This is a genomic window from Halorubrum laminariae (genome assembly GCF_024494655.1).
GTDB classification, from domain to species: domain Archaea; phylum Halobacteriota; class Halobacteria; order Halobacteriales; family Haloferacaceae; genus Halorubrum; species Halorubrum laminariae.
On record NZ_JANHDL010000009.1, the window covers coordinates 55,481 to 112,834 of the forward strand.

General features: G+C 64.7%; 52 protein-coding genes and 1 tRNA gene (1 of these 53 running past the window's edge). 16 read left to right on the forward strand and 37 right to left on the reverse strand.

From position 1 onward, the window contains the following. A protein-coding gene (locus NO887_RS13815) for a hypothetical protein (protein WP_256418846.1) crosses the window boundary here: on the reverse strand, nucleotides 1-34 show its 5' end (the start). It extends 176 nt beyond the left edge of the window; 34 of the gene's 210 nt are visible here — the first part of the coding sequence; its start codon is at nucleotides 32-34; its stop codon lies off the left edge, out of view. A gap of 38 nt (nucleotides 35-72) precedes the next feature. Here NO887_RS13815 and NO887_RS13820 point away from each other — a divergent pair, with 38 nt between their 5' ends. The 3 genes from NO887_RS13820 (at nucleotide 73) to NO887_RS13830 (ending at nucleotide 1,512) form a co-directional block, all read left to right on the forward strand. Further along, on the forward strand, nucleotides 73-282 hold the full coding sequence (locus NO887_RS13820; protein WP_256418847.1) for a DUF7979 domain-containing protein: 210 nt from the start codon (nucleotides 73-75) through the stop codon (nucleotides 280-282). 45 nt (nucleotides 283-327) lie between these two features. Then, nucleotides 328-744, forward strand: coding sequence for a DUF7124 domain-containing protein (locus tag NO887_RS13825; RefSeq protein WP_256418848.1), 417 nt, complete (start codon nucleotides 328-330; stop codon nucleotides 742-744). A 72-nt stretch (nucleotides 745-816) separates the two neighbouring features. Next, entirely contained in the window at nucleotides 817-1,512 is a 696-nt protein-coding gene (locus NO887_RS13830; protein ID WP_256418849.1) for a MogA/MoaB family molybdenum cofactor biosynthesis protein, read from the forward strand. 86 nt (nucleotides 1,513-1,598) lie between these two features. Here the strand turns inward: NO887_RS13830 and NO887_RS13835 are convergent, their stop codons facing one another. The 13 genes from NO887_RS13835 to NO887_RS13895 form a co-directional block, all read right to left on the reverse strand. Then, nucleotides 1,599-1,838 carry a hypothetical protein gene (locus NO887_RS13835; RefSeq protein ID WP_256418850.1) on the reverse strand — a complete coding sequence of 80 codons (240 nt, stop codon included), beginning with the start codon at nucleotides 1,836-1,838 and terminating at the stop codon, nucleotides 1,599-1,601. A 97-nt stretch (nucleotides 1,839-1,935) separates the two neighbouring features. After that, nucleotides 1,936-2,196, reverse strand: coding sequence for a DUF8119 family protein (locus NO887_RS13840; RefSeq protein ID WP_256418851.1), 261 nt, complete (start codon nucleotides 2,194-2,196; stop codon nucleotides 1,936-1,938). 106 nt (nucleotides 2,197-2,302) lie between these two features. Continuing rightward, complete coding sequence (locus NO887_RS13845) at nucleotides 2,303-2,764, reverse strand: universal stress protein (protein WP_256418852.1); 462 nt, start codon at nucleotides 2,762-2,764, stop codon at nucleotides 2,303-2,305. 3 nt (nucleotides 2,765-2,767) lie between these two features. Next, entirely contained in the window at nucleotides 2,768-4,531 is a 1,764-nt protein-coding gene (locus NO887_RS13850) for a sodium:solute symporter family transporter (protein ID WP_256418853.1), read from the reverse strand. Next, a complete protein-coding gene (locus NO887_RS13855) occupies nucleotides 4,528-5,019 on the reverse strand; it encodes a DUF4212 domain-containing protein (protein WP_256418854.1) in 492 nt (163 codons plus the stop codon). The genes NO887_RS13850 and NO887_RS13855 overlap by 4 nt, the downstream gene beginning before the upstream one ends. A 109-nt stretch (nucleotides 5,020-5,128) precedes the next feature. Then, the gene (acs, locus tag NO887_RS13860) at nucleotides 5,129-7,120 is read right to left on the reverse strand and encodes an acetate--CoA ligase (RefSeq protein ID WP_256418855.1); all 1,992 of its coding nucleotides are present in this window, start codon (nucleotides 7,118-7,120) and stop codon (nucleotides 5,129-5,131) included. Nucleotides 7,121-7,214: 94 nt separating this feature from the next. Next, nucleotides 7,215-9,008, reverse strand: coding sequence for a bacterio-opsin activator domain-containing protein (locus NO887_RS13865; protein ID WP_256418856.1), 1,794 nt, complete (start codon nucleotides 9,006-9,008; stop codon nucleotides 7,215-7,217). A gap of 191 nt (nucleotides 9,009-9,199) precedes the next feature. Next, complete coding sequence (locus tag NO887_RS13870) at nucleotides 9,200-9,436, reverse strand: DUF2061 domain-containing protein (protein ID WP_256418857.1); 237 nt, start codon at nucleotides 9,434-9,436, stop codon at nucleotides 9,200-9,202. Nucleotides 9,437-9,519: 83 nt separating this feature from the next. Then, nucleotides 9,520-11,490, reverse strand: a complete 1,971-nt coding sequence (gene acs / locus NO887_RS13875; RefSeq protein WP_256418858.1) for an acetate--CoA ligase — start codon at nucleotides 11,488-11,490, stop codon at nucleotides 9,520-9,522. A 126-nt stretch (nucleotides 11,491-11,616) separates the two neighbouring features. Next, nucleotides 11,617-12,981 (reverse strand): GTPase HflX, encoded by a 1,365-nt coding sequence (hflX, locus tag NO887_RS13880; RefSeq protein ID WP_256418859.1) that lies wholly within the window; start codon nucleotides 12,979-12,981, stop codon nucleotides 11,617-11,619. Continuing rightward, nucleotides 12,978-13,334 carry a DUF2209 family protein gene (locus tag NO887_RS13885; protein ID WP_256418860.1) on the reverse strand — a complete coding sequence of 119 codons (357 nt, stop codon included), beginning with the start codon at nucleotides 13,332-13,334 and terminating at the stop codon, nucleotides 12,978-12,980. The genes hflX and NO887_RS13885 overlap by 4 nt, the downstream gene beginning before the upstream one ends. 241 nt (nucleotides 13,335-13,575) lie before the next feature. After that, nucleotides 13,576-14,085, reverse strand: a complete 510-nt coding sequence (gene moaC / locus NO887_RS13890) for a cyclic pyranopterin monophosphate synthase MoaC (RefSeq protein WP_256418861.1) — start codon at nucleotides 14,083-14,085, stop codon at nucleotides 13,576-13,578. After that, complete coding sequence (locus tag NO887_RS13895) at nucleotides 14,078-15,595, reverse strand: NAD(P)H-hydrate dehydratase (RefSeq protein WP_256418862.1); 1,518 nt, start codon at nucleotides 15,593-15,595, stop codon at nucleotides 14,078-14,080. The genes moaC and NO887_RS13895 overlap by 8 nt, the downstream gene beginning before the upstream one ends. 298 nt (nucleotides 15,596-15,893) lie before the next feature. On the opposite strand from NO887_RS13895, the gene NO887_RS13900 reads away from it, so the two are divergent. Both NO887_RS13900 and NO887_RS13905 read left to right on the forward strand, forming a co-directional pair. After that, complete coding sequence (locus NO887_RS13900) at nucleotides 15,894-16,922, forward strand: glycosyltransferase (RefSeq protein WP_256418863.1); 1,029 nt, start codon at nucleotides 15,894-15,896, stop codon at nucleotides 16,920-16,922. Further along, the gene (locus NO887_RS13905) at nucleotides 16,923-18,581 is read left to right on the forward strand and encodes a DUF2070 family protein (RefSeq protein ID WP_256418864.1); all 1,659 of its coding nucleotides are present in this window, start codon (nucleotides 16,923-16,925) and stop codon (nucleotides 18,579-18,581) included. 9 nt (nucleotides 18,582-18,590) lie between these two features. Here NO887_RS13905 and gatE read toward each other — a convergent pair whose 3' ends face one another. Both gatE and NO887_RS13915 read right to left on the reverse strand, forming a co-directional pair. After that, nucleotides 18,591-20,474, reverse strand: a complete 1,884-nt coding sequence (gene gatE / locus NO887_RS13910; RefSeq protein ID WP_256418865.1) for a Glu-tRNA(Gln) amidotransferase subunit GatE — start codon at nucleotides 20,472-20,474, stop codon at nucleotides 18,591-18,593. 568 nt (nucleotides 20,475-21,042) lie between these two features. Next, nucleotides 21,043-21,127: transfer RNA gene (locus tag NO887_RS13915), tRNA-Leu, on the reverse strand. A 158-nt stretch (nucleotides 21,128-21,285) separates the two neighbouring features. Between NO887_RS13915 and NO887_RS13920 the strand changes: the two genes are divergently transcribed. Next, nucleotides 21,286-21,846, forward strand: a complete 561-nt coding sequence (locus NO887_RS13920) for a DUF420 domain-containing protein (protein ID WP_256418866.1) — start codon at nucleotides 21,286-21,288, stop codon at nucleotides 21,844-21,846. A 66-nt stretch (nucleotides 21,847-21,912) separates the two neighbouring features. Here NO887_RS13920 and NO887_RS13925 read toward each other — a convergent pair whose 3' ends face one another. The 8 genes from NO887_RS13925 to arsD form a co-directional block, all read right to left on the reverse strand. Then, complete coding sequence (locus tag NO887_RS13925; RefSeq protein WP_256418867.1) at nucleotides 21,913-22,647, reverse strand: halocyanin domain-containing protein; 735 nt, start codon at nucleotides 22,645-22,647, stop codon at nucleotides 21,913-21,915. Between the two features lie 138 nt (nucleotides 22,648-22,785). After that, nucleotides 22,786-24,285 carry an amidophosphoribosyltransferase gene (gene purF / locus NO887_RS13930; RefSeq protein ID WP_256418868.1) on the reverse strand — a complete coding sequence of 500 codons (1,500 nt, stop codon included), beginning with the start codon at nucleotides 24,283-24,285 and terminating at the stop codon, nucleotides 22,786-22,788. Nucleotides 24,286-24,414: 129 nt separating this feature from the next. Next, complete coding sequence (locus NO887_RS13935; protein ID WP_256418869.1) at nucleotides 24,415-24,798, reverse strand: DUF5820 family protein; 384 nt, start codon at nucleotides 24,796-24,798, stop codon at nucleotides 24,415-24,417. Nucleotides 24,799-24,880: 82 nt separating this feature from the next. Continuing rightward, complete coding sequence (gene rqcH / locus NO887_RS13940; RefSeq protein WP_256418870.1) at nucleotides 24,881-27,079, reverse strand: ribosome rescue protein RqcH; 2,199 nt, start codon at nucleotides 27,077-27,079, stop codon at nucleotides 24,881-24,883. A gap of 86 nt (nucleotides 27,080-27,165) precedes the next feature. After that, a complete protein-coding gene (gene hcsS, locus NO887_RS13945; protein WP_256418871.1) occupies nucleotides 27,166-27,384 on the reverse strand; it encodes a halo-CC-star protein HcsS in 219 nt (72 codons plus the stop codon). After that, nucleotides 27,375-27,791: a halo-CC-star protein HcsL gene (hcsL, locus tag NO887_RS13950; protein ID WP_256418872.1), complete on the reverse strand. Its 417-nt coding sequence runs from the start codon at nucleotides 27,789-27,791 to the stop codon at nucleotides 27,375-27,377. The genes hcsS and hcsL overlap by 10 nt, the downstream gene beginning before the upstream one ends. Further along, nucleotides 27,788-29,752 carry an arsenical pump-driving ATPase gene (gene arsA / locus NO887_RS13955; protein ID WP_256418873.1) on the reverse strand — a complete coding sequence of 655 codons (1,965 nt, stop codon included), beginning with the start codon at nucleotides 29,750-29,752 and terminating at the stop codon, nucleotides 27,788-27,790. Before arsA ends, hcsL begins: the two co-directional genes overlap by 4 nt. Before the next feature lie 3 nt (nucleotides 29,753-29,755). Beyond that, nucleotides 29,756-30,085 carry an arsenite efflux transporter metallochaperone ArsD gene (gene arsD, locus NO887_RS13960; RefSeq protein ID WP_256418874.1) on the reverse strand — a complete coding sequence of 110 codons (330 nt, stop codon included), beginning with the start codon at nucleotides 30,083-30,085 and terminating at the stop codon, nucleotides 29,756-29,758. Between the two features lie 457 nt (nucleotides 30,086-30,542). Between arsD and NO887_RS13965 the strand changes: the two genes are divergently transcribed. Continuing rightward, complete coding sequence (locus NO887_RS13965) at nucleotides 30,543-30,938, forward strand: ArsR/SmtB family transcription factor (RefSeq protein WP_256418875.1); 396 nt, start codon at nucleotides 30,543-30,545, stop codon at nucleotides 30,936-30,938. A 98-nt stretch (nucleotides 30,939-31,036) separates the two neighbouring features. Here the strand turns inward: NO887_RS13965 and NO887_RS13970 are convergent, their stop codons facing one another. Beyond that, a complete protein-coding gene (locus NO887_RS13970) occupies nucleotides 31,037-31,393 on the reverse strand; it encodes a hypothetical protein (protein WP_256418876.1) in 357 nt (118 codons plus the stop codon). A gap of 667 nt (nucleotides 31,394-32,060) precedes the next feature. On the opposite strand from NO887_RS13970, the gene NO887_RS13975 reads away from it, so the two are divergent. The 3 genes from NO887_RS13975 to NO887_RS13985 all read left to right on the forward strand — a co-directional run bounded on the left by NO887_RS13975 (nucleotide 32,061) and on the right by NO887_RS13985 (nucleotide 35,689). Further along, a complete protein-coding gene (locus NO887_RS13975; RefSeq protein WP_256418877.1) occupies nucleotides 32,061-32,894 on the forward strand; it encodes an MBL fold metallo-hydrolase in 834 nt (277 codons plus the stop codon). A 71-nt stretch (nucleotides 32,895-32,965) separates the two neighbouring features. After that, nucleotides 32,966-34,681 (forward strand): hypothetical protein, encoded by a 1,716-nt coding sequence (locus NO887_RS13980; protein WP_256418878.1) that lies wholly within the window; start codon nucleotides 32,966-32,968, stop codon nucleotides 34,679-34,681. Between the two features lie 102 nt (nucleotides 34,682-34,783). After that, nucleotides 34,784-35,689, forward strand: coding sequence for a phosphoribosyltransferase HisG-related protein (locus NO887_RS13985; protein WP_256418879.1), 906 nt, complete (start codon nucleotides 34,784-34,786; stop codon nucleotides 35,687-35,689). Between the two features lie 2 nt (nucleotides 35,690-35,691). Here NO887_RS13985 and NO887_RS13990 read toward each other — a convergent pair whose 3' ends face one another. The 4 genes from NO887_RS13990 to NO887_RS14005 are packed head-to-tail and all read right to left on the reverse strand — an operon-like array spanning nucleotide 35,692 to nucleotide 38,241. Beyond that, the gene (locus tag NO887_RS13990; RefSeq protein WP_256418880.1) at nucleotides 35,692-36,492 is read right to left on the reverse strand and encodes an energy-coupling factor ABC transporter ATP-binding protein; all 801 of its coding nucleotides are present in this window, start codon (nucleotides 36,490-36,492) and stop codon (nucleotides 35,692-35,694) included. Further along, complete coding sequence (cbiQ, locus tag NO887_RS13995; protein WP_256418881.1) at nucleotides 36,480-37,292, reverse strand: cobalt ECF transporter T component CbiQ; 813 nt, start codon at nucleotides 37,290-37,292, stop codon at nucleotides 36,480-36,482. Before cbiQ ends, NO887_RS13990 begins: the two co-directional genes overlap by 13 nt. Further along, nucleotides 37,289-37,588, reverse strand: coding sequence for a PDGLE domain-containing protein (locus tag NO887_RS14000; protein ID WP_256418882.1), 300 nt, complete (start codon nucleotides 37,586-37,588; stop codon nucleotides 37,289-37,291). The genes cbiQ and NO887_RS14000 overlap by 4 nt, the downstream gene beginning before the upstream one ends. Next, nucleotides 37,585-38,241: an energy-coupling factor ABC transporter permease gene (locus NO887_RS14005; RefSeq protein WP_256418884.1), complete on the reverse strand. Its 657-nt coding sequence runs from the start codon at nucleotides 38,239-38,241 to the stop codon at nucleotides 37,585-37,587. Before NO887_RS14005 ends, NO887_RS14000 begins: the two co-directional genes overlap by 4 nt. Nucleotides 38,242-38,362: 121 nt before the next feature. On the opposite strand from NO887_RS14005, the gene NO887_RS14010 reads away from it, so the two are divergent. Continuing rightward, nucleotides 38,363-38,776 carry a CopG family ribbon-helix-helix protein gene (locus NO887_RS14010; protein WP_256418885.1) on the forward strand — a complete coding sequence of 138 codons (414 nt, stop codon included), beginning with the start codon at nucleotides 38,363-38,365 and terminating at the stop codon, nucleotides 38,774-38,776. Nucleotides 38,777-38,904: 128 nt separating this feature from the next. Here the strand turns inward: NO887_RS14010 and NO887_RS14015 are convergent, their stop codons facing one another. The 4 genes from NO887_RS14015 to NO887_RS14030 form a co-directional block, all read right to left on the reverse strand. Continuing rightward, on the reverse strand, nucleotides 38,905-39,315 hold the full coding sequence (locus tag NO887_RS14015) for an SRPBCC family protein (RefSeq protein WP_256418886.1): 411 nt from the start codon (nucleotides 39,313-39,315) through the stop codon (nucleotides 38,905-38,907). Nucleotides 39,316-39,331: 16 nt separating this feature from the next. Continuing rightward, nucleotides 39,332-39,955 carry a DUF7998 family protein gene (locus NO887_RS14020; RefSeq protein ID WP_256418887.1) on the reverse strand — a complete coding sequence of 208 codons (624 nt, stop codon included), beginning with the start codon at nucleotides 39,953-39,955 and terminating at the stop codon, nucleotides 39,332-39,334. A 129-nt stretch (nucleotides 39,956-40,084) separates the two neighbouring features. Continuing rightward, nucleotides 40,085-41,443 (reverse strand): cbb3-type cytochrome c oxidase subunit I, encoded by a 1,359-nt coding sequence (locus NO887_RS14025; RefSeq protein ID WP_256418888.1) that lies wholly within the window; start codon nucleotides 41,441-41,443, stop codon nucleotides 40,085-40,087. 661 nt (nucleotides 41,444-42,104) lie between these two features. Further along, nucleotides 42,105-43,523 carry an amidase gene (locus tag NO887_RS14030; RefSeq protein ID WP_256418889.1) on the reverse strand — a complete coding sequence of 473 codons (1,419 nt, stop codon included), beginning with the start codon at nucleotides 43,521-43,523 and terminating at the stop codon, nucleotides 42,105-42,107. Between the two features lie 406 nt (nucleotides 43,524-43,929). Here NO887_RS14030 and NO887_RS14035 point away from each other — a divergent pair, with 406 nt between their 5' ends. Continuing rightward, on the forward strand, nucleotides 43,930-44,367 hold the full coding sequence (locus tag NO887_RS14035) for a peroxiredoxin (RefSeq protein WP_256418890.1): 438 nt from the start codon (nucleotides 43,930-43,932) through the stop codon (nucleotides 44,365-44,367). A 73-nt stretch (nucleotides 44,368-44,440) separates the two neighbouring features. Then, a complete protein-coding gene (locus NO887_RS14040; protein ID WP_256418891.1) occupies nucleotides 44,441-45,820 on the forward strand; it encodes a dihydroorotase in 1,380 nt (459 codons plus the stop codon). 22 nt (nucleotides 45,821-45,842) lie between these two features. On the opposite strand, the gene NO887_RS14045 is transcribed toward NO887_RS14040, so the two are convergent. Together NO887_RS14045 and NO887_RS14050 are read right to left on the reverse strand one after the other, a co-directional pair. Beyond that, a complete protein-coding gene (locus NO887_RS14045; RefSeq protein ID WP_256418892.1) occupies nucleotides 45,843-47,453 on the reverse strand; it encodes a thiamine pyrophosphate-requiring protein in 1,611 nt (536 codons plus the stop codon). Between the two features lie 913 nt (nucleotides 47,454-48,366). Continuing rightward, nucleotides 48,367-49,785, reverse strand: a complete 1,419-nt coding sequence (locus NO887_RS14050) for an amidohydrolase family protein (RefSeq protein ID WP_256418893.1) — start codon at nucleotides 49,783-49,785, stop codon at nucleotides 48,367-48,369. Nucleotides 49,786-50,352: 567 nt separating this feature from the next. Here NO887_RS14050 and NO887_RS14055 point away from each other — a divergent pair. Both NO887_RS14055 and NO887_RS14060 read left to right on the forward strand, forming a co-directional pair. Next, nucleotides 50,353-50,901, forward strand: a complete 549-nt coding sequence (locus NO887_RS14055; RefSeq protein ID WP_256418894.1) for a (2Fe-2S)-binding protein — start codon at nucleotides 50,353-50,355, stop codon at nucleotides 50,899-50,901. Next, a complete protein-coding gene (locus NO887_RS14060; protein ID WP_256418895.1) occupies nucleotides 50,898-53,339 on the forward strand; it encodes a xanthine dehydrogenase family protein molybdopterin-binding subunit in 2,442 nt (813 codons plus the stop codon). The genes NO887_RS14055 and NO887_RS14060 overlap by 4 nt, the downstream gene beginning before the upstream one ends. Nucleotides 53,340-53,401: 62 nt before the next feature. Here NO887_RS14060 and ade read toward each other — a convergent pair whose 3' ends face one another. Next, entirely contained in the window at nucleotides 53,402-55,066 is a 1,665-nt protein-coding gene (gene ade / locus NO887_RS14065) for an adenine deaminase (RefSeq protein WP_256418896.1), read from the reverse strand. Nucleotides 55,067-55,287: 221 nt separating this feature from the next. Then, nucleotides 55,288-56,520, reverse strand: coding sequence for an MFS transporter (locus tag NO887_RS14070; protein ID WP_256418897.1), 1,233 nt, complete (start codon nucleotides 56,518-56,520; stop codon nucleotides 55,288-55,290). A 329-nt stretch (nucleotides 56,521-56,849) separates the two neighbouring features. Here NO887_RS14070 and NO887_RS14075 point away from each other — a divergent pair. Beyond that, on the forward strand, nucleotides 56,850-57,354 hold a 505-nt coding region (locus tag NO887_RS14075), incomplete at its 3' end, for a nuclease/transposase family protein (protein WP_486606388.1).

Sequence of the window (57,354 nt, forward strand, 5' to 3'; positions counted from 1 at the left end):
CGACGCCGAGCCGATCGTCGTGCCGGCGGCACAACGTTTATCACGATCTATGGGGTATGTTATCGCGTGACAATGCGCGACACAGACAGACGGATTCGGATCCGACGTGCCGGTCTCATCTCCGAGGACGCTCGGGTACGTCACTTCGACGAACTCGACGAGGACGCACAAGACGCGGTCAGGGAACTGGCCGGTCGGCCACAGACCGGCCAGGAACCCACCGATCTGGACGACGGCGACGTGGTGAAGTTCACGGACTACTACCAGATCCGCGCACGCTGACCGCCGAAGCGAAGTTGTTTTCGCTCGCCGCGAGAAACGAAGACCATGGACAGTGGCGGATCTACGGACATGACGCTGGCGTTCGAGCTGAAGGCGCTGAAGGCCCTCACGGATCCGAACGCCGTGTTCAACAACGCTCGACAGTGGACGGAGTACGTCGGAGTCGTCAGCGAGAAGCCGACGTACGTCGTCACAAACTTCACCCGCAAACACCGCGTGCGTCAGGACTTCTTTTCCGGACCACGTGGCGTCGAGGAGAGCCTAGAGAACATCGCCCAGCAGTTCGACACGGACCGACACGTGTTCGTCGGCGTCGACGACGAGGACGCCGCGCTCGCCGAGGCGACCGACTGGGAGTTCCTTCGCGTCGAGGACGCCGCCGAGGCCGCGGGATGGACGCTGACGACCGACGATCCGGACAAGGAACCGACCGAGTCGCCGTCGCGCGACGATTGGCCGTAAGCGAGTTTTACGAAACGACCGATCGTCGACGATACGCAGGGTGTTTTGGGCGTCCGAGACAAACGAACGGTCATGAGCGACGGCGACTCCCCTGACCGCGACGAGCAGAATCACCACACTGGTCACGACAGCCATCGCGACCACCACGACGACCAAGATCATCACACTGGTCACGACGACCATGACCACCACAACCACGACGCCGAAACCGTCTCAGTCGCCGTGGTGACCGTTTCCTCGTCTCGCTCGCTTGATTCCGGTGACACGTCGGGGGAGTACATCGCAGGAGTGTTCGAGGAGGCCGGACACGAGGTCGCCGTTCGCGAACTCGTTCCCGATGAATACGACAGCGTGCAGGGAACCGTCGATCGTGTCGCTCGCCGCAAAGACACAGACGTGGTCGTCACCACCGGCGGAACCGGCGTCACCCCCGATGACGTGACGCCAGAGGCAGTCAGGCCGCTCTTCGCGAAGACGCTCTCCGGGTTCGGTGAACTGTTCCGGCGACTCTCGTACGAGGAGGTCGGCACACGGACGATCGGGTCGCGAGCGACCGCGGGCATCACGGCGGGGACACCGGTGTTCTGTCTCCCCGGCTCCGAGAACGCGGTCAGGCTCGGCGTCGACGAGATACTCCTCCCCGAAGTTGGTCACCTCGTCGGTCTCGCTGGTCGCGGGCGCGAAGACGACAGCGGCGACGCAGACGAGGCGAAAGAAGCGGAGGGGACGGAGAACTCGGAGACGCGAACCGACTCCGAGACCCGCTGACCGACGCACCTGCCGACACAGGCGAATTTCATGCCCGTCACACGGTACCACCACGCGTGTCAGCGTCCAGCGGCGGCGGTCGCGGTCTACTCTGTCGTCGCGTCTGCGTCGGCGTCGGACTCTTCCGACGCGTCAGAGCGAAGCGCGGCGAACAGTCCGTCGGGATCGGACCGAACATCCGCCAGCGTCGCACCTGCGAGACCGCCGAGCGCCCCGCCGGTACTCGCCGCGTTTCGACTCACTAGTCCGCCGAGCGCGGCACCCACTGCCGCACCGATCGCCGCACACTTCGCTCTCGACACCGCGCTTTTGATTCGGGACTTCATACAATACCGTTCTCTCCGAGACGACAAAAGCCTGCCGTCGATTCCTATCGCCACTGTTCGGGCGTCGCGGCTGTACCGAACGTGTCGGACCGCCGATTCACTGGCTCTGTTTCGCCATCTCCACCGAGATGAAGAATCCGAAGTACGCCGGGATTCCGGCCAGCATGAACATGTACAGGACCCACTGCGGTGCCGTCGGGAACACGAAGTCGTACAGCAGCGACGCGAACGTCACCCACACGACGGCGAACACCAGATCGCCGACCATGCCGGTCCGGTTCTCGCGGATCTGCGATCGCAGGCGGTCGGCAAAGCTCTGGCTCGTTTCCGCGTCGTCGGGTGAGTCCGTGTCGGTCATGTGTGGTTGTGGGGATCAGTGTACGTCGATGTTGCGAAACCGAATCGAAAACGAACGACACCGAGAATCGAAACCTGTCCCGGTTCCCGGCTCGTCCGAGGCGCTTTCAGTCCTCGTTGAGGTAGTCGACGACGAGGACGGGGACGTGCGTCGAGCGTAGCGTACGCTCGGTGACGCTGCCGAGGAGCGCGCGCCGAACGCCGGCACGGCCGTGGCTTCCCATCACGATCAGATCGATTTCGTGGTCCTCGGCGTACTCGCCGATAAGCTTGTGCGGGCGGCCGCCCGATATGTGCTCGACGACCTCGACACCGCGCTCCTCGCCGCGATCGGCGACGGCACCGGTCGCCTCGTCAGCCCGTTCTTTCAGCTCCTCCATCTCACCGAACCGACCTTGGCGCAACCGGTCGACCTGTTCGGTGCCGAGGCTGAGGTTGACCGAGTCGATGTCGACCACGTACAGCGCGTGGACCTCGGCGTCGTACTTCTCAGCGAGGTCGAGCGCATGGTCGACCGCGGCCTCGGCAACGTCGCTTCCGTCCGTCGGGATCAGGATGCGTTCGTACATGAATTACTCCTCCGTCGCGTCGGTGGTAGTCGCGTCGTCAGCTGCGCGGCCGCCGTCCGTCGCCGCGTCGTCAGCTGCGCGGCCGCCGTCCGTCGCCACCTCTTCGCCGCCGTCGGCGACGACATCCTCTGCGGTCTGCTGTTGCCCCATCGGCTCGGGGCTGTGACACTGTCTGACGATCCGCTTCGTCTCCATCGGTGGCTCGTCGGTGGCCATCGAGACGACGATAGTGACGGCGAAGACAATCGGCACAGCGACGAGCGCGGAGCCGATGGCGGGCAGCCACGTCGCGAGCGTCGCGTTGAGTGGCGCTTCGAGGCCGCCCACGTAGCCGGGAACGACCTCGTTGACCATCGAGACGCCCCAGATGGCGAGGCCGGTCGTCATGCCGGCGAGCGCGCCCTCACGGTTGGTGTTCTCCCACCACATGCCAAGGAAGAACATCGGGAACAGCACGGCTCCCGCGAGCGAGAACGCGTACGACACGAGCGCGGCGATCGGAGCCGCGGGGTCGAGCGCGGCCAGCGTCGTGATGACGCCGAGCAGGACGATGCTCAGACGACCGACAAGCACCTGCTGGCGCTGGGTCGCGTCGGGGTTGATGATCGTGGTGTAGATGTCGTGTGAGATCGCCGAGGAGCCCGCGATGAACAGCCCGGCGGTCGTCGCGATCGCCGCTGCGATACCACCGGCGGCGACGAACCCGACGAACGACGGTGGGAGGTTCGACAACTGAGCGGCCAACACGACGATCACGTCGGCGGCAGAGCTCGTCATGCCGGGGTCACCGTACACGGCACCGATGTTCTCTCCGTAGAGATCGGTTCCGAACGCCGCGAACGCCGGCGCGCTCAGGTAGAGGATACAGATGAATCCGAGCCCCCACACGGTCGACCAGCGGGCGGTCCGCTCGTTTTCGACCGTGTAGAAGCGCACCAGCACGTGTGGGAGCCCGCAGGTCCCCACGATGAGCGAGAACGTCGTAGCGATCCAGAGATAGAAGCTGGAGTTCGCGAACGGCTCCGAGAACTCGGAACTGAGTGTGCTGATGAGCATGCCGTACTCGATCTGCGGGAGCACCGTCGAGTAGCCGTTCGTAAGTCCGACCGCGTACAGGCCGGCGACGAACGCCACGATGAGGATCACGTACTGCGCGACCATGTTCTTCGTCGCGCCGAGCATTCCGGAGAGCGTCAGGTAGCCGACGGTGATAGTCATCATGATCACGACCATCGCCTGGTAGCCGCTCAGTCCGAGGAACCCGAGGTCACCGAAGATGTACAGCCCGACGAGCGCCATCCCCCGGGCCTGTCCGATCGCGTAGACGAAGCCGATGAGGAATGTTGTGACCGCGCCGATCGCGCGGGCGGTGTCGGAGTTGAATCGGTCGCCGACGAAGTCGGCGGCCGTGTACTTCCCGAACCGGCGCAACTGCGCCGCGAGGAAGATGAGCAGGATGAAGTACCCGGTCGTCCAGCCGACGACGAACACGAGTCCGTAGAACCCAGACAGCGCGATCGACGCCGCCATACCGAGGTACGACGCCGCAGACATCCAGTTCGCGCCGATCGCCATCCCGTTTTCGATGTTACCGATCGAGCGGCCGGCGACCCACATGTTCTCCGCGTCGGCGACGCGGAAGATGAAGCCGATGGCGATGAACACCAGCAGCATTCCGATGACGAGGATGGCCGGAAGCGTCTTGAACGAGACGTTGAGCCCCTCCGGGAGCAGTTCGCTCTGGAGGAGCGTCGCGGCGACGCTCATGTGTCACCCCCCACGTTGTGGTCGATTCCGAACTCGTCGTCGAGCGCGTCGCGCCGCTTCGCGTACCAGCCCGAGAGGATCAGCGCGCCGCCGGGCGCGCCGATCGCGACGAGGAAGTAGTGAAGCGGGAACCCGATGATCGGCATCTGCTGTGTCATCACGCCCGGTGCGAGGTACGTCGCGGTCACCGGACCGAAGACGACAAGCGCCCAGATGATGAACCCGGTCCAGACGATCCTGAGATGCTTGCGCATGTACGGCGTGCTCGGACTGAGGATGTTCACCTCCGAGCTGAGGTAGTCGGTCTGTTGATGCTGCTGTGCCGCGCCGGTCGCGACGCCGCCGTCGGTGGCCGCGTCGTCCGCTGCGCGTCCCCCGTCGGTGGCCGCGTCGTCCGCTGCGCGTCCCCCGTCGGTGGCCACGTCGTCCGCTGCGCGTCCCCCGTCGGTGGCTACGTCGTCTGTCTCGTGTGAGCTATTATCTGTCATGTGTTGTGGTGTGTTGTGTCGTGGTCGATCTGTATTCGTTTTTCGTGATGGTTTGGTTCCGTGCCGTCGTCTCGTTTCGATTGGAAAGTCGAAAACGGAGCCGCGGGCGCTACTCTTCTGCCTTCTGCTGAATCTCCTCGACGATTTCGGGGTTCCGCAGCGTGCTGGTGTTACCCAGCTCTTTCCCGTCGGCGATGTTCTCCAGCAGGCGGCGCATGATCTTCCCGGAGCGGGTCTTCGGGAGATCGGGTGTGAACACGACCTGCTCGGGGCGAGCGATCGGCCCGATGGCGTCTTCGACGGCGGCGACGATCGCGTCGCGAAGCTCGTCTGTACCCTCATAGCCGTCCTCGGTCGTCACGTACGCGTACACGGCCTCGCCTTTGATGTCGTGGTCGCCGCCGACGACTGCCGCCTCGGCGACGCCCTCGACGCCGACGATGGCCGACTCGATCTCCATCGTACCGAGCCGATGGCCGGAGACGTTGAGCACGTCGTCGACGCGGCCCAACACGGTGATGTAGCCGTCGTCGTCGATCTTCGCGCCGTCTTCGGGGAAGTACACCCAGTCGTCGGGGTCGTCGCTGTCGGTGTCAGAGTACTCCGCCCAGTACTCCTCGATGTACCGCTCGTCGTTGTTGTACAGCGTCCGGAGCATTCCCGGCCATGGCTTCTGTACCGTGAGATAGCCGGCTTTGCCCGGCTCTACCTCGTCGCCGAGCGTGTCGAGGATCTGGACGTCGAGTCCCGGCAGCGGCGGTCCGGCCGCTCCCGGCTTCATGTCTTTGATGCCGGGGAGCGTCGTTACCATCATCCCGCCAGTCTCCGTCTGCCACCACGTGTCGACGACGGGGCACTCCTCGTCGCCGATGTGCTTGTAGTACCACTTCCAAGCGCGCGGATTGATCGGCTCACCGACCGTTCCGAGCAGTCGCAGGCTCGACAGGTCGTGGCGGTCGGGGAACTTCTCGCCCCACTTCATGAACGCACGGATAGCTGTCGGCGCGGTGTACAGTTGGGTCGCCTCGTACTCCTCGACGATCTCCCAGAGGCGGTCGCGCTCCGGGTGATCCGGCGTCCCCTCGTACATCATCGTCGTCGTTCCGAGCGAGAGCGGCCCGTAGACGATGTACGAGTGGCCCGTGATCCAGCCGATGTCGGCCGAGCAGAAGTACGTGTCCTCGGGCTTGATGTCGAGGACCGACTGCGAGGTCCACGACACCCACGACAGGTACCCGCCGGTCGTGTGTTTCACGCCCTTCGGTTTGCCCGTGGTTCCCGAGGTGTACATCAAGAAGAGCATGTCCTCCGCGTCCCGCGTGACCGGCTCTACCTCCGCGCCCGCGTGGGCGTCGACGAGGTCGCCGTAGTCGATTTGGTCGTCGCCGAGGTCGTGACCGAAGTCGTCGCCGTTCGGCCCGAGGCGATCGACAACGACGGTCGTGGTGCCGTGCTCGACGTCCGAGAGCCCCTCGTTGGCCTTGTCGAGGTGATCGAGGGGGTCGCCGCGGCGGTAGTAGCCATCACAGGTGACGAGGTACTCGGAGTCGGCGGAGTTCATCCGCGTGGCGAGCGCGTCGGCCGAGAACCCGGCGAAGACGACGCTGTGTGGCGCGCCGATCCGAGCGCACGCGAGCATCGCGATCGGCAGCTCGGGGATCATCGGCATGTACATCGTCACCACGTCGTCCTCCTCTACGCCCTGCTCGCGCAGCGCGGCCGCGAACTCGTTTACCTCGCGGTGGAGCTCCGAATACGTGTACGTGCGGTCGTCCTCGTCGACGGGCTCGCCAACCCACTCGATCGCGGCCTCGTCGCCGCGCTTGTCGAGATGCCGGTCGAGGCAGTTCGCCGACGCGTTCAGTTCACCGCCCGTGAACCACTCGTAGAAGGGCGGGTTGCTGTCGTCGAGCACCTGGTCGTAGTCGGACTCCCAGTCGAGCAGCCCCGCTGCAGCCTCCCAACACTGCGGCCAGTTCTCTTCGAACTTCTCGTAGATGTCCGGGTCCGAGACATTCGCCTGCTCGACGAACGACTCGGACGGCTCGAACACCGCTTGTTCTTCCAGTCTCGCTTCCAGTTGACCGTCACCCTCTGTCATGGTACGATTCTATTCAACCGACAGCAGCATATAAACGCTCACGCTAAATACGAAAAATCGTGATATTCTTGGGTATTCCGTCGTTCTCTACCGGTCAGGAACGCGCCAACCGCCGCTCGTCTTCGAAGAGCCCGTCCAAGAGCGCGCGTTGAGCCTTTCGGAGGTGGTTGTGAAACGTCGGTGACGAGACGTCCATCGCATCGGCGACTTCCTCGGCGGTGCTCCCCCGCGGCCAGTCAAAGTACCCGCCGTGGTAGGCGGCCGACAGCGCGGTCCACTGCCGGTCTGTGAACCGGTCTTTGATGCCCTCACGGAGGGACGATTCGGTGCGAGGCGACCGTGCGACCGACTCCTTGCTCACGAGTCGTGCGTCGGTGAACGCCCGCCGAAACCCGTCGGCAACCGGACGCACGTCCGTCCCTTCCGGGAGGTCGGCGATGACTCGGACCCGGCCGTCCGTGGCCATCGCGTCGCGGACCGTAGCCCCGTGATCGGTGAGCGTCTGCACGGCCGATCCCCCCGTTACCTGTACCGACACCGAACAGCTGTCCTCGTCGGTCTCGATCAGCCGGAGGTCGGAGACGCCGGGCAGCCCGTCAACCACGTCCGCGATCCCCTGCGGTCTGGCCCCAGTTACGGAGAGGTACAACCGAGAGGCGTCGTCGGTGACGGTGACCGTCGAGGAGAGTTCGATCTGGCAGTCGAGCGCGGCGCTCGCGCGTACGAGAAATGCGTTGTCGTCCGTCGTCTGAAACGTCACCTCGGTCACCGCGTCGGAGTGGAGCAGTTCCCGCCAGCGCCTCGCGGTCACGGCCCAGCCGAGTGAGCGACCGAGGACCTCGATCGTCCGACGCTCGGCCGCGTCGACCGGTCGGTCACCGTCGACGACGACACACAGCGAGCCGTGTGTCACGTCCTCGTATCTGACTGGAACCGCGACCGCGGGCCGCCCCGCCGTCGTCGGATGTCCGTCCGTGATCGCCGCCGTCCCCTCAAGTGCCTCCTGCCAAGGCCCGCCGTCGGCGATCCCCCGCTCGCGGAGCCCAGCCGGCGCGATGCCCGCGCTCGCCGCGACATCGACACGACTCCCCTCTGTGGGCTCGCGAACGACCCACGCCTCAGCCCATCGATCGGCCGTCGCGAGCCGCCGCGGCACCGCCGAGATGGGGCGAGCGTCGCTGTCGCCGTCGCCGGCTGCGATCGCCTCAAATCCGCCGATCCCGGCCGGTGCCGCTCGGTCGGCGTCCGCCGTCTCCTCCGTGTCGATTCGGTACTCGCGCTCGTCTCGGTCAGGCGACGAACCGGCGACGGCTTCGGCGATCGCCTGCCCGTCGAGGGGATCAAGATACGGGTCGAGGGCCGCCGTCGTCTCCCACCCGCCAGCCTCGCGAACGGCGTGCGGATCGACGCCGCGATCGACGAGGAGCCTGCGCGCGAAGGTGTGCCTGAGATCGCTCGTCGTCACGTCCGGGTCGACGGTCCCGTCGGTCTGTGCCGCCGCGCGCACCGCCGTCTCGCGCACGATCATCTGGATGCGCCGCGCGGACACGCTCACAAACGGCTCGGCCTCACCAATCTCCTCGATGTCGGCGTATCGCCGGAGCTCGGCGGCAAGCGACGCTGGAACGACCGTCTCTCGGTCGAGCCGGGGAGTGTCGGGCGATCCGCCCGCCCCGTTCGGTGTCGCTCCCTCCTCTGGAGACGGGACTGCGAGCAGGTCGTGGCCGGGCGCGATGGCCGCCTCGCGGAGGTGTCCCGACGTGACGCGTCCGATCTCGTCGGCTCGGAGTCCGGCTTCACCCGCGAGCCGGATCGTCAGCGCCGCGCGGTACGTCTCCGCGGCGGTCACGAGCGCGTCGTACGCCGCCGTGTCGAGCGCGTCTGGCATCTGTTTCGGATTAACAAAGCAATCCGAAATAAAATGATCGGTCACAGGGAGGAAGAGACCGAGCACTGCGAGGTATTCGTGACTATCCGATCACGAGCGAAGCGTCAGATAGGTGTGAGCGCTGCTTTCGACCGTTTGTCCGAGTTCTATATTTCGTTTCCAATATAAAATACGAAACACATTCGAGGAGATCAGCCACTGCTGACGACACCCCACGAGACGTGGTCCCACACCCGTTCGTAACCGTAGTAGGTTGCCGTCTTCACCACGTTGGTCACGAGGCCGATGTTGATCGCCGCGCGGGCGTCGCCGACGACCGCCCACGCGACGAGAACGGTTATCGTAACCATGAGCACCCGATAACACAGCGTCTTGGCGATAGCGCGCTTGCGGGCGTGGACCGCCGTGCGCGAGAGGAGCGAAACCATGCCGACTCGATACGGCCTGCCGTGTAATGAAACTATTTAGCGTTTCAAATTCTGAAATAGAAACCAAAATAGGTTACCACATACTACGTCTCGCGAACCGTCGACTCGATCTCGCCGACGACCTCCGGATTGCGGAGCGCGCTGACGTCGCCAAACTCCTCGCCGCGGGCGATGTCTTCTAACAGCCGACGCATGATCTTCCCCGAGCGCGTCTTCGGTAACTCCGGCGTGAAGACGATCCGGTCCGGGCGAGCCACGTCGCCGACAGACCGTGCGAGCCGTTCGGATATCGCCTCGCGGAGCGGGTCATCGGTGTCGACGCCGCTTCGTGTCGTGACGTACGCCACGATCTGGCCGTCGTTGTCGCCGACAACCGCCGCCTCAGTCACGCCGTCAGTCTCGACTATCGCCGACTCCAGTTCGGCGGTGTTGAAGCGGTGCGCGCGGACGTTGATCACGTCGTCGACGCGGCCGAGGATCGTAATGTAGCCGTCCTCGTCGACCGTCGCGCCGTCGCCGGTGCGGTACCGCCAGCCGTCGTCGCCCTCCAGCCAGTACTCGCGGCGGTAGCGCTCGTCGCCCTCGCGGAGGCCGCGCAGCATTCCGGGCCACGGCGCGGCGATCGTGAGGTAGCCGGGCTCGCCGGGATCGACCGGATCGCCGTCCTCGTCAACGACGCGGGCGTCGATCCCGGGGAGCGGCGGCCCGACCGTCCCCGGCTTCATCGGCGAGATACCGGGGAGCGTCGCGAGCGCGATAGCTCCTGTCTCGGTCTGCCACCACGTGTCGACGACCGGCACGTCGTCGCCGCCGACGTGCTCGCGATACCACCGCCACGCCTTCGGTGTGATCGACTCCCCGACCGTTCCCAGAAGGCGGATGGACGAGAGGTCGTGGGCGTCCGGGTACTCCGACCCCCACTTCATGAACGAGCGAATCGCGGTCGGGGAGGTGTAGAAGACACTCACCGCGTTGCGCTCGATCAGGTCCCAGACGCGGTCGCGGTCGGGATAGTCGGGCGAGCCCTCGTAGAGCACCGTCGTCGTCCCGAGCGCGAGGGGCCCGTACACGCCGTACGAGTGGCCTGTGATCCACCCGATGTCGGCGGCACACCAGTAGGTGTCGTCCGGGCGAACGTCGAGGACGTTGCGCGTGGTCCACGCGACCTGCGAGAGATAGCCGCCCGTCGCGTGCTCGACGCCCTTCGGCTGGCCGGTCGTCCCCGACGTGTACATCACGAACAGGAGATCCGTCGCGTCGCGGGCGACCGGCTCGACCGTCTCGCCGTCGTGCGCGTCGACCACCGACTCGTAGGCGTGTTCGTCGTCGCCGAGCGACACGTCGAGGGCGTCGCCGAGGCGGTCGACGACGACCGTCTGCCGGAGGTCGCCGTCGATCCGGAGACGGGCGTTGTCGGCCTTCGACTTCTGGTTGAACGCGTCCTCGCGGCGATAGTAGCCGTCGCAGGTGATCAAATACTCCGAATCGGCGGCGTCGATCCGCGTCGCAAGCGCCTCCGCTGAGAGCCCCGCAAAGACGACATTGTGGGGCGCGCCGATGCGGGCGCACGCCAGCATCGCGATCGGCAACTCCGGTATCATCGGGAGATACAGTGTCACCACGTCGTCCTCGCCGACTCCAAGGTCTCGGAGTCCGGCCGCGAGCGCGTTCATCTCGCGATGCAGGTCGAGGTACGTGTACGACCGGCGCTCGCCGCGCTTGCCGAACCACCGGATCGCGAGCTGGTTCCGACGGTGGTCGAGGTGCCGGTCGACGCAGTTCGCGGCGGCGTTGAGTCTCCCCTCCGGGAACCACTCGTAAAACGGCGGGTCGTCGTCGTCGAGGACGGTCTCGTACGGTCGCTCCCAGTCGAGGAGGTCGGCAGCCCTGCGCCACGCCTCCGGTCCCTCGCGCTCGAACGTCTCGTACACCCCGGCGTCACTCGCGACCGCCCGATCGCGGAACGACTCCGGCGGATCGATGGCGTCGTCGCCGCTCACGACCGCGCTGTCGTCCCCGATCGAGTGCCGGCCGTCCATTCCGGCGTCATCCATGATATTTATTCGCAATCGAAGCCATGTATACTTTGTCCGAACCCCCGACCGCTGAGAAACGATCGGTCCTCGCTCGCAACCGATTTGACCCCGACACACAGAGGTTCCCTCCCGAGAGCGCAGGACTCAGGCCGACTCGGCCGAGGCGAGCCCGGCCGCTTTCGAGCGCGCTCGCGCCACGATCGACGGCTTCGCTTCGAAGTCAACCGTGACTTGGTCGCTCGCGTACGTCTCGTCGGCGACGTGCCCGTGGTCGTGGATCCACGAGACAAGGCTCATCGCGTCGTCCGAGACGGGGAGCACGAGCCGCTCGCGCTCCCACTCCGGGAGTTCCGATTCGACGCGATCACGCAGCTCCGCGACGCCGGCCCCCGTCTTTGCCGAGACGGCGACCGGGTCGGGTGCCACGCCGGAGAGCGCGGCGCGCTTGTCCGCGAGTTCGCCGGGCGCGAGCCGATCGACTTTGTTGAACACGGTGACGATCGGTGCCTCGTTGCGCTCGTACAGCGTGTCGTGGCTGGTGACGAGCTTCTCGCGCATCGCCTCGACGGACTCGCTCGCGTCCACGACGAGGAGGACGAGGTCCGCGCGGTACACCGAATCAAGGGTCGACTCGAACGACTCGACGAGCCAGTGCGGGAGGTCGGCGATGAACCCGACCGTGTCGGTTAAGAGTACGTCGCGCTTCTCCATCTCGGCGCGACGCGTCGTGGTGCCGAGGGTGGTGAAGAGCATGTCCTGTGACTCCGCGGTCGTGTCGAGGTCGGGGTGTCGGTCGGCGTTCTCGTCCACGTCCATCTCGGCCGCGAGCCGCCGCATCAGCGTGGACTTGCCGGCGTTGGTGTAGCCGGCGAGCGCGACCAGATCGAACCCGGAGTCGCGGCGCTGCTCGCGGCGCGCCTGCTCTTTGTCCGCGATCGAGTCAAGCTCGTCGCGGATCTCGGAGATCTGCCGTTTGATGTCGCGTTCGACGCTCTCGTCGTACTCGCCCAGCCCCATGAATCCCGGCCGCTCGTCGCGCTTCGCGAGGCTCGCTTTCGCCTCCGCGCGCGGCAGTTCGTATCGCAACTCCGCGAGTTCGACCTGTAGCTGGGCCTTCCGCGTGTTCGCGCGCTGGCCGAAGATCTCGAGGATGAGCGTGAACCGGTCGATCACCTCGACGCCCTCCGGGAGCTTCCCCCCGATGTTGAACGTCTGGTACGGTCCCACGTCGTTGTCGAGAATCACCGCGTCGGCGTCGGCGCGGCAGACTCGGTCGCGTAGCTCCGCGACCTTCCCCTCGCCGAACATGAACGCGGCGTCTTCGGTGCGGGTCTGTGTGAGTTCGTCGACGACCTCGTAGCCGGCGGCAGCGGCGAGCTGACTGATCTCCGTCAGGTCCGCGTCGCCGTCGTCGACGCGTTTCGCGACGACCGCGCGGCGATCGTTCGATGCGACCTCGGTCTCGGCGCGTTCTTCCCCGCCGTTCGTCCCCTCGGCGTTCCCGGTCATAACAGGAGGTCGCGAGCGGCGTACGCGGCATGATGTGCTGCCTGCACGGTTTCGCGTTCGCCTATGCTCTCGACGTATTTAAACTCGGGTCGGAAGCTCAGTCCGATCCGCTCGGCCGGCTCCTCGTAGAACTCGCCGCCCTCGGCGACGACGGGGCCGTCCGGCGGTTCCGGGAGATCGCCGACGGCCTCAGCGGTGAGCGCGACCGTCGCGTCGAGCGTCGGGCCCTCGCGGACGGCCGCGAACCCCATGCCCTCGACGGATCGGATCCGGGTCGAATCGATCACCGCGTGAACCGCGGCCGCCACCATCAGGTACTCGCCGTCCTCCTCGTGGCGGCCGCTGATGTCCACGCCGACGACCTCAGGGACGGGCGACCGTCACCTCGGTTCGCGAGTCGGGCGAAGCGGATCCACGCGGCGCGGATCCGGGCGTGTGAGTGTGCACGTATTTCATCCCGATACCTCAACGTTGATCGGCCGTCGAATTGAACGTTTCCGTCGTGGTCATCCCGTTCGTCGTGGTCATCCCGTTCGTCGCGGTCATTCTTCCGTCCGCTTCCGCGTCACTCATCGATAGTTCGAACGGGTCGCGTCACTCGTCGACGGCTCGCTTCACCTTGTCGACAACTTCCACGTCCGCGATCCGAGTGGCCGTATACTGTCCGTCGGCGTCCTTCTCCGCCGCTTTCACCATATCCCAGACGACGTTGAGTCCCGTAGTGACCCCTTCTAACGCCTCCATCTCACAGCCCGTCTTTCCCGTCGTCTCGACGGCGACGGCCAGCTCGATCCGGTCGTCGTTGACGGCGAAGTCGGTGTCGACGTTCGTGATCGGGATCTGGTGGCACATCGGGATCGTCTCCCACGTGTGTTTGACCGCCTGCACCGCGCCGACTCGGGCGGTCGCGAGCACGTCACCCTTCCCGACCTCGTCCGCCTCCACGGCCGCGACGGTCGAGGGGGTCAGCCGGATCTCGCCGCGGGCGACCGCGCGCCGGTTCGTGTCTGGTTTCGCGCCCACGTCGACCATCCTGACTTCGCCGGACTCGGTCGTGTGCGTCAACTCGTCTGCGGTCTCCGTCTCCTCGCTGTCCTCAGGCATCGCGCATCGCCTCCGGAAGCCGGTCGATCACGTCCGTCGCCACGAGCCCGTACCCCCGCTCGTCGGCGACGAGGTCCCCGGCGGTTCCGGTGACGTACGCGCCCGCGACCGCGCCTCGGAACGCGTCGGTCTGAGCCGCCAGCGCGCCGACCGCGCCGGCGAGCACGTCTCCCGTCCCGCCGACGGTCATCCCCGGATTGCCGGTCCGGTTCAGTCGGAGGTCGTCGCCGTCGGTCACCACATCGTACGCGCCCTTCACGAGCAGCGTGTGACCGAGTTCGCCCGCGAACGACCGGACCAGTTCGCCCCGCTCGTCGGGGTCGTCCGCGGTCTCGCCGCCCATCGCGACGAGTTCGCCTTGGTGGGGCGTACAGATCAGGTCGGCGTCCGTATCGATCTCGGGAACGACCCGGAGCGCGTCGGCGTCGACAACCGCGCGGCCGTCGTACGCGGCGAGGAACGCCCGGACGAAGTCGGCGGTCCCGTCGCTGTCTCCCAGTCCCGGGCCGAGCACGACGGCGTCGGTGCCGGCGGCCAGATCCCGAACGCGATCGAGGTGGTTCGGCCCGAGACGGTCGCCCGGCAGGTCGCGCACGATCAGGTCGGCCGAGAAGCCCTGAATCTCCCGGGCAACAGTCTCGGGACAGGCGACGCTGACGAGGTCGGCACCCGCCCGGAGCGCCGCCCGGGCGGTGAGGGACGGCGCGCCCGTGTAGGGGCCGCCGCCCACGACGAGCACCTCGCCGTTGTCGCCCTTGTGCGAGTTCGGATCGCGGCTGATCCCGAGCAGGTCGCCGGGACCGGTAAACCGCTCCGCCGCCCGGGGTATCCCGATGTCCGCGACGGTCACGGTCGCGTCGAGCGCGTCGAGGCCGGGTTTCGCGTCGTGGAAGGTGACGACGCGGTCGGCCTCGACGGCGATGGGTGCGTCACCGCTGGCTCCGGTCGAGTCGGCGGTGGCCGCCCCGGTCAGGTCATCGGCCCCGCCGATCGAGTTGCCGTCGGGCGCTCCGGTGGGATCGCCCGTGTCCGCGTCGATTCCGGACGGCACGTCGACGGAGACGACCGTCGCGTCGTTCGCGTTGATCGCTCGCGCCGCGCTCCGCTCCGGTTCGCGGAGGCGTCCCGTCGCGCCCGATCCGAGCATCGCATCGACGACCACGTCCGGATCGCCGAGCGACAGGTCGGCCGAGTCGGTCACCGTCTTCGTCGGGAGTTCGGCTTCGGCGAGCGCGTCCCAGTTCTCCCGCGCGATGTCGGTCCGGATCGACTCCGGTCGGCCGAGCAGCGTGACGCCCACGTCGTACGCTGAGAGGAACCGGGCCGCGACGAACGCGTCGCCTCCGTTGTTGCCGCGGCCGCAGCACAGCGCGACGGTCGCGCCGGGCTCTGCGACGGTCCGCACCGCGCGGGCGACGGCGTTGCCCGATGACTCCATGAGCTGTTTTCTTGGAATGCCGAGGGCGGCCGCGTTGGCGTCGACCGCCGCCATCCGGTCAGTCGTGATCATGCGTCGGGATTCGCGCGACGACTGATAAGGGTGCGGGCGTGGTGGCCGTCGAGAATACGTGACGGGCGGCAGTATCGTCCGCCGGCGGGTCGTCGGTGAATGAAAATCTTGATGCGGTTCGGAGGGGAATCGCTCACCGAGAAGCCGTGTCTGTCGACGCACACCTCGCCGCCTCGTTCCAGCTCCGGCCCGTTCCGCCTCAGAGCGGACGCGTTCTCCGCCGAGCGGCGCGTGTGGCCGCCACAGTACCCGCAGAAAGACGCCTCCAGCGGACCGACTGTCGCAGACGGATCTTCGCATGAATATTGGATTCTTCACCGACAGCTACTTCCCCGGTATCGACGGCGTCACCTACACGATCAGCGCGTGGCGCGATCGGCTTCAGGACCGCGGCCACGATGTGTACGTCGTCTACCCCGCGAGCAGTCATGAGCCCGACGACAACGAACTACCGGTTCCGTCGCTACCGAACCCCTTCTATAAACAGTACCGCGTACCGATCTATCGGCGGCTCTCCACGCTCCCCGACCTCGACGTGGTCCACTGTCACGGTCCGGCGGCAACGGGGCTGATGGGCGCTCGGTACGCGAAGCAACGCGGCGTGAAGTCGGTGTATACGCACCACACCCCGGTCGAGGACTACTTCGTGCAGGGGCTGAAGTCGGAGGCCCTCGCGACCGCCGCGGGGCGGCTGTACGTCGCGTACGAGAACCGCCTGCTTCGCTCGTTCGACTGCGTGACCGCCTCGACCGACCGGATCCGCCGCGACGTGACGCCTCGAAAGCTCCCCGTCGGCATCGAGATGGACACGTTCCGTCCGACCGAACCACTGTTCGAGTCCGACGATCCCGTGATCGGCTACAGCGGTCGACTGACGCGCAAGAAACACGTCGACGAGATCCTCCGACTCGCGGAGCGGCGGCCCGACCTGCGGTTCGAACTCGTCGGCGAGGGACCGGTTCGAGACTCGCTCGAACGTGCGGCCCCCGAAAACGTTCGAATCCGCGACTTCCTGCCGCGCGAGGATCTTCCGGCGTTTTACGCCGCGCTCGACGTGTTCGTCACGGCCTCGACCTGTGACACCCTCGGCCTCTCGACGCTCGAAGCGAACGCGTGCGGCACCCCCGTCGCGGCCGCGGACGTGTCACCGTTCGACGAGACGATCGGTCGCGACAACGGTGCTCGCTTCGCTCACGGCGACATCGACGACATGGAGCGTGCGGTGACAGACTGCCTCGACCACGACCGCCCGACGCGCGAGGCGGTCGAGCCGTTCTCCATCGATCGGACGATAGATGACCTCGAAGCTATCTACGGGGTGACGTAGATGGGGGCGGACAACGTCGACGTCTTCCAGCGGCTGGTGTTCAGCGTTCCGTCGCTGTCGGTGCAGATTCCGGCGCTCGCGGGCCTCAGTCTTGTGTACGGCGCAGTCGCGTTCGCCGCCGTCTCGGCGTTCACGCCGCTCGATCTCGCGCCCGCGAGCGTGCTTCCAGTCGTGGTGCTCCTGTTTTTGCTTCCGTTCGCGCTCGCCGCCGAACTGTTCCCTCGGACGCTGTCGCAGTACCCGCGGACGTGGAGCTACTTTCTGGCGCTGACGAGCCAGTTCGTCATGTTCGTCTACGCGCTCGTGCTCTCGGGCGCGAACGACATCGGGAACGCGTGGAGCATCATCTGGTTGTGTTTCATCACGCTGTATTTACTCAACATCCTAGTGCTCGTCATTTCGACGGGGATCGACCGATATAAGCGGATCCTCCTCGTCTCGCTGGCCGAGCCCGCTGCGCTCATCGCCGCCTTCTACGCGGTCGGCGGCGGCGGCGATCTGGGATTTTCGACGTACCGACACGTCTTCGCGTTCGCGTCGCTGCTCATCGCGGCGGCCTTCCTGGTGTTCGTGCTGCTCGTCGTCGATTACCTGATCCGGAGCAACACCGACGTGTCGGCGTTCGAGCTCACCTCCGGAATCCTGCGGAACGACCGCGCCTCTCTCGACCTCGGCGTCGAGGCCCGGCCCGCGGTCGAGACGCTCGTCATCGACAACGGCGACCGGCTCCGGCTGGTCGCGCCGTGGGTGCACCCGGGACCCCTCGGCGGGTTCGGCGGCGGCCAGCTCAGCGGGAACGTGATCGACGCGCTGAACGATGGCGAGGACGGCGAGAGCGGCTTCTTCGTCCATGTCCCGTGTACGCACAAAGAGGACCTCTCCAACCCAGAGGATGCAGCGAAGATACTGGACGCCGTCAGCGAACCGACGGGCGTCACGCAGGCGTCGCGGCTCGTGTACGAGGACTACGGCGAGATCGAGTTCTACGGCCGTCGGATCGGCGACAAGCAGGTTATCTATCTCCACGGTGAGGGGATCGACGACTACGACACCGGCGTGTTCATGTGCGGCGTCGACGAGGACGACGTACTTCTCATGGACCTGCACAAACACGACCTGCAGGACGGCCCTGAAAAGGAGATCCTGTACGGCTCCGCCGAGGCCGACCGGCTGAAGGCGCACTTCGACGACTTCCGCGATCGACTCGCCGAGGAGCCGGTTCACGACTACGCCGCCGGCTTCGAGGTCGTCCAGTCGACGCAGGACGTGGTGGCGATAGTCGAGCGCGTCGACAGCGAGTCGGTCCTGCTGATGGGGATCGACACGAACGGGATCACCCCCGACGTGCGGTCGCTGGCGGCCGAGTACGAAACCGAGTTCGACGATGTGCTCGTCTTCTCGACGGACACGCACGCCTCCATCCACGAACTCGCGAACATGACCCGTTCGAACGTCGAAGCGCTCGACGCGGCCGTCGAGCGCGCGAGCGAGGATGTCGCCCCTGCGACGGTTGGACTCGCCAGCCAACAGACCCAGCCGCTCAAGCTGCTCAAGACCGACTACAACGGGCTGGTGTTCAGCGTCAACATCCTGATCAGGCTGACGATAATCGCGCTGTTCATCCTCTACGTAGTGCTCGTGTTGTGGCTGTTCTTCTGACTCGGCCCGCTACGACCGCTTGCCGATCTCCTCGCGGAGCACGTCCGAGACCACTTCGCCGTCCGCCTTCCCGCGGAGCGCGCCCATGGCTTCGCCCATCAGCCCCGAGAACGCGGCCATGCCCTCCTCGTCGATCTGGTCGGCGTTGCGCTCGACGACCTCGACGACCGCCTCGCGAACCTCGGCTTCGCTGACGCCCGAGAGCCCGGCCGCCTCGACGGCCTCGGCGGCCGACAGTTCGGGGTCCTCGGCGAGCGTCGAAAGCACCTCCGGGACGCCCTCCTTCGCGAGGTCGCCGTCGTCGACGAGGTCGAAGAGTTCGAGGAAGTGCTCGTCGGCGAGATTCTCGACCGGCGCGCCGTCGCGTCTGATCTCCGTCGTCGTCGATTCAAGCGTCGACGCCGCGAAGGTGGGATCGACGCCGCGATCGACCGCCGTCTCGAACAACGGGAAGCGCTGTCCGAACGCGACCTGCTCTGCGAGCCCCGCGTCGAGATCGAACTCCTCGACGTATCTGTCCGCTTTCTCGTCGAGGAGTTCAGGACTGTCGACCTCGGTCGGGTCGGGCTCGACGGGGGGCACGTCCGTTTCGGGGTACATCCGCGCGGCTCCGGGCAGCGGTCTGAGGTACCGCGTCGTCCCGTCGTCGTTCGCGCCGCGTGTCTCCTCTGGAACGCCCTCGATCGCGGTCTCGGCGCGGTCGGCCGCCGCCTCGATTGCTAGGTCTGCGGTCTCGGGATCGGTCGCGACGATAGCGACCGCGTCCGTCTCGCCCGCGCCCACGGCCTCGCGCAGCGCCGCGACCTCCCCGTCAGTGACGCCGTACGCCGGAAGTTCGTCGGTATGGAAGACCCCGCCCGCGCCGTGCCGCTTCGCGTGGTCCGAGAGTTCGGTTCCGAGCCGGCGGTCCGACTGGATCTCGTGGCCGACGAGCCCGTCGAAGCCGAACAGGGGGACTGCAGTGACTTTGCCACCCGAATTGAGCGCACCACGGATCACGCCCGAGTCGGTGTCCGTGAAGACATCCGTCACCGCTCTGGTCTCGCCCACGCTCGCGTCGCGCTCGCGGAGCTCGTCGCGGATCGCGAGCAGTTCCGCCTGTCGCTCCACCTCGCCGCGGACGATGTCTTCGATCCCCTGCAGATCCTGAACGCCTTTCACCTCGACACGTGCGCCCTCGGCGATGGAGACGTTCACATCCTGTCGGATCGTACCGAGCCCGCGCTTGACCGCGCCCGTCGAGCGCAACAACATGCCGATGCGTTCGGCGGCCTCGCGGGCACCTTCGGGGCTCCGGATGTCCGGGGCCGTGCCAATCTCAACGAGGGGGACGCCGAGCCGATCGAGCGAATACTCGACGCCGTCGTCGGTCTCCTCGACCCGTTTCGCAGACTCCTCTTCCAGCATGAGGTCCTCGATGGAGACGGTCCCCTCGCTCGTCTCGATCTCGCCGCGCTGGCCGAGCAGGATCGACCGCTGGAAGCCGGAGGTGTTCGACCCGTCGATGACGAGTTTCCGCATCACATGGGCCTGATCGACGACGCTCACGTCGAGCAGGTCGGCGATCTGCAGCGCCACGGAGAGCGCCTCATCGTCGACGCGCCGGGGGGGTTCGTCGTCCTCTTCGACGAGGCAAGTGGTGTCGTACGCGAGGTAGGTGAATTCCCGGTCGACGCGGCTCTCCTCCATCGCGGCGTCGTCGAGTTCGCCCAGTTCGCTCTTCGTCGGGTGGAGCCGCCGGATTATCTCCCGATCGGACTCCGCCGGGTCGCGCTCGGTCGTCGGGGAGTCACAGAACAGCTTCGTCGCCGTGTCGAGCTGCTGATGGATCTCTAAGCCGGCGACGAGCCCCAGCTCCTCGTGGTCGTACTCGGGTGTCGCATCCGTACTCATTACGCTACACTCCGACGGCGCGCGACTAAAAGGGTGGCAGTTCGGGTGAGCGGTGATTGGTCGTGGAAACAGGCGTCGGATCGGCAACAGCGGCGACTGCTTATAAACAATCCTACGGTGGCGCGCCGGTGAGCGCCGCACTGCGGCGCGAACCGCCCGCGAGGGACGCGGTGAACGCGAGCGGCAAAGCCGCGAGCCGTGAGGCGCGAGGCTGGGGAGGTGTGAGGTTGGGGAGGTGTGAGGCTGGGGAGGTGTGAGGCTGGGGAGGTGTGAGGCTGGGAGGTGTGAGGCGCGGTTACGGTGCTGTACAGGTTGGACTCAAAGGAGCAGTCGACGGCGGATTCACCGCCAGCGGTCAGAGGCGCGGAACGCCTCGCGGCTTGGGGTTTGGCAGCGTTTACCGACGATCCGCTACCGACCATTTATCGTGGGTGGTTGGGCTGAGAAACCGCTCATCTTCTCAGCCCACTACAAAGAATCAACTCAGCGCGTAGCGGTCGAAAGGAATTGTGCGTGGGTGCTGTCGTAGAGACAACACCGTGCATCGCGGGGGTGTGCCCCGTAGCGATGCGTGGGACCGGATTTGAACCGGCGGACCTCTACAGGACAGCGCCCTCAACGCTGCGCCGTTGGCCTGGCTTGGCTACCCACGCTCGCGGGTGTTTTCGCATCTCCTCGTACCCTTCCCCCGATTAAAAGCCCTTCCATTCGAGGGTACCGTGGCGGTGGATCCCAGAGCTGGACAGAATCAATTCGAGTGCTCCGCGATCGAACCGGCACGCGTTTGAGCCTCGCGCCCGTGACACAGTCCATGTCCGAGTGGGCCCGAGAGAACGTCCCGATCGTGACTGCCCTCCTGTCGACCGTCGCGCTCGCGCTCGTGTTCGGGGCCGTCGGCGGCGTGATCCCGAGTTCGCTCCTCCCCCGCGCGAGCGACGCGGTGCTCGCTGCCATCCCGCACGTCAACGCCGCGATCTCCGTGACCGCGATCGGCACCATCGTGCTCGGCTGGCGCGCGATCGGCCGCGGCGATGTCGCCCGCCACCGAGCGTTCATGCTGGCGTCGTTCGCGCTGTTCGCGACGTTCCTCACCGCGTATCTTTACCGATTGATCCACGTGGGAACCACCGCGTTCTCCGGTCCCGAACTTGTCTACTCGTACGTCTACCTCCCGTTCCTCGCGATTCACATCCTGCTCGCCATCGTCTGCGTTCCGTTCGTGTTCTACGCGCTGCTGCTCGCGGCGACGCGACCGCACGAAGAACTGTATCACACGCGACACGCGCAGGCCGGGTTCGTCGCCGCCGTCCTCTGGCTGATCTCCTTCGTGATGGGGGTCGGCGTCTACCTCATGCTGTATCACCTGTACTGAGGGGAATCAACGACCCCTACCGAAGGACACGCGCCGACGCCGCAAACCGGGACTTTCCCGGTCGGACTACTCCTCGTCGCTCGCCATCTGATGTGCCGCATAAAAGAGCGGCACGAGCAACGCCCCGGCGAACCCGAACCCGAGCGCGAGCGCGCCGATGTCGCTCGCGGAGAGGTCGCGATCGCCGTCGCCACCGTCGGAGTCGCTTCCCTCCCCACCAGTTCCGGTTCCCTCTCCGCCAGAACTGCTTCCGCGGTCGCTGCCACCGTCAGCTCCGTCAGCGTCGCCGTCGCTTCCGTCACCACCGTTGCCGCCGCTTCCGGGCGTCACGAGGTTGTCGTCAACGGAGCCGATCGCAACTGCGCCCTTCATCCCGGCCGCCTCGTGAGGCGTACAGAGGTAGTTGAACGTGTCACCCTCGGAGACGTCTTCGAAGGTGTGTTCGAACGTGTGTCCCGCCTCGTTGACCGTCTCCCCGCTGTCGAACGTCTCGTCGTTCGCGACGACGTTGTGTGCGCCCCCTTCGCCGGACCACTCCCAGACGACGGTCGTACCCGGATCGATAAGGATCGCGGACGGGCCGAACACGAGGCCGTTACCCGCGCCGACCGTCACGGTCACTTCGTCCTGACCCGTGTAATCGTGCGTGCCGTCGTAGTTCGGAACGTTATCCAGCCAGCCGTCGTACTGGGCCGTCACACTCCCGGTTCCGGCGGCGAGGCCGGTCGCGGCGGCGGCACCGGCGGCACTGACCCGAAACAGGCTGCGGCGGCTCATCGTTGTGTCGTCGGTAGCGTCCATGCGTGCACGTCCCGTCGTGCGCGTATTTAAGCTCCCGATACATCGCTCCGGGCCCAGGGGCGTCGGCCTCGACTCGTCGCGCTCGGCGGTCGATCGTGTCAGTCGTATCAGTCGTATCAGCCGTTGCAGCCGACTGTGTCAGTCGTCGGCCGGCGGCGGGTCCGAGGTCGCCCCGTCGATCTGGCGATCGGACGCTTCGCCCTCGACATCGAAGGGGTACTCGCCGGTGACACAGCCCAGACAGAGGTTGGCGCGGCTCTCGCCGAGCGCGTCGGCGACGGCGTCCACGGAGAGATACGACAGCGAGTCGGCACCGACTTCCTCGCGGATCTCCTCGGTCGAGGCGTCCGCGGCGATAAGCTCCTCGCGCGTGGCCATGTCGATCCCGAAGTAACAAGGCGCGACGATCGCGGGCGCGCCGATTCGGAGGTGGACCTCCTCGGCTCCCGCCTCGCGGACGAGGTCGACGAGCTGCGTCGAGGTCGTCCCGCGGACGATCGAGTCGTCGATGATGGTGACGGATTTCCCCTCGACGGTCGATTTGATCGGGTTGAGCTTCAGCCGGACCGCGCGCTCGCGCTCGTCCTGCGTCGGCATGATGAACGTCCGCCCGACGTAGCGGTTCTTCATCAGCCCCTCGGCGAACTCGATGCCGTCGTCGCCGTCGGGACGCGGGTCACCGTCGGGGGTGGTCTCGCCCGCGGCGTCGGCGTAGCCGGAGGCGAATGCGCGCCCCGAGTCCGGAACGGGCATCACCACGTCGGACTCGACGCCCGACTCGTTCCAGAGCTTCCGACCCAGCTTTCTGCGGACCTCATACACGAGGTTCTCGTCGATCACGGAGTCGGGACGCGCGAAGTAGACGTGTTCGAAAAAGCAGTGGGCGGTGGCGTCGCGCTCGACGAGCTGATAGGTGTCGTAGCCGCTGCCGTCGGGTTCCAACACGACCAGTTCGCCGGGACGCACGTCTCGGATGAGTTCCCCGTCGAGGGTGTCGATGGCGGCGGACTCGCTGGCGAGGACGTAGCCGCCGTCGATCTCGCCGAGGCACAGTGGTCGGTTCCCGAGCGGGTCGCGGACCCCGAGGACGGTATCGTCGTGGGTGATCGCGAGCGAGTAGGAGCCGTGGATCCGGTTCATCGTGTGTTTGACCGCGCGTACCAAGTCCTCATCCAAGAGGTTGCGTGCGAGGTCGTGGGCGATCACTTCGGTGTCGCCGTCGGAGGTGAACGCGTGACCGGCGGCGGCGAGTTCCGCGCGCACCTCGTCGGCGTTCGCGAGGTTCCCGTTGTGCGAGAGCCCGAGGGAGCCCGACTTGAACGACACCGAGAAGGGTTGTGCACAGCTTTTGTCGAGGCTGCCGGCGGTCGGGTATCGAACGTGGCCGATCCCGGTGCCGCCCGAGAGCGATTCCAAGTCACCCTTGTCGAAGGCGTCGCCGACGAGTCCGCGCTCGACGTGGCTGTGCTGTTGGAACCCGTCGTGCGTGACGATCCCCGCTGACTCCTGTCCGCGGTGTTGGAGCGCGTACAGCGCGTAGTACAGCGGCCGCGCGGCCTCTCGGTCGGCGAGCGAAACGCCGACGACGCCGCACTTCTCTCGCGGCTCGTCGGAGGTGTGGTCCCCACCGGCGTTCATACACCCACCCGTGGGTTGGGAGTCGATAAAAACCCTCGTGTTCGTGGCGTTCGACGCCCGATAAACTGGATTCAATACCCACATTCGTGGATCATACCGCGATATCGACGACGGGACGGCGTGGTCGATTCAGTCGTCACCCACCAGCTCGTCGAGCCGCTCGAAGTACGCCTCTCGCGGCACCTGATAGGCGTCGCGGTAGTCCACGTTGCCGGCGGCGAACCGAGCCGCGATGTCGACCGCCGCGTCGGCACCGGCCTCGCGCGTCTCGCGCGTCAGTGAGACCAGTTCGATCTCCGGCTCCGCGAAGAGGACGACGTGCCACTCGTCGGTTGCGTACTGCCCGGATCCGGGACGCGCCGTCCGTGCGCCGTTCGTCAGATAGATTGTCGGGAGGCACTCGGCCGGGAGGTCCTCGCCACCGAACACGTCGGGCCGGTACACGAGGATCGCTCGGCCGCTCGGCTCCTCGTTCCACACCCGCCAGCCGTCGGGCAGCGCCGCGAAGCTCATGCCCGCCCTCGGTCGCGGAGGCTTGAAAGGGTCGCGTTCGCGCGCCGGAAGGCGAGGACGCGCCCCCGGAGGGATACGTACCTCAGTCGACGATGTCCGATCCACCCGGCGGCAGGAACTCCTGAAGCTGGTCGGCGCTCGCCACCTTCCGCACGAACGACTGGTCCGCGAACCGCTCTTTCAGCCGCCGGTAGACCATCATTGCCGCGTCGTTTTGCGCGTACATTCCCGGCTCCAGCGTGACCTGTGCCGCCGCCCGGTCTGTGATCGCCGACGGCGGCCCGCCGATCGCGCGGGTGACCGGCTCGCACTGGACGCCGACGGCGACCCGGCAGGGGACATCTTCGAAGTAGGTGCGGTCGCCGCGGATCACGAAGCTTCCCTTCTCGATGTACTCGCCGCTCTCGGGCGTTTTCGACACCTGATCCGGGTCGACCATGTAGGCGTCGCCCGCGCCGCGGCCGTCCTTCCAGTCCGAGGAGTGCGACACTGCGAACTGCGCGGCCTCCCGCAGGGTCTGCTCCGAGAAGTCGACGGGGTCCGCGGACTCCGAGGGGCCGGCCGCCTTCAGCAGGGTGACCGGTCCGCCGTGCGCCTGCGTGTGGAAGAACCGGTCGTGGTTGCCCATGTACTTTTTCACCAGCTCCTCGTTCTGGTCGGCGTTGCGGCCGCCGATGACGAGGTACCCCGTCGAGGTGTGGAACCAGCGGAACCGCTCGTACCAGTCGTCCGGACTCCGGATCGGGATCGACGAGCGCGAGAGCCAGTCGGTCTCGTACTCCTCGTCTTCGTTCTCGTCATCCGACGCGCTCTCGTCGTCTTCCGCCTCGTTCGCCTCCCACTCGGCCTTGCGCCGCTTGACGGCCTCTAGTTCCTCGCGGGTCGACTCGATCGCCTCCATCGCGCCCTCCTTTTTCCCCTCGACTCGCTTGGCTTCTCGATACAGCCGATCCGCGTTGACCTCGACGCCCGCGTCCGCGTCGAGTTCGATCTCGGTTGCGTTCCCGTCTTCGTCGTCGAGCGCGATCGTCACGGTCCCCTCGCCGCCGTCGACGTCGACGACGGCCTCCGCGGCCGAGATTCCGCGTTCCGCGCCGGCCGCGAGGGTGTCGGCGATCTCGTCCCACGGCACGTCGTTCGCTCGGGCCTCTTGGACCGTCGAGAGCACCTCGTCGACGAGGTCGTAGTTAGCGTAGAGGAGTTCGGCTCGTTCGCGCTCGCGTTCGGCCTGCGCTTCGAATCCCTCGATCGCGCCCGTCTGCTGTTCGATGATCCGCTCCTGTTTGGCGATTTGCTCCTCAAAGTCGGGCCGAGACGCGCTCGCATCCGCAGGAGCGGCGTCGTCGCCCGTCTCGTCCTGCCGGTTGAGTCGGTAGAAGTACTCGTCGACGGCAGCGTTGAACGAGTCGAAGCCGACGCTCGGAAGCCCCTCGTGTTCCGCGAGCGGGAACGGTGTCACGTCGACGACGCGAGTCTCGGGATCGTCGGCCTCGGAATCGGCCTCGGCGGCGTCGCCACCGTCGCCGTCGAGCACCTCCTCGTACACGCGCGGGTCGACGTCCCCGGACCGGAGCCGGTCGGCGATGTCCGCGAGCGCGTCGTGGAGCGCGCGGAGTTGATCGTCGGTCACCTCTGCGATCGCCGTCTCCTTCTCGACGCTGGCGCGCGTGCACACCTCCTCCGCGTACAGGCCGCCGAGGTTGAGCTGGGTCGCCAGCGTCCGGACCACGTCGCTGTCGGACTCGCGCATGTGCCGTTCGAAGCCACCGAAGCTCACGTCAAGCGGATTCAACCGCGAGGCCGGGTACTCGTACTGCGTGCCTGGCGCGACCGTCCGAGACTTGAGTCGGACCGTCTCAAGCGCCCCGACGACCGCACCGGTCTCGTCGAGCGCGGCGACGTTCCCCTGCCCGAACAGCTCGGCGACGAGGGTGGTGTTCTCGTCGTCGCGCGCGAACTCGAAGGTGAGGATGCGGTCGAACTCGTACTGCTCGACGCCGACGAAGTCGGCCCCCGACAGCCGGTTGCGAAGCATCTTCGCGAAGTTCGGCGGTCGGCCCGGTGCGTCGGCGACGTGCTCGGCGTCGGCGACGTGCGCGCGCTTCACGTCGCCCACCTCGATCATGAGTTCGACGCGACCGCGGTCGAAGTCGCGGAGCTTCAGTCGAATCAGGTCCTCGTCATAGCGGTACGCCTTGTCGACCTTCGCCCCCTCGTACCGGTTGAGTTCGGTGACGAGCGCGCCGAGGTCGATGCTCGACAGCTCCCGCTTCGGATCCATACGCGTTGAACAGGCGGACCGGAAAAAGACGTGTCGTTGTAGGGGCGCGCTCGACCGATCGATCCGGTCGGTCGTACCCGCCCCGGCTAACAGCAGTCGTCGGTGCGACAGACGCTCCCGTAGTCGATTCCCGTTTCGTCGCCGATCGCCTCGTTGCACTGCATCACCGTCGTGGTGAACGCGAACTCCGACGACTCCGCCTTCGCCGCGGCGAGTGCCTCGCCGAGCGCCTCCGCGGCCGCGACGACTTCCTCGTCGGTGGTCCCGTCCGCATCGGGATTTTGCTCGGAGGCACTCAACAGCACCCACCTCCGGTAGACCGCGCGAACTCCTCGCCGATCGCCTCGCTGACGGCGTCGTTCGTCCGCTGCAGGAGCTCGACGAGATCGGCCTGTGCGGCCCGCTGGCGTCGGATCGTCTCGTCGTCCGACAGCTCCGATTTGAGTTCTTTCAACTCTTTCATCACCGAATCGTCGAAGCCGCCGCGCTGCAGCTGCCGCTGTTTCTGCTGATACTCTCGGAGCAACGCCATCGAGTCGGCGTCCGCTTGGAGCGCCTCGTCGGCCTCGACGAATCGTCGGTAGGTCTCCGACTCGCCGAGCGCGTCGAGGAACTCGCGGAGCGCCGCCTCGACGTTCGCTTCCACGTCTGCGTCCGCGGGAGCGTCCGCGACGCTCTCGCTCGCGTCGTCCGAGCCCCGCGCGTCGCTCACGAGGACAACACCTCCGGCGTATCCGCCTCGGCGATATCCGCCAGCCCGGTGATCTCCTCGCCGAAGGCGCTCAGCTCGCCGAGCCCGATCGGCTCGTCTCGGCGGAGCGGCGCGAGCATGAGCGGGGCGTCGAACCGGTCACGGATCTCGTCGAGGTACTGCGCCTGTTGCGCGCGGCGGTTCGCGAAGAAGGCGTTGTCGCCGTACGCCTCGGGGAGGAGGTAGTTCGCGACGACCAGCGAGGTTTCGATGCCGACTTGGTCTTCGAGGTCGGCGGCGGCCCGATACGCCTCCATCATGGGCGTGTACTCGGGGTACATCACGAACGCGAAGGTGCTCCGGTCGGGATCTTTCATCGTCTCGATGACCTCGTCGTACTGGTCGCCCTTCGCGGGCGCGGCACCCTTCGTCAGCGAGCCCAGATCCATGAACCCCTTCCAGTCAGAGGGGAGTTCGAGCAGCCGGAGCGTGTGACCCGTCGGTGCCGTGTCGAAGACGATCACCTCGTAGCCGTCCTCGTCGAAGTAGCTCACGAACTTTTCGAGGGCGGCCATCTCCTCGGCGCAGGGCGACTCCAACTCCTCCTCGACGTTCGCGATCGCGGCGTCGACGTCGATCTGGGTGTCCTCTTTCTCCTCGTACATCTCCGTGACGTGATCGAGGACCTGTTCGCGGTACTCGGCGAGCGCCTCCTCCTGATCGATCCGCGCCGCGTCGAGGTTGGCCTGCCCGACCGAGGTCGGCTCGTGGCCCACGGGCTCGCCGAAGATGTCCTCTAGATGCGCGGCCGGGTCGGTCGTGACGACGAGCGTCTCGCGGCCCGCCTCGGCGAGCTTCGTCGCCGCCGTCGCGGCGACCGTGCTCTTGCCGACGCCGCCCTTGCCGGTGAAAAAGAGGTACTGCGTCTCCTCGTCGGGCGTGAGCTGTTCCGCGACCGCGTCGGCGTCCGCCATCGAATCGAAGTCGACCGCACCGTCGACGCGGCCCGCGTCGTCCACCTCGGTCGCCTCGCCGACATCGACCGTCGTCTCGTCACCGTCGTAGAGGACGCCGGCCACGTCCGCGAGCAGGTCGAGCCCCGCGATCTCGCCGGGCTGGAGCGGGTACGTCGCGGTCGCGTCGGCGTCGAACTCCTCCCGGGCCCGCTCGATGACGGCCTGTTCGTCCGCACGCTTCGCCTCGAAGAATGGGTCCTCACACACTGATTCGGGAAGGTAGCCGTTGAGGATCAGAAGCTGCGAGTCGATGCCGAGCTCGGCGAGGTCGCCCGCGCTGCGTTCGATCTCGTCGATCGAGGAGGCCTCGGGTTTGCCGACGAACGCGAAGGCGGTGCGCTCGTAGTCCTGAAGCGTGTCGATCGCGCGCTCGTAGTCCTGCTTGCGCTCTTCCATCGAGGCGGCCGGTCCGATACAGGTCGAGCCGCCCTTCTCGAGTTCGGCGTTCCAGTCGGAGGGAAGCTCCATCAACCGGATCGTGTGGCCCGTCGGTGCCGTGTCGAAGACCACGGCGTCGTACTCCGGGCTATCCATGAAGCCGACGAAGTTGTCGAAGGCGGCGATCTCTTCGACGCACGGGCTGTTGAGCTGCTCTTCGACCGTCTGGATCTCCTCCTCGCCGAGCAGTTCGCGCATCGGCTCGATCGTCTCTTGACGGTACTCCTCGGCGGCAACGTCGGGGTCGATCTCGATCGCCGAGAGGTTCTCGACGCCGTCGATAGCGGTGACCTCGTGGCCGATCTCCTGCCCGAAGATGTCTGAGAGGTTCGGCGCGGGGTCGGTCGTCACCAGGAGCGTCTCGTGGTCGTTGTCGGCGAGCCACGCCGCGGTCGCACAGCTCACCGTGCTCTTGCCGACGCCGCCCTTTCCGCTGAAGAAGACGAACTCGGTCTCGTCTCCGCTCGGTTCGACTATCTCGCGCGCGCCCGTCCCCGATTGCGTCCGCGACTGCCGTGTCTGTGCCATCCGCTAGGCCTCCTGTGCCGTGGCGCTCTCATCGACGGCGGCGGTCAGTTCGTCGTACGAGAGGTACTCCCCTTCGGCGACGATCTCGTCGTCGACGACGATGATCGGGAGGATCGACGGCCCGTCCGCCTGTACGCGGTCGTAGATGCGCTGCGTTTCGAGGAACCGGTCGATGTCGTGTTGCATGTTCGCGCGAGTCACGTCAAGGTCATCGAACGCGTCTTCGAGCTGGTCGAGCGCCGCGCTGACCTCGACGAGCTCGTCGTCGGGGTCGGGACCGCAGACGCCAGTGGAGCAACACATCGCTTCTTCATAGAGGGTGAGTTCGGTCATGGTGAAGTCGGTCGTCGAACGTCTGAGCTATCGTTCACAGCGATTCGTGCCAATTCCACAGCCACTGTGATCGATTCATTTGAACAATTCTTCATACAATTATAAGCCCTTCGGTCGGAGATATCCGTGTCGATCACGCGGTCGAGAGCCCGGGACAGTCGAGAGCTTCGCTCGTCCGATTATCCGTCGGTAGCTCGCGGCCTCATTCGGTGGAACACGTCGCAGTCAAATCCCACGAGTTTCGAGGAACGATGAGGAACGCATCGGCTGCTGGACCTAGATGGCATCGACCACAGCAGACAACGGATCCATCGTTGATCGGGCGATTCCAGCCCAATTGCGCGTATCGCATATGCGACACAATAACTGAACAAGTACTATATCGTATCTGCCCTCAGCCACGTGTATGGGACCGACAGTTCACAACGTTTAATCTCGTGTCAATTCAACTGTGCGTATGTCATCGACGGATCGGCTCCAGCGGTACGTGGCCGACGAGTGCGGCTCCTGTACGGACGAGGACCTCTCTGAGCGGCTCGCGGAGCTTGAGGAGCTGAACGAAAGCGTCGGCGAGTCGGATCTGGAGAGTGATGTCGAGCTGCTGTCGGCACTCGGCAACGAGACGCGGTACAAAATCGTCCGCATGTTACACGCAGCCGAGGACGACGAACTGTGCGTCTGCGAGTTCTCGCCGCTGTTGGACGTGAGCGACAGCGCGATCAGCCACGCACTCTCTAAACTGACCGACGCCGGGCTCGTCACGCGCCGGAAGGAGGGGAAGTGGCGGATGTACCGCGCCACGCCTCGCGCGAACGCCGTCCTAGTCGCGCTCGACGGCTCGCGGTCGCTGTAAGGGGACCGCTCCCGTCTCAGTCGCACGTTTCGGCCGAATCGGAGCCTCTCGGAAATGCTGAACCTGTCGCGTCGGCGTGAACCACGCGTGTCGCCGGGTCAGAACGTGATGATTTCGTAGTCGTCGTCGACGAGCGACCGAATGCTCGGGTGGCCGTCGTACTCGTCGAGGGTGACGAGTCCCGCGTCGGCGACTGCCTCGTCGACATCGAACGCGCCGGAGCAGTAGTCACACACCGCGGCGTCGTCGCGAACCGCCTGATAGAGCTCGTGGTAGTCGCTGTCCTCGTCTTCGAGCTCCGGGATCCACTGGGTCCCAGCGCCGTCGAAGATGAGTTCAAGTTCGTCCTCGTCGTTCTCGGCGAACTCCTTTGCGGCCTCCAGCGCGTTCGCGAGGCGACCGTAGTCGGCGTGCGATTCGTTGCCGGCGAGAATCACGATTGCTGCCTTTGCCATCGAATTTCCGTATGTCCCATCCGTACAAAACCCACCCGCAGGTGTGTGTCCCAGACGCCAACTCGACACGTGATGGCGTACCACACGAAAGAACGGGAGCGGCGGCGCGAGCACCATCACGTCCCAGGTCCCCCCGCGTCCAGACTGTCGCATCCTTTGCGGCCCGTTCAGTACATTACATATCGCGAGATACAGTATATCTGTTAGTCACCGATCGTATCGGTATCTACAGGCGGAACAGGCCGAGTGCCTCGGGGCTTGACCCCGAGGGTGAAGGCCGTCGAAAGATTAACCAAACCACGGTTCGTACAGTTGATACAGTCAGAGAACCACAAAGACGGGTTAAAGACCGTAATCCAACGCTGACTGAGACGATGTGGAAATGCGACATCTCTCAAAATCCACGCCGTCGGCGTGGTGCGACAGGTGTTGTCGGGCGGTGTGGAGCCGCCGACCCTCACGGACGCACCGAGCGTTCGGGTGTGAATTCCAGCCGACTCATCTCGGGAAGGTCGGGGGGAATTAAATTCGCCTACGTCCATCCGTCCGTTTCTGGACGGTATGGACAAAACGGCGAAGCCTCGGGGCTTGTCCCCGAGGTACTTCACGAAACGGAGACGTCGCGGACTCCGCAACGATTACCCGAGGAGCACTCATCACCTAGACCATGGCCGACTCCGACTGGGGCGACTGGCTGCCGCGAGCGGTGGCAGACGCCGATCCCGACACGGTAGCGCTGTGGTATCTGGGCTGCAACGGCTTCGCGATCAAGGGGAGCGACGGCACCGTCCTCTGGGTCGACCCGTACATCGGTACCGGCGATCCGCCGAGAACCGTGCGAATGATCCCGGTCCCGTTCGATCCCGCTGATATCGACCTCGCGGACGCGGTGTTGGCGACTCACGAGCACACTGATCACGTCCACGGTCCGTCGCAGGCACCGATCCTCGAAAAGACGGACGCGGACTTCGTCGCACCGGACGACTCGCTCGCGGTGGCCCGCGAAGAAGAGAGCTGGACGGACGACTGGGACGTCGACGACGAGGCGTTCACGGAAGTCGCCGAGGGCGACGAGCTCCGGATCGGCGAGTTCACCGTCCACGTCGTCGAGACCCAAGACGCGGACGCGACGCATCCGGTCGGCTACGTTATCGAACACGAGACGGGGACGGTGTTCCACGCCGGCGACAGCAAGCCCTCCGACTCCTTTACCGACCTCGCAGACCGGTTCGACATCGACCTCGGCATCCTCGCGTTCGGATCCGTCGGAACCGTTCCGGACAAAGAGACCGGAGAGCCTGTTCGGACGAAGTGGTACAGCGACGAAAACCAGATCGCGTCGGCGGCGAACGACCTCGAACTCGACCGGCTCGTTCCGACGCACTGGGACATGTGGAAGGGGCTCACCGCGGATCCGACGGCGCTCCACGAGCACGTTCGGAGCTTCCGGCATCCGAACAGACTCGACATCGTGGAGATCGGCGACAGGATCGATCTCTGAGTTCGTCGCGGAGTTATCACGAACGACATCCGGCCCGTGGATTTTAAGCCCCTGCTCCGGGACGGGTTCGTATGAGCGAACGGACGGACGGCGGGACGACCGTCGACGAAGACGGCGTCCGCGTCGAGAAGTCATTCACCGGTGACGCGTTCCCCGTACCGGCGGTGAGGTACGACCTCTCCTCCAGCCGCGAGGACGCGGTACGTGTGCGTATCGTCGACCAGATACCGGAGTCGTTCCCGATGGACCGAATCGGGTTTCACCCCGACTACGAGAGCGACAACTGGACCGCGTACAAGGACCACCGCGTCGAGTTTGAGCGCGTGGTAGAGCCGGGCGAGACGGTCGAGACCGTGTTCGGGATCCGCGACGACGACCCCGATCTCGACGGCTTCCTGAACGCGCCGGTCATCGAGCACGTCCCGGTCGGCGAGGAGATCGAAGACGTGCTCGGCGCGGGCGACACCGACGCCGTGAGAGAGGTGCTGGCGGGGGATCGCACGACGCTCCCCGGAATGGAAGAGACGGGTGAGAGCGAACCGGCCGACGCGGAAAGCGAATTGGATCCCGTGGACGCGGCCGTCAGCGATTCGGCTCCGGCAGATGCGACTGCGTCGGACGTGAGTGACGAGGGCCCGGAACCGGTCGTCGAATCCGACTCCGAGACGCCCGCAGAGACGGACGCACCCGCGCCACGGGCGGTCAGCGAGGAGAACACCACAGCGGTCACGCGCCGCGATACCGGAGAAGCGCCGAGCGAAGCCGAAGCGGAAGAAACCGAACGCATCGACGCAGACGAACCACTGGAGCCCGACGAGCCAGCCGCAACGGACGACGCGCCGACCGACAAATCCGAAACGGACGAGCCGGAGCCGGAAGACGCGACTGCGTCGGACGAAGAGACGGCGTCCGAAGCGGGATCCGAGCCGACCGTGGGCGCGGAGGGCAGTGTCGCAGCCGCGCTCGCGGCGGAGATCCGGTCGGGAGAAGCCGACCCCGAGGACATCCAAACGATAGAGTCCGAACTCGACGGTGACGTGCCGCGCAGCGTCGACGTTCGCATCGGGCGTCTACAGTCGAGCGTCGCCGACATAGAGGCGTACGCCGACGCCCTCGCGGAATTCATCGACGGAGAGGGGACCGCCCGGGAGATCCTCGAAGATCTGAACGACAAGATCGATGCAGTGGAGTCGACGGTGACGACTCTCGACGACCGGGCAGACGACGCCGAGACCGCCCGAACCGAACTGCGCGAGGACCTGTCGCGCGTCGACGAGACTGTGGGCGACGTGGCCGACGACGTTTCGGCGGTCGACGAGCGCGTCGACGGGGTCGAGTCGGAAGTCGAGTCCATCGAGACCGACGTGGCCGCGGTCGAGTCGTCCGTCGAATCAGCCGAAGACTCCGTCGAGTCAGTCGAAGCCTCCGTCGACGCCGCGACGTCGGAGATCGCGCGTATCGACGAGGAGACGGACGAGATCACCGGATCCGTGGACAGCCTCACCAACGACGTGGAGACGCTGTCCGAGGGGCTCGACGCCGTCGAGACCGATCTGGACGCCACAGACGAAACGGTCGACGACATCGAATCGCGACTCGGCCGGTTCGACGAGGAGTTCGACGATCTGTGGGACGACCTCGCGGAGGTCGACACGCGGCTGACGGAGGTCGAAGATCGGCTCGGCGACGACCTCGACGACATCGAGGCCGAACTCGACGCGATCGACGATCATCTCGAAGAGCTGGAAGCGTTCAGAAAGCGGCTCAACGAGGCGTTCGGACCGTAGATTGGGTGAGCCGACGAAACGGCCGAGAGGGGTCGACCCGATCCGCATCGCGACCGGACGCAAAACGCAATCCGTTTTACCCGCGGCGACCCATCTCCGGCAATGAGCGACCCGATTCCGGTCGCCGTTCCCCGGAAGGGGCGACCGCTCGAAGCGGTCCTCGAACGGATCGCCCACGTCGGGGACGACGACCGCCTCGATCGACTCGCGGACCGCGTCAGCAACGTCCTCCGGTACGAAAAATCCGTCACGAAGGGGCGGACAGACGCCGCCGACGGTCCCTACGAGCGACTCGCAGAGTACTCACACCCGGGCGAGCCGAACAGCCCCGAGTTCACACTGATGCGCGACGACCGCGACGGGAAGCCGCGGCGGATCGTCTTCGACGCGGCGACGGTCGATCTCGGTGATGTCCGACTGAAGCTCGTCGGCCGCGAAGAGCCGTTTCGCGCCCTCCGAACCCACGAGTTCGCGCTGGGATTCGATTCGGCGGATCTCGTGTTAGAGGAGGTGGTCGGCATCCAGTCCGACGGCCTGGGAACCATCGCGGACATCAACCAGCGGATCGATCCGGTCGACACCGACGTGCGCGTCGTCAACGGTCTGGGTGACACGGTGTACCACACGCTCATGGGCCACCCGTCGGAGGTTGACCCCGGAACGGACCTCGATCGCGAGTTCCTCGCATCCTACGCCGGCCCGCTGTGTATCTCGCCGCGGTACGAGCGGCTGGTCACGGCCGTGTTGGGAACCGACGCGCTGGAGGGCGTGGAGTTCGTGTATCCCGACCCCGACGAGGAGGAGGAGGCTGCCGTCGCGCGGACCGGCCTCGGCGTGTATCTCACGGTGACCGGCTCGACCGCCCGCGATCACGGGCTCGTCGTCGGCGAGCACCTCTTCCCCAGCGAGACGGTCCTGATGCGGAACACCGCCGAGAGCGACGCCACCGTCGACCGCGCGGCCGACCTCGTCACCGTCGACGACGCGGCCTCCGACATCCGGGTCTGAGTTCACTGTCGTTCGTCCACGAGGTACTGTCGTGCCGCCGCGACGGTCAACGGGATCTCCTCGTCGTCGAGAGTTCCCTCGAACAGCCGCACGGTCGCCGGCGGCCGAAGCCCGTTCGATCGCAACAGCTCGCCGTCCGTCAGGATCTCTCTGGCGAGCGCGTCCGCGACTATCGAGCCCTGTTGCCCGACGACGATCACGCGCTCTGCGAGCTCGGCCGCGAGATCCAGAGACGGCGTGAACACCACCACGGTTCCCTCGTGGCTGATTACTAGTTTGCGGATGCGCTCGCGGTAGCGGGCGTCGACGGCCCCGAACGGTTCGTCGAGCAGCAGCACGTCCGGATCGAAGGCGAGAACGCTCGCGACCGCCGCCCGCTGTTTCTCGCCACCCGAGAGCCGGAACGGCGGCCGATCGAGCAGATCGGTCAGTCCGAGGTCGGCCGCGAGCCGGGCGATCCGCTCGTCCGCCACCCGCCGCGACATTCCGAGCTGTGCCGGCCCGTATTCGAGATCCTCACGGACGGTCGTGTTGAACAGGTAGTCGTCCGGATCCTGCAGCAGGACGCCGAGCCGGTCCCTGACGCGCTCGGCGTCCGCGGTCTGATCGAAGTACCGGACCGTTCCCGCCGAGGGGTCGACGAGCCCGCCGAGCGCGAGCTGCAGCGTGCTCTTGCCCGACCCGTTCGCGCCGACGACCGCGACGCGTTCGTTCGCGCCGATCGACAGCGTCACGTCTCGTATCGCCGTCGTCCCGTCCGGATACTCGTGTGTCAGGCCGCTCGCGTCGATCACGGGAGCCATCGGATCACCCCCGAGACGACGATCGCTGCGGCGGACAGGGCGCAGAGGGCGTAGTCGTATCGATCGACGGCTCGCGAGCGAACGTACGGCGACGGCGGTGCCCGACCGCCGCGGGCTCGCATCCCGCGGCCGACCCGCTCGCCGCGGTCGAGCGTCCGCAGCAGGAACGTCCCCGCGATCCGCCTCGCGTCGCGCCATCCGTTCGCGATGCCCGACTGCCCGGATGTCCGACTGTTCCGCGCGAGTATCAGCCGCTGCAGTTCGTCGAAAAACAGGAACAGGTACCGGTAGGTGACCGCGATCACCCACACGAGCGCGACGGGGACGCGAAGCTCGCGCATCGCGGCGATCACGGCCGAAAACGGCGTCGTCAACACGACGAGCGACAGGAGCGCGACGCCGACGCCGACGCGGAGCACGAACGCCGCGACGTACGCGACGCCGGCGTCGGTGACGGTGACACCGACCACCTGCACGAGCGCGTCTCCGGGAATCAGCGCCGCCTGCGGGAGGACGACGAACGCGGACGCAAGCGGGACGACCGCGGAGCGCGCCGCCAGCCGCCGGAGCGGAACGGCCGACAGCCTCGCGAGCGCGATCGTCACGACGCCGAGGGCGAGCGTCACCGCGGGCGTTCGCGTGATCACCACCGCGAGCGCGAGACCGGCCAGCGAACACAGCGATACCCGCGGGTCGCGCTGCTGGAGGAATCCGTCGCTCGCGGCGATCTGTTCGGCGGTGAAGACCGCGCGGAGCGCCCCCGTGATGGACGCTATCGAGCGGCCGAGGACGCCGGTCACCGTTCCAACAGTCTCCCGGTGGCGAGCGCGAGCGCGAGCGTGAGCGCGGTGCCGACCGCCGCGGACACGAGCGTTCCGGCGGGGTCACCGAGCCCCGGAACGGAGTAGTCCGGGAACAGGCCGGAGACGACGGGGCTCGCCGCGTCGGCCGCCCCGGTCGCCTCGGCGGCGTTTTCGAGCGGTTCCGCGTAGCCGACGGCACCCGACGCCCAGCCGAACACGGGCGCGAGAACGACGAGCACGAGGAGGCCGAGAAGGGCCCGCCGCCCCCACGAGTCCCACGCGAGTGCGTTCACAGCCCCACCTCCGGAGAGAGCGCCTCGTCGGTACTCCGGCCGAGGACGAGGTCCGGCCGAGCGTCCGCGACGTAGCCGTACACGGCGGCCGTGATCCCGCCTTCGACGATCCCCAACAGCGCGTGGCCGACGACCATGATCGGGACTGTCACGCCGAGTTCGTACGCGAACGCCGACGAGACTCCGACGCCGACGCCGACCGCGAGCGCGCTCGCGGTGATCGCCGCCCAGCCCGCGACGAAGGCGGCACCGGTCTCGTGGACGCCCCTGAGCGCCCGGAAGACGGCGTAGCCGACGAGCACGTCGACGACGGCCATCGCGAAGAGGTTCGCGCCGAGCGCGATGATCCCGCCGTCGCCGAACACCAGGGCCTGGATCGTCACGACGGCGGTCATCGCCAGTACCCCGAGCGAGGGGCCGAGGAGGATCCCCGCGAACGCGCCGCCGACGAAGTGGGCGCTCGTGCCGCCCGGAATCGGCCAGTTCAACATCTGCGCGGCGAACAGCCCCGCCGCGACGACGCCGAGAAGCGGCGTTCGCTCGTCGCCCAACTCGTGCCGAGCACGTCGCACCGCGAGGCCGATAACGACGCCGGAGCCGAGCCAGAAGAGGCCCGCTACGAGCGGATCGAGGAATCCGTCCGGAATGTGCATGCGTACCTCGAATCACACCCAACGCCGGGATAATACTTTTCCTCTTAATCGTAATACTATATGAGGAGTATCGGGTCGACACCGCGGTTACTATTACCCGACTGGGAGAACACGGGGCTGTATGGGCGAAGACGTCGACCGGATGAGCGTCACGCTGCCGCCGAGCCTGCTCGACGAACTCGACGGCATCGTCGACGCCGGCGAGTACGACAGCCGATCCGAAGCGACGAGAGACGCGCTTCGGGCGTTCGTCACGGAGTTCACTCGACAGCGGAATCTCACCGGCGACCTCCGCGGAACGGTGGTCGTGCTCTACGACCACGATCACGGCGGCGTGACGGACGAGATGACCGAGTTACAACACGACTTCACCGAGACGATCATCGCGGTGCATCACGTCCACCTCAGCGGCGACCTCTGTCTGGAGTCGATCGCCGTCGACGGCACGGGCGAGCGGATCGAGCAGTTGCTGTCCAGGATCCGGCCGCTGAAGGGCGTCCACCGCGTCGCGCTCACGGTGGTCGACGCCGAGTGAGTGAGCTGATCGACGACCGAAGAGACCACGACCGGAGGGCCCGCGCTGTGCGGGCCGAAGACTCGTGATCGTCTGATGGAGTACATCTCAGATACGAGAGTGATTTGACACAGATCGATACCGCCCTCTCAACTGACCGATTCGAGCCAGTCGAACTGGGCCGCGAGTTCCCGCCGCCGTTGTCGTTTGACGATCGTCGCATCGAGCACGTCGCCGACGAGCGCCACGTCGAGCGCGAACGCCGTCGTCGCTTCCACCTCGCTCCCGTCCGGCGCGGGCGCGACGGCGTACGTCGTCCGCATCTCCTCGAAGATGCCGTCGCGCTGTTCGTAGGCGAGGGCCGCCTCGGGCCGGTCAACGAGTTCGAGCGTGAGTTCGATAGTCGCGATTCCCACCTCGTTCGCCACGTGGACCAGGTCACCGTCGACGCACACCTCGTCGAAGCCCGATGCCCGGATAAACTGGTCGACCTGTCTCATCGATTCGCGGACGTCGGCCGGTGACGCGTCGATCGTCCGTGAGAGGGTGACTGAATTCATTGCTTGGCTGAATTCATTAAAACGGGGCGTCAGTCGGTTCACGGCTCGTCTCCGCGTTCTCAGCCGACCGTCCCATCGGCTCCCGGCCGACCTCGGTCCCGCTCTCCGGGTCACCGGTCACGTCTCCCGTTTCGAGATACGTCGTTTCGAGTGCAACGAGCCGCTCGTTGATCGACTCGCTCTGCTGATGCGTCGGTGCCGCACGGACGCGGACGAGGTCGAACTCGTGTCTGTTCGCGAGGCCGTTCCACGCCCGAAACGACCCGAGTGTCAGTGTGTGGGTCTGCGGACAGAACGGGGTCGTCGGCGTGAACTCCGCCCGGAGCACGCGGTCGATATCTTCCGCTCCGACGGCGTCGTCGGCGTCGTCACACTCGATGGCGTAGCGGTAGCCGGCGCTTGTGTGGCGCGTATCGAGATTCAGCCGGGCGAGGTTGTAGTCGAACGTCATGTCGTATACCGTTCGCTCCTCGAAGCAGTCGCGAGTGAGTCGGTGAAACGCGACGTGGTCCATCCCGGTGAGCAAGCCGTGAGGCTCGAGGAACTCGCCCGGTTGAGGGATGTGGTCCGAAACGAACTCGTCGTAGCCGTCGAACGGATCGCTGTCATCGGATCCGAACGGAGATGGAAAGCTGGGCATACGCGCCCGTTCGAGATAGAGACGAGTATCCGTAACCCCGAAGATGTTCGGGTCTCGGGACCGACCGCTCCAAAATCAGTCCTCCGGCATAGATCAGTCCTCCGGCATAGATCAGTCCTCCGGCATAGATCAGTCCTCCGTCATGTCTCCGGGGCCTCGCACTCGACGCGGCGAGAACGCTCCCAAGACGATCTGATCGATCGAATGGGGACTGTGCCGAACTACCACGAAAGCCATGTTGGACACGAACGCGACGACGCCGAGACTCACCAGCGCTCCACCGAGAAGCGCCGGCGTTCCGGCAACCTCGAACAGATTCGAACCGACGATCAGCGCGCTTCCGGCCCCGAGTAGTATCCCGTCGCTCGCCGCGAGCCTATCGTCGTAGAGGTCGTCGATCATCGGAACGTCTTCCAGTCCTAACAGATCGCTGTACCGGTTGACCCAGATGACGAACGGAATGATGTGATAGAGTGTCCCAACCACGACGAATCCGACAGATCCTAAAAGCAGCAGGTGGCTGGCGTTCGCCGCGCCGAGCAGCCGTTCACGAGCCAACGGGTCGGACATCCACGCCGGCACTGAGACGACGATCCACAGCGCGAGTGCACCCATCGCGACGATGTACCGCGTGTGCATCGGTGTCCGTTCGACTCGCATTTCGTACAGCTTGCGCGCCAGAACGAGACAGAACGCCGACGCAGCGAACAGGATCAACAGGCCGCCGATCCGCGCAGCGGGGGCGTTGGCCACGAGCCGACCGACGGCGAGCACGACCACGCCGGTCGGATGCGCGATCTCCTCGACGGCCCGAAGGCGGTGATCGATCCCGTGTAGTTCCGTCTGCGTGAACATCGTTCCGAGCTGGTACAGCGCCCCGTACACCGTCGTGAGAACCGCACCGAAGACCGCGAGGATCGCGTGGGCCCCCACGACTCCCGACCGACCGACCCCGACCCGCGAGAACGTCGGGATCGTGAAATCGATCGCGAGGAGGACACCGAGAACGGTCAACGCGAGGAAGAAGCAGAGTGCACAGAGGAAGTGCCGTTCGGTTACGTCGTACTCCCCGACTGTCCTGAGCGTTCGGAACACGTTATACGCGAAGGTCCAGAAACCGACGAGCATGAGCACTGCGAACGGGATCAACCACGCCGTCTCGATCAGGAGAAACGCACCGATGAACCCGATGAGACCAGCGACGACCAGCCCCAGTTGAACGTTCGCAAGACGCCGCGAGTGTAACGTCGCTCCCGTCCAGACGGGGACGAACTGCGTCATCGCTCCCATGATCGTAATGCAGATCCATCCTGCCAACAGAAGGTGGACGTGAGCGAGCCTGCCCAGTCCGGGAACGACGTTCAGGCGTAGGCCAATCCCAATTCCGATTCCCGCAACAAGGAAGACGAGGGAGACGACGAAGTGTCGTAACGGGACCGTCATCGGGGGCTGTCGGTCCGTCTCGATGGTACCCGGGATGGCTCCCATGGCTTTGGGTACGGTCTCCTCACACCTGATAGTACCACCGAACATGTTCGTTTTCGTCCGGTGATTCGTCGGTTCGATCGGAATAGCGTTCTACTTCCCAACCACCAAATTATTCTTTGTCTTCATATCTAAAAAGTGTAATACCTGTATATATGATAAATAGTAGCCGAAGAGTGGTGACTAATACCGCCTTCTGGTTCAACAAATTCGAACGCATACCGAGCCAACTCCGTCTGAGTGCGTTCGATATCACCGAGTTCACGTCGTAAAATGGCGAGGAGATCTTCTTGTGGTAATTCTGTTCGCTCAAGCGCAGCTATCGTGCGTTCATGCCGCGGTCTGAACCCATCGCGCGAGCGATACCACGGAAATCTACTCAACTCTCTCAGCCGAGAGTTCGGTATCGGCCTAGAGTTCTGTATGAGGTTTAAACAGAGTTATTTATCTTGTAAATTAATATCAAATATAGGAACTATTAGTCATTCCCACGATTATACTTTGGTATTTTCAGAAAATAATAGTTACTCCGAGAATAATACCAAAACACGTCAGTCAGCATTTCCTGAGTAAGCTAGCGGATTCCAAAAATCAGTCATATAAATTATATACTTCGAGAATCTTATTTATTCGTTCATTTTGGGACGCTGTTAGATTGTGACAGCTACGACACATCGGAATACGCAGCAGCCGCTTCGATTACGGTCGCGTCGTCCAAGTGTGAACCGACGATTTGTAGTCCAATTGGTTTATTATCCCGTGTGCGTCCAACGGGAATCGTTGCGGCTGGATGGCCGGTTAGATTGAACGGATAGGTAAACGACTGCCAGTGGCTCTCCGATACGGATCGACCAGCGATCTGCGTCGGTGCACTCTCTCCGATCGGAAACGGCGGGACAGCGGCAGTTGGCGTTAGGAGCACGTCGTACTGCTGCATGAATTGGCGGAATTTCTTGTTGAGTCGCTGTCTTCCTTTCACACCCTCCGTGAAGTCGGTTGCAGTCCACTCCGTCTCCAACATTCCAACGATATCTGAATCGATTTGCGATCCGAACTCGTACAATTGCTTTCGGAGTCCGATCAGATCGGTCGTGTTGGCGACGATCTTTTCGAAGACATCTTGATAATCAGATAGTTCGGGCCCGTCTCTCGATACGTCACATCCGAGTTCGGATTCGAACAGATCTGCCGCAGCGGCCGTTTGCTCTCCGATTTCTGGATTGACAGCTGCATATCCCAAGTCGGGGGAATACGCAACAGATAGGTCTGACACGGAGGGCGTGTCCGTTTTAGCTCGATAGCTCGGTTCGACCTTCGGAATCGAATGGCGGTCCATCGGGTGAGAGCCGGCCATCACGTCCAAGAGGAGCGCTGCATCTTCCACCGTCCGCGTTATCGGTCCGATGTGTTCGACAGACCCCCATCCATTCGCTCCCGCCAATTCCGGGTCGCGATGTTCCGGATATATCGGTACTCTCCCGAATGAGGCCTTAATTCCGCAAAGGCCACAGAAGCTCGCCGGCAGGCGGACCGAACCACCGCCGTCCGATCCTATCGCGAAAGGAACCATGTTTGATGTTACTGCTGCTGCAGAACCACCGCTTGAACCGGCGGGTGTAAGGTCTGTATCCACGGGATTTACCGTTTCGCCGAATATTTTGTTATCTGTCACGGCCCGAAATCCGAACTCGGACACGTTCGTTTTCCCGAGTATTACACCTCCGGCGTTTCGTATCCGCTCTACGACTACGCTGTCACGCTCCGGTATGAAATCCGAATAGATGACCGAGCCGAAGGTGGTCCGAATACCTTCGGTCATGATGAGATCTTTTATCGCAACGGGGACGCCGTACAGCGGACCCGGATCTCCACCTGATTCAATCGTCTCTGTAACCTCGCGAGCAGTTTCGATCGCTCTCTCCTCGTCGAGCGTGGCGAATGCGTTGATCTCCCCGTCAACTTCGTCTATTCGAGCGAGAGAAGCCTCCACAGCGTCAACAGGAGTAATTAGTCCCTGTTTTATTGCCGCGATCTGCTCTACACCGCTCATCTCACAGATTTCCGAAGGAGAATACGCGCTCATAGGAGTTCGTGTCTCAGATAGCGAAGTTAGTACCTGCGATATCGAGATGTGGGACAACATACGATCTCCTACAGACGAGGAATGTCATACGCACTCAGAAAACGTCCCCTCCTCATCCCTAATCGTACCGCGGCTCGCAAAATGGTCGCGTTAAGTTAAGCAGAATTCGCGGACAGCGAGCTGATCGACCCAATTGATGATACGCTGTTTATCCCTTCATAATCATCAGAGAAACAACAATTTCGTAGAGGCCGTCAAAAACTGGCCGTTCAGTAGATCCGTTCTGAACGAGATCTCGTCTTAGACTTGCTTCAAATCGCCAGATGGCGACCGAACTCCCCACTAACTTAACGCGACCCGCAAAATACCAGAAAACATTAAGTGCCGGCCACGGCGACAATCGCACATGATCGAACAAGGCGAACCAGTACCAACCGTTTCGGCAGCTAACCAAGACGGAGAGAGTATTACGCCCAACTTCTCCACACCGACTGTCGTCTACTTCTATCCGAAGGACGACACGCCCGGCTGCTCCGTCGAAGCGGAACAGTTCGACGAGTCGTTCGAAGCGTACCTCGATGAGGGAGTCGACGTCTTCGGCGTGTCGACGGACACTGTCGAGAGCCATCAGCGGTTCCACGAGAAGTACGATCTCGATTTCGATCTGCTTGCGGATCCCGAGGGTGAGATCGCTGCCGCGTTCGGTGTGAGTACCGACGGCGGAACCGCCGATCGAGTGACGTTCGTCGTCGACGACGGAGAAGTCCGACGGCGGTACGCTACCGTCGATCCTGACGGACACGCCGAAGATGTATTGACGGCAGTGCGTGATCTAAGGAGCTAGTCCCGGCGTTGACATCGCGGTGGATCGGCAGCTCGGGAGAAGTGTTATTACGCCGCTTGACAACACTCAACTGATGGTAGTAGACAGCGTCATTACCGGCGGCACGCTCGTCACCGCCGACGGTACCGTTGACGCCGGCCTCGCGATCGACGACGGGACTATCGTCGAGGTTGGTGTAGAGGGGTCGCTTCCCGATGCGGCGGAGACGATAGACGCGTCCGGACAGTTGGTGCTTCCGGGCGTCGTCGATCCACACGTCCACATCGACGATCACGTGTCGCTCGATACGTACCAGACGGCGACGAGCGCGGCGGCTCTGGGGGGCGTGACGACGTTCATCGACTTCGCCTGGCAGGGCTACGTCGGCGAAGAGAGCCGGTGGGACGAACCGACACGGCTCTCCGAGGGCGTCGAAGCGAAACGGTCGAACGCGGGCGAAGCACTGATCGACTTCGGGTTACACGGTGGGATACTGAGCGAGCGGTCCGAGATATTCGACGAGATGTCGTCGCTGGTGGACGAGGGGATCACGTCGTTCAAGGTGTACACCGCGTACGAGTTCGGCCTCTCGAACGGATTCATCCACGAGGTCATGGACGCAGCGTCGGACCTCGGGGCCGTCACGATCGGCCACACCGAAGAGGGGGACACATGCGAGCGGCTGACGGAGACGCTCAAGCGACACGAGCGGTCCGATCCGTCGTGGTACCCGCTGGCCCGTCCGGACTACACCGAGGCGACCGCGGCCGAGACGCTCGCGCGGTACGCCCGGGAGATCGGTGCGAAGTATTACGGCGTTCATACGTCGTGTGCGAAGTCCGCGGACGTGTTCGAACGGTACATCGAAGACGGGAGCCTCATTCGGGCCGAGACCTGTACCCACTACACTACCCTCACAGACGATGTCTACGAGACACAGGGACAGCTCCCGGTGATCGCGCCGCCGATCCGAGGTGAGCGTGATGTCGACGCACTGTTCGAGGCGTTGGCCACCGATACCCTCTCGGTCGTGTCGACGGATCATGTCGCGCAGACACAGGAGGCGAAAACGGCCGGTCACTGGTGGGACGGTCCGTTCGGCGCGAACAGCGTCCAGCGAAGTCTTCCCGTGTTCCACGACGTTGCGGTCAACGAACGGGGATTCTCGTATCCCTTCCTCGTTCGGAAGATGTGTACTGCGCCGGCAGAGACGTTTGGACTGGAGAGCAAAGGCACATTGGATCCGGGAACCGACGCCGACATCGTTCTCTTCGATCCGGACGAGTCGTGGACGATCAGCGCGGAGACGAACGCGTCGCGGGCGGACTACTCGATCTACGAGGGCCGTGAGGTCACCGGGCAGGTCACGCGAACGCTCGTTCGCGGTGAGACGGTAGCCGAGGACGGGTCAATCGTCGGCGACCCCGGTCACGGCGAGTTCGTTGCTCGGTCTCGTCCGAACTGGTCGGTGTGAGAGCTGTGAGATCCACGGACGATCAGTCGAGATCTGGACGAGAGAGCGCGGTCTCCTTCGAGGTGAGGAACTCGAGGAGGACCGGCGTTCCCGCCTTGGTTTTTTCGACGCCGCGCTGGATGGCTTCTGCCACGGTATTCGGGTCCTCGACCCGTTCCCCGTAGCCGCCCATCGACTCCGCGAAGTCCGCGTAGTGACCGGAGAACGGCGTGTCGTAGCTCGCCATCTCGAAGTTGTTGAGGACGATTTCGAGGACGGGAATATCCTCGCGGGCGGCCGTCTCGAAGTCCATCCCGGTCATGCCGATGGCACCGTCGCCCATGACGTGAACGCACGTCTTCTCGGGATGCGCGAGCTTCGCACCCATCATCAGACCGAGTCCGTATCCCAGTTGCGTGGTCTTGCCCCAGCCGACGTACGACAGTGGTTCCGTCACCTCGAAAAACGGTGCCATGAAATCGCGGGCATTTCCGGCGTCAGCCGTCGCGATGACTTCGCCCTTATCGAGGACCCGATCGAGTTCGTACACGACCCGGTACGGATTGATCGGTGTCTCGTCTGCTGTCAGCTTGTCCTCCCAGTCGCCGAGCCACGCCTCGTCGATCGCGGCGATCTCGTCGGCCACGTCGTCGAACCGGCCACGTGAATCGTCGTCGAGCCGATCACGCACCTCGTCGACGATCGCTGCCAACGTCAGCTTGGCGTCACCGACGAGGCTGTAGTCGGACTCGACATCCTTGTCGATGTCACCGGCGTCCAGTGTCGAGTGTATCACCGTCTTCCCGTCAGGCATCGTGATACCGTACGCCGTTGTGGTGAAGCTACAGCCGATACCGAAGACCGCATCGGCTCGTTCGAGGAAGCGATTCAGGGCTCGCGGCTCGCTCTTGCTGCCAGCACCGAGCGACAGTGGATGGTCTTCCGGGAAGGCACTCTTTCCGTTCAGCGTCGTCGCGACTGGTGCTTCGAGCAGTTCTGCGAGTTCCTGCAGTTCATCCCACGCCTCGGCGTAGTGGACGCCCTGTCCCGCGTTGATCACGGGATCGTCGGCGTCGAGGAGCACGTCGACGATCTCGGGGATCGCGTTCGGATCTGGGGCTGACCGGGCAGACGACGTTGGCGTGTACTCGACTTCGTCGATCTCCTCGCGGAACACGTCCTTCGGAACCTCGACGAGAGACGGTCGCTGTCGACCGTTTCGAGCCGCTTGGAACGCGCGGCGGAACATCTCGTCGACGGATTCCGGATCCGTCAGCTGTTCTGCGGTCTTGGTGACGTGTTGATAATTGATCAGTGAACTAAACTTGGGATCCGTGTTCGTCTTCGCTCGCGAATAACCGGCCGGGATCGCGACGAACGGAGCCGATTCCGCGTACGCCTGTGCGATCCCGCCGACCGAATTCTCCGTTCCGGGGCCGTGCTGGCAGGCGAACGCTCCCACCTGTTCGCCGGAGGTGACGCGAGCGATGCCGTCTAGCATGTGTGCACCCGTCCGCTCTTGGCGGACCACGATCGGCCGGATACCGGCCTCCGCTGCAGCGTTGTCGTCAAAGAGCGGATTGCTCGGGAATCCGATCAGATGTTCAACTCCTTCTCGTGCTAAGATATCCGCTATCGCGTCTGTTACGTTCATACGCCTCATAGGGGGACATTCGCACACAATATAAAAGTACGGTACCGAACAGAAACGGGTTGCTAATCGTACGCGTCGAAAGGTACCCGTTCATCGCACCGTCGATAGATTCACGATATCCTCACTGGCTACCACGAGTTCGACACGTCCGCCTACGAGGAGGCGAGCGGTTACCTCATAATCAGTACCGGTATCCACGATCGATTTTCTCTAATGTTCGTATTTGACGAACAGTATCGAACGAACTCGATCGACCGGTGGAAACACGATCCGTGTGATACCGGCGTGACTGCCAGTGCCTCGGGGAACACGAGTTCATCCCGCAGCAGGACGTTACAATACTATACTTGTAACACTTTCTATCGATAAGCGTTTCTGGCAGGCCGCCGAGTCGATCGACCGTTCTGTCTGGTATCGAACTGAGATACAGTTTATATGTGGTGTCGTTGCCGTCTGAGAGACAGCGTGACGAGAAACGGACCGCCGTCCACGTTTGTGAACTGAAACCGCTCAGAGAGTGACGCAGTCTCGTCGAATTGAACGGATTCTCAGTACACGCACACTCAACGCCGAAAAACGATGGATAGGAGATGTATTCGGAGAAAATTGTTCACCGTAGCGATTTTGTGAGTGATATCGGAATTTGTTAAATGCGAACGGAAACATTCGACATCACCGGTTCCGCGGTACCACCTCGGAGATATTCGGATCGGCTTCAGTACTCCGCGCGATTCAGCAGATCGGTCAGTCGAAACTCGCGAGTGTCAATCGATGAGTGTGCGTTGTTTCTATTTCACGAATATCTGCTGGTAGGCACATGGACACAGACGAGGGCGAAACGCGGGTCTACCGCGGTGTCGACGAGTAGCCCGCTTGCAAACGTCGGCGGCACTCTCGGATCGACGACGCCTAGTCAGTCGAGGTGAGCCCGTCGAACGATGCTGGCTGCGGTGCGTTCGGCCGTCTGAAGGAGTTCGGAGAGTGGTTCGTCCAGCGTCCGTATCTCTCGATTTTTCATCACGATCTCGCCTGCACACAGCACCGTCTCGACTTCGTTTCCTTGGAAACCGTACACGAGGGCGTACACCGGATCGGGCGCGGGCGTGAGGTGTGGCCGTTCGAGATCGACTACCGCGAGATCGGCCTGCTTTCCGGGTTCCAGCGAGCCGATGGACTCGGCGTGTCCGATCGCTTCCGCGGCGTCCCGCGTCACCATATCGAACGCCGTCTGCGCGGGAATGACCCCGGCGTCGCGTTGATGTCCCTTGTGTGCGTTCGCAACGGCGCGGGCGTCCGAAAGCGGATTCACCGTATCGTTCAAGATCGCGTTGTCCGTGCCGACGCTCACCGTGACGCCGCGCCCGAGCATCTCGGTGACTGGGGCGAACCCAGTCGCGAGTCGCATGTTCGCCCGGAAATTGTGCACCACCGGCGTATTCGTCTCCGCGAGAAGCCGTACGTCTCGGTCGTTCGTCTGGACGCAATGACCGAGCAGCGCGCGGTCGCCCAAATAGCCGACGTTGCGGAGATATTCGATACTGGACATCGCTCCTCGCTCTCTCACCTCGGCTTCGGCCTCCGCGACGTGGGCCGTCGTCATCACGTCGTGCTCCTCCGCGAGGCGGTACGCCCCGCGGAGCATATCCGGGGTCGTCGTGGCTACCGTCGCCGGGGCGGGCCAGATCGACTGGCGGCCGTTCGGTTCGTGATACCGGTCGATGAGAGACTCGACGTCCGATAACCCCTCGTCGGTGTCCACGATGAGCGCGTCCGGCCCCGGATGGACGGACTCGCCGTCACGACCGGTGATTTCCTCGAACAGTTGTCGGAACTCCGCGTCGGGCGAGCGGTCCCTGATCCCGGCACCAAAGACGTTCCGTATACCGATCCGGTCGTACACGTCGAGCTTCTCGCGTGTCGGGTCGAGATCGCTCCAATCGAGTGCCGTCGCGTTCTCGACGAAGGTGGTCGTCCCCGATCGAACCGCCTCGACGCAGTACAACCGTGCGGCGAGCGCGTGCTCGTCGGCGTCCATCACGGAGAGTCCGGGCTGTTTGACGTTGAACAGCCAGTCGTACAGTCCCCGGTCTTCGTTGAACGCTCCACGAAGGAAGATGTCGGAAACGTGGGTGTGCCCGTTGATCAGACCGGGGATCACCGCACCGCCGTCGGCGTCGACGATCCGGTCCGGATCCAACTCGGCTTCGAGACGCTCGGCCGAGCCGACCGCCGAGATGCGCTCGTCTTCGACGGCCACGGCACCGTCATCAATGACTTCGCGCTCCGCGTTCTGCGTGACAATCGTTCCGTTGGTGATCAGTACGTCCGTCATCGGTCTCGATCGGATCGGCTGCGTTCTCCGTCGAAGAGACAGCCGTAAGCCGGTGACTCGTCGCTCTGTCGGCTCTGTGGTACGGATTCCATGTCGGATGAGTTCGTACGGACAGATAATAAATGCCTATGACTGTCTGCCAACGCTCTCGCCTTCGTGCGTCACAACGATACCGCAGTGCGCCTCGTGGCCCGAGACTGTCGAAGACGGATCACGGGTGCGGTCGCGAGACACACACGTCGTGGGCGAATACCTCGGCGCGTCGTGAGCGGCGAGATCGTGATCATGAACGACGAGATCGTAATCGCGAGCGACAAGTTCGCGAACCGATCCGATATCAGGCGGTTCGAGACACCGACGGCCGTCGAAGGTCGAGCGATTGATAGAAAATTTTAACTCCTCGTCGGAATTCATAACTCATGGGATGAATTAGCATGCCGGGCATCGGGAAATCGGGAGCACCTGTTCGGTCAGATCTCGTCCGCATCCCACGTCGCGGGAATCAGCAATGCGGCGTTTCGCCCGGCGACAGCAGACATTCACGAGTACGATACAACGGAGATACGCATGGAAGTTAATCTCACGCTGAACGACGACGACGTAACGTTCGAGGCCGCACGCTCAGACACCCTGCTCGACGTCCTCCGAGACAACGGATACACCGGCGCAAAACGTGGTTGTGACACCGGTAACTGCGGATTCTGTACTGTGACCGTCGACGGCGATCCGGTCAAATCCTGCATCCGACCCGCCGGCCAGCTTGACGGGGCCGATGTCGAAACGATCGAGAACCTCGGTACGCAAGATGATCTGTCGCCGGTACAGTCGGCATTCGTCGACAACGCCGCGCTCCAGTGTGGCTTCTGTATCCCGGGTATGATCATGCGCTCGAAGGCGTTACTGGAAGAGAATCCGGACCCCGACGAGGCCGAGATCCGCGACGCTCTCTCGGAGAACCTATGTCGGTGCACGGGCTACGAGAAGATCATCGACGCCGTGCAGGACGCCTCGGCGCGCATGACGGGTGAGTCTGACGTGGCGGCCGACGGCGGCCGCGTCCCCGCCGACGCCGCCTGTTCTGGGTGTGACTGTCTCGACGGGGGTGACGGCGAATGAGCAAACCCGACGAAGCGATGCCGGACGAAGAGACCACCGACACCGCAAAGGTCGAAGCGACCAATCCGATGGAGTGGGACGAGGCACCGAACAACCAGAAGTCACCGGACGAGCGTCGGACGGTTTCGAAGCGCGAGGAGAAGGACGATGCCAAGAAGATCGTCACCGGAGAGGCCAAGTACACCGCCGATTACGCCCGAGAGTTCCCCGACCTCGCCGAGGCGAAGGTCGTCCGATCCGATATCGCGCACGGCGTCGTCACGGATATCGACACGAGCGCGGCCGAAGCGATGGACGGCGTCTACGCCGTCGTCACGCCGGACTCTCCCGAGGTGCCGGATAAACCCTACACCTCCGCCGGACAGTCCTACCCGGAGCCCTCTCCGTGGGACCTCCGAGTGCTCCGTGAGAGGGTTCGCTTCGTCGGCGATCCCATCGCCGCCGTTGCCGCCGAGGACAAAGACATCGCGAGCAAGGCCGCGCGCAAGGTCGACGTGACCTACGAGGAGTACGACGCCGTCTTCGACACCGCCGAGGCGATGAAGCCGGACGCGCCGCAGATCCACGACGCCGACGACGTGGAAAACCGCCAGCCGGGCGAGAGCTACGAGCGGAACATCGAGGCGCACATGACGGGCGAGATCGGCGACGTGGACGCGGCCTTCGCGAAGGCGGAGGATCGCGAGGATCTCACCGTGACTGAGACTGAGTGGGAAACGCCCTACCAGTCGCACTGCGTTCCCGAACCGCACACGACCATCGCTCACCGCGACGAGGACAACCGGCATCACCTCATCTCCAGCACGCAGGTGCCCTACCACACGCGCCGACAGCTCTCGCACCTCTTCGACGTGCCGATCCGCGATATCCAAGTGTCGAAACCGCGGATCGGAGCCGGGTTCGGATCGAAACAGGGGATGTTGACCGAGCCGATCGCGATGGCGCTCGCGGAAGCGGCCGACCGACCGGTGAGAGTCGAGACGACGCGACGCGAGGAGTTCCACGCGCTTCGTAACCGCCGGCCCGCGCGCGTCAGGCTTCGGAGCGTCGTAACCGAGGACGGTGATCTCGAAGCGCTGGATATGGAAGCCGTCACGAACTCGGGCGCGTACGGTCCCCACGGGATGACCGTCGCCAGCGCCGTCGGCAAGAAGCCGCTGCCGCTGTACACGCACACCCCGAACATCCGCTTCGAGGCGACCGCCGTCCACACCAACTTGCCCGTCGCGGGTGCCTTCCGGGGCTACGGCGCTCCGCAGGGCCACCTCGCCGTCGAGGGGCACATGGACGAGGTCGCGCACGAACTCGATCTCGACCCCGTCGAGCTCCGCTCGCGGAACGTCATCTCCGAGGGCGACCTCGACGTGGCGTCCGGCATCCTCAAGGACAAGGAGTACGGTCGGCGCATCCGCTCGTGTGGCCTTGACGAATGCATCGCCGAGGGCCGGGCGGCGATCGGCTGGGACGACATCGAGCAGCCCGACGAGGGCCATCTCCACCGGGCCTGTGGCATGGCGCTCACCATCCAGAGCAGCGGCGTCCCCGGCGACGAACTCGGCGCGGCACACATCAAGATGAACGAGGACGGCTCCTTCATCCTCCAGACCGGTGCGGTCGACATCGGGCCGGGGGCCGACACCGTGATGGCGCAGATCGCGGCCGAAGTGCTCGGCGCGCGGCCCGAGGACGTGCTCGTCCAGCCGTCGGACACCGATATCTCGCCGTTCGACTACGGCGCGTACGCCTCCTCGACGACCTACATTACCGGGCAGGCCGTCAAGAAGGCCGCAGAAGAGGCCCGCGAGATGCTGTTCGAGTTCGCCTCGCGGCTGCTCGACGAGCCCGAGTCGGCGCTCGCCGTCGACGACGGGGCGGTCGTCTCGGAGGCCACCGGCGAGTCGGTCTCGCTCGAGGAGATCGGCTACGAGTCGATGTACGGTGACGAGGTGCGCGCCCACGTGATGGGCGATGCGAGCCACTGCACGGAGGAGTCACCGCCGCCCTTCGGCGCGCAGTTCGTCGACGTGACGGTGAACGAGGAGACCGGCGAGTTCGACGTTCACAACATGGTGTACGCCGTCGACTGCGGTGTCGCGCTCAACCCCGACCTCGTGGAGGGCCAGATCGAGGGTGCACTACACATGAGCTACGAGCTGGCGACCGGCGACGGAATCACGTTCGACGCGGACGGACAGCCCGAAGTGCTCGGCTTCCGAGACTACGATATGCCGACCACGGGCGATCAGCCCCCGCTGACTCCCATCATCGTCGAGACGCACGAACCGACCGGCCCCTTCGGGGCGAAATCGGTCGCAGAGATACCGGTCAACGGCGTGCCACCGGCGCTGAGCAACGCCGTCCGCCGCGCCGTCGGCGTCCGTATCGGCGACATGCCGATCACCCCGGAGAAGATCTCGGCCGCGCTCGACGACGACTGACGCGGTCGTTCGTTCCATTCTCTTCGCCGGCGATTTCGAGACAGACGCTCGTCGAGTGGTAGTCAGGACAGAACGACGTCAACGTGCTCGCCCATCTCGACATCGACGAGACCGTTGTTCGTCAGCCGGTAGGTCGGGATGACCTCCAGCGCGAGGAAAGACAGCTCCATCAGACCGTTAGCCACCAGACCGAGTTCGGTCGCGAGCGCCTCGACGCGCTCGTACTGTTCGTACACCGTCTCGATCGGCTCTTCCGACATGAGCCCCGCGACGGGAAGCGGGAGCGACGCCATCTCCTCGGTGGCCGGATCGAGGACGGCGATGCCCCCACCAATGTCACGGAGGTGATTTGCCACCCGGGCCATGGCGTCGCGGTCCGCGCCCGCGACCACGCAGTTGTGCGCGTCGTGGGCGACGGTAGAGCCGACGGCTCCGCGGCGGAGGCCGAGACCGTGGACGAATCCGCGTCCGATCCCGCCGCCCCGACCGTGACGCTCGATGACGGCGAGCGACAGGATGTCTCCGTCGTCCGCCGGTACCAGCGTGTCCGCTTCGACCGGCACGTCGGCCTCCATGGGATCGGTCTGCAATCCGCCGACGGCGTCGATGACGCGGACGCGAACGGTCTCGCCCGTCCCGTCGGCGGCCGCGATCGCGAGGTCCTCGCCCGACACCGGATCGAAGGTGACGGTGTCGGTCGCGAGCTCCGTCGATTCGGGTCGGTCGTCGGCCGTCGGATCCAGTTCGCCGTCGACCATCACGTGGGCGACGTCCCACGACTCCAACTCGTCGAGCAACACGAGGTCGGCCGGTGCCCCGGGCTTGATCCGTCCGAACGGCAGGTCGTAGCTTTCGGCCGTGTTCAGCGTTGCCATCTGGACCGCCTCAACGGGATCGGCCCCCTCGTCGATCGCCTTTTTCACCGCGAAGTCGACGCCTCCCCGATCGACGATATCGGTCACCTCCCTGTCGTCGGTACACAACGAGAGGTGACGCGTGTCGACGGCGTCAGTCAGTGGCAGGAGGTCGGCTAGGTTCCGGCTCGAAGAGCCCTCGCGGAGATAGACCCGAATACCGAGATCCGCTTTGGCTCGCGCTTCCGCGAGGGTGACGCTCTCGTGATCGGTGTCGAGATACCGAGCGACTTCGTGGAGCGCCGCCCCGTCGACGCCGGGCATGTGGCCGTCTACCGGGAGGCCTCGTTCCCGAGCGGCCGCGATCTTCTCGTGTACCTCATCGTCGCCGGCCAGCACCCCCGGAATATCCATCACCTCACCAAGCGCGACGACGGAGTCGAGTTCGAGCAGCGACGCCACGGTCTCCGCGTCCAGCGTCGCACCGGCCTGTTGCAGCGACGAGGCCGGAACGCTGGACGGAACGGTAAAGCGGGCTTTCAGCGGCGTGTGGTCCGCGTCGTGAACGACTGCCCGAACACCGGCCTCTCCCAGAACGTTCGCGATCTCGTGCGGGTCGTGAACGACGCTCGTCACCCCGCGAGGGAGAACCGCGTCGCCGTACTCCGGGAGCGTCACCATGCTCGATTCGACGTGCATGTGGGCGTCGATGAGTCCCGGCGCGACGTAGCCCGCGTCGAGCGTGCGGGCGGCCGGACGCTCCTCTAACGCGACGATCTCGCCGTCGTCGACGGCGACGGCTCCCTCCTCAAGCCGTCCCGTGTGGACGTTGACGACGGTCCCGCGAACGAGCGTATCGACCGACTCAGTCATCGGTGACAACCGGGTCGGCAGCGCCGATCCCGCGGCTTTCGGTCGGTCGACTACGCGCTCGGACTGTGAGCTTCCGTTTCGTGTGAGGGTACCACATATCAAATAGCGGAGGCCGCGAATGCAAAATACTTTGGTTCAGACAGAATCCGTAGAATCCGCAGATGTCGGTACTCGCGTGTCTTCGACAGGCTCTGCGATCCGAACCGATTCGATTTGTTGTCTCACGACGCTTCAAAAGGGAGAATAGAATCTCTCTCCGCCATGAACTGGAAGTACGCCAAGATGGCTACTCCACCGAGCGCCGCGCTGGTGCCGAAGAACAGCAACAGGAACCGGTAGCCTGCGGTGGTACTGTCGAACGCAGTCTGAGCGATGCCGGTGAACGCCACCGGGCCAACGGTCTGGCCCAGCCAGAGCATGCTCGTCAACACGCCGAGCATGCTCGCCCGTAGGTGACCGGGGACGAGTCCGGCGGTCGTCGTGTCGAGAGTCGGCATCACGACGCCGAAGCCGAGTCCGAAACAGACGAGGAGAACCCCGATCGTAACCGGTGTCGTGGCGGCCCAGACGCCGAACAGGCTGACGCCGAAGCCAACGAACCCGACTGCGATCAGTTGCCTCGCAGGAAGCAACTTCGACACCCGTCCGTACTGGGACGCCATGGTAGCGTTGGCCAACGAGACCATGCTGAACAGCACTCCAATCTCAGCGGCGCTGAGCCCGTGAACGTCGCTCAACAGAAGCGAGAGAGACGTGAGCACGCCCCCGTAAAACAGGAAGAACGTACAGAACGCCGCCACCCACAGGCCGAGCGCTCGCGGCATGAGCACCGCAGACGCGATCCGGTCCGCGTATTCCCGGAGCGACGGCGGATCGTCGATCGACGGCTCGCTCAGCGAAAACAGCGCGACGACGCCCACGAGGAGACTGATTCCGAAGAACGCGAAGGGGACGTTCCAACTGACCGAGGCGAGGGCTCCGCCGATGAGCGGGTACGTCGCAGCGCCGATACCGATCGCGCTCCCGTTGACACCGATGACCGCGTGGCGCTGTGCGCCGTCGTAAAAGTCACCGATGAGCGTTATCGCAAGCACCATCAGGCCGCTCGCGCCGACCCCCTGCAGAAGTCGGAGGAGCAACACGACTTCGAAGGCCGGAGCGAAGCCGATAGCCGCTCCGGACAGGCCGAAGAGAAAAAGCAGCGGCAAGACGACGGGACGGCGGCCGAAGTGGTCGGAAAACAGCCCGATAAACGGCGTGAGAAACACGCCCGGGAGCGTGTAGGCTGTGATGATCAGCCCGGCCTGCGCGTCGGAGATGCCGAATACGGTCCGCAGAGTCGGAAGGATGGGACTGACGATCGGGACGCCCATCACGCCGATGAGCGAACAGGCGAGTATCGTCTGGAAAGCCACAGACGTCCAAGGGATCCCGACAGACCGGTCTGGAGGCATGGATTGTCGCTTTGAAGATCCCTCTCGCCCGGCAAAAAGCCTCGTGTCGCAGACAGTACATCTCCGGCCCGGCGCACCGATGTGTTTCGCACGGCGGTGGATCTGGCACGGGATCGGGGCCGGAACGGCGGAATTCAACACCAAGCGGACAGCGGAGACCCGACGGCGGTGCGTCGCTTCAGCATTATCGAGGTGGAGCCTCCGGCCTCAAGGAGCGAACGGAGTGAGCGAGTAGGTCGGAGAGGAAACCGACATGGTACGATACAACCGGCGTACTGCAACCGCCTGACTCCCGAATATTTAAGAACCGGTAACACTACATCTGAAATATGGAGGTCCGACGTACCGCCCCTGTCAAACTCGCCGTTCCCGACGAGCGGCGCGACGACCTCCACGAATCCGCCCGGCAATTCCTTCACTGCGCCAACCGCGCCGCCGAGTTCTGCTGGTCCGATCGCTCCTATACCGAGTGCGTTACGACCAACACAACCGCACGGGACGCGCTCTACGACGAGCTCCGTGAGGAAACCGATCTCACCGCCAACCTCGTTCAAGAGGCGATTCGACGTGGCGTCCAAGCCGTCAAAGGATGCGTCGAACGGTGGAAAAACGGAAAGCGAGTGAGTCAACCAGAGTTCACGTCGTGGAGCATGCTCTACGACAAGCGAAGCGCAACGTTCTACCGGAACAAAGTCTCACTCTCGGCGGTCAACGGGCGTGTCGAGTGCGAGTTTGAACTTCCCTCGGATAGCCCTACGCCGTACGAACGGTACGTGTTGTCCGAAGCGTTCGAGTTCCGAGCGAGCACGCTTCAGTACGACGCAGTAGACGACG

Coding starts and splice junctions, on each gene's coding strand:
- NO887_RS13820 (WP_256418847.1), top strand. CDS start 73: ATGCGCGACACAGACAGACGGATTCGGATCCGACGTGCCGGTCTCATC.
- NO887_RS13825 (WP_256418848.1), top strand. CDS start 328: ATGGACAGTGGCGGATCTACGGACATGACGCTGGCGTTCGAGCTGAAG.
- NO887_RS13830 (WP_256418849.1), top strand. CDS start 817: ATGAGCGACGGCGACTCCCCTGACCGCGACGAGCAGAATCACCACACT.
- NO887_RS13835 (WP_256418850.1), bottom strand. CDS start 1,838: ATGAAGTCCCGAATCAAAAGCGCGGTGTCGAGAGCGAAGTGTGCGGCG.
- NO887_RS13840 (WP_256418851.1), bottom strand. CDS start 2,196: ATGACCGACACGGACTCACCCGACGACGCGGAAACGAGCCAGAGCTTT.
- NO887_RS13845 (WP_256418852.1), bottom strand. CDS start 2,764: ATGTACGAACGCATCCTGATCCCGACGGACGGAAGCGACGTTGCCGAG.
- NO887_RS13850 (WP_256418853.1), bottom strand. CDS start 4,531: ATGAGCGTCGCCGCGACGCTCCTCCAGAGCGAACTGCTCCCGGAGGGG.
- NO887_RS13855 (WP_256418854.1), bottom strand. CDS start 5,019: ATGACAGATAATAGCTCACACGAGACAGACGACGTAGCCACCGACGGG.
- acs (WP_256418855.1), bottom strand. CDS start 7,120: ATGACAGAGGGTGACGGTCAACTGGAAGCGAGACTGGAAGAACAAGCG.
- NO887_RS13865 (WP_256418856.1), bottom strand. CDS start 9,008: ATGCCAGACGCGCTCGACACGGCGGCGTACGACGCGCTCGTGACCGCC.
- NO887_RS13870 (WP_256418857.1), bottom strand. CDS start 9,436: ATGGTTTCGCTCCTCTCGCGCACGGCGGTCCACGCCCGCAAGCGCGCT.
- acs (WP_256418858.1), bottom strand. CDS start 11,490: ATGGATGACGCCGGAATGGACGGCCGGCACTCGATCGGGGACGACAGC.
- hflX (WP_256418859.1), bottom strand. CDS start 12,981: ATGACCGGGAACGCCGAGGGGACGAACGGCGGGGAAGAACGCGCCGAG.
- moaC (WP_256418861.1), bottom strand. CDS start 14,085: ATGCCTGAGGACAGCGAGGAGACGGAGACCGCAGACGAGTTGACGCAC.
- NO887_RS13895 (WP_256418862.1), bottom strand. CDS start 15,595: ATGATCACGACTGACCGGATGGCGGCGGTCGACGCCAACGCGGCCGCC.
- NO887_RS13900 (WP_256418863.1), top strand. CDS start 15,894: ATGAATATTGGATTCTTCACCGACAGCTACTTCCCCGGTATCGACGGC.
- NO887_RS13905 (WP_256418864.1), top strand. CDS start 16,923: ATGGGGGCGGACAACGTCGACGTCTTCCAGCGGCTGGTGTTCAGCGTT.
- gatE (WP_256418865.1), bottom strand. CDS start 20,474: ATGAGTACGGATGCGACACCCGAGTACGACCACGAGGAGCTGGGGCTC.
- NO887_RS13920 (WP_256418866.1), top strand. CDS start 21,286: ATGTCCGAGTGGGCCCGAGAGAACGTCCCGATCGTGACTGCCCTCCTG.
- NO887_RS13925 (WP_256418867.1), bottom strand. CDS start 22,647: ATGGACGCTACCGACGACACAACGATGAGCCGCCGCAGCCTGTTTCGG.
- purF (WP_256418868.1), bottom strand. CDS start 24,285: ATGAACGCCGGTGGGGACCACACCTCCGACGAGCCGCGAGAGAAGTGC.
- NO887_RS13935 (WP_256418869.1), bottom strand. CDS start 24,798: ATGAGCTTCGCGGCGCTGCCCGACGGCTGGCGGGTGTGGAACGAGGAG.
- rqcH (WP_256418870.1), bottom strand. CDS start 27,079: ATGGATCCGAAGCGGGAGCTGTCGAGCATCGACCTCGGCGCGCTCGTC.
- arsA (WP_256418873.1), bottom strand. CDS start 29,752: ATGGCACAGACACGGCAGTCGCGGACGCAATCGGGGACGGGCGCGCGC.
- arsD (WP_256418874.1), bottom strand. CDS start 30,085: ATGACCGAACTCACCCTCTATGAAGAAGCGATGTGTTGCTCCACTGGC.
- NO887_RS13965 (WP_256418875.1), top strand. CDS start 30,543: ATGTCATCGACGGATCGGCTCCAGCGGTACGTGGCCGACGAGTGCGGC.
- NO887_RS13970 (WP_256418876.1), bottom strand. CDS start 31,393: ATGGCAAAGGCAGCAATCGTGATTCTCGCCGGCAACGAATCGCACGCC.
- NO887_RS13975 (WP_256418877.1), top strand. CDS start 32,061: ATGGCCGACTCCGACTGGGGCGACTGGCTGCCGCGAGCGGTGGCAGAC.
- NO887_RS13980 (WP_256418878.1), top strand. CDS start 32,966: ATGAGCGAACGGACGGACGGCGGGACGACCGTCGACGAAGACGGCGTC.
- NO887_RS13985 (WP_256418879.1), top strand. CDS start 34,784: ATGAGCGACCCGATTCCGGTCGCCGTTCCCCGGAAGGGGCGACCGCTC.
- NO887_RS13990 (WP_256418880.1), bottom strand. CDS start 36,492: ATGGCTCCCGTGATCGACGCGAGCGGCCTGACACACGAGTATCCGGAC.
- NO887_RS14005 (WP_256418884.1), bottom strand. CDS start 38,241: ATGCACATTCCGGACGGATTCCTCGATCCGCTCGTAGCGGGCCTCTTC.
- NO887_RS14010 (WP_256418885.1), top strand. CDS start 38,363: ATGGGCGAAGACGTCGACCGGATGAGCGTCACGCTGCCGCCGAGCCTG.
- NO887_RS14015 (WP_256418886.1), bottom strand. CDS start 39,315: ATGAATTCAGTCACCCTCTCACGGACGATCGACGCGTCACCGGCCGAC.
- NO887_RS14020 (WP_256418887.1), bottom strand. CDS start 39,955: ATGCCCAGCTTTCCATCTCCGTTCGGATCCGATGACAGCGATCCGTTC.
- NO887_RS14025 (WP_256418888.1), bottom strand. CDS start 41,443: ATGGGAGCCATCCCGGGTACCATCGAGACGGACCGACAGCCCCCGATG.
- NO887_RS14030 (WP_256418889.1), bottom strand. CDS start 43,523: ATGAGCGCGTATTCTCCTTCGGAAATCTGTGAGATGAGCGGTGTAGAG.
- NO887_RS14035 (WP_256418890.1), top strand. CDS start 43,930: ATGATCGAACAAGGCGAACCAGTACCAACCGTTTCGGCAGCTAACCAA.
- NO887_RS14040 (WP_256418891.1), top strand. CDS start 44,441: ATGGTAGTAGACAGCGTCATTACCGGCGGCACGCTCGTCACCGCCGAC.
- NO887_RS14045 (WP_256418892.1), bottom strand. CDS start 47,453: ATGAACGTAACAGACGCGATAGCGGATATCTTAGCACGAGAAGGAGTT.
- NO887_RS14050 (WP_256418893.1), bottom strand. CDS start 49,785: ATGACGGACGTACTGATCACCAACGGAACGATTGTCACGCAGAACGCG.
- NO887_RS14055 (WP_256418894.1), top strand. CDS start 50,353: ATGGAAGTTAATCTCACGCTGAACGACGACGACGTAACGTTCGAGGCC.
- NO887_RS14060 (WP_256418895.1), top strand. CDS start 50,898: ATGAGCAAACCCGACGAAGCGATGCCGGACGAAGAGACCACCGACACC.
- ade (WP_256418896.1), bottom strand. CDS start 55,066: ATGACTGAGTCGGTCGATACGCTCGTTCGCGGGACCGTCGTCAACGTC.
- NO887_RS14070 (WP_256418897.1), bottom strand. CDS start 56,520: ATGCCTCCAGACCGGTCTGTCGGGATCCCTTGGACGTCTGTGGCTTTC.